Origin of the sequence: Novosphingobium sp. (assembly GCF_031424035.1) — a bacterium.
GTDB lineage: Bacteria > Pseudomonadota > Alphaproteobacteria > Sphingomonadales > Sphingomonadaceae > Novosphingobium.
The window spans coordinates 1-57,671 of the sequence record NZ_JANPGP010000110.1 but is presented as its reverse complement, the minus strand read 5'-3'; the positions used below and the strand labels follow the sequence as shown (position 1 = coordinate 57,671).

General features: G+C 64.4%; 40 protein-coding genes and 3 pseudogenes (1 of these 43 running past the window's edge). 11 read left to right on the top strand and 32 right to left on the bottom strand.

Annotated features, from left to right (window positions below):
• Positions 1-853, top strand: partial view of a nucleoside hydrolase-like domain-containing protein gene (locus RMO89_RS14960; protein WP_310534088.1) — the 3' portion only. Its footprint begins 602 nt before the window's first position; only the last 853 of its 1,455 coding nucleotides appear in the window; the start codon falls outside the window, past its left edge; its stop codon occupies positions 851-853.
• 303 nt (positions 854-1,156) lie between these two features.
• Here RMO89_RS14960 and RMO89_RS14955 read toward each other — a convergent pair whose 3' ends face one another.
• From RMO89_RS14955 to RMO89_RS14945, 3 genes and pseudogenes are all read right to left on the bottom strand, one after another.
• Positions 1,157-2,971 carry a HAMP domain-containing methyl-accepting chemotaxis protein gene (locus tag RMO89_RS14955; protein WP_310534087.1) on the bottom strand — a complete coding sequence of 605 codons (1,815 nt, stop codon included), beginning with the start codon at positions 2,969-2,971 and terminating at the stop codon, positions 1,157-1,159.
• A 420-nt stretch (positions 2,972-3,391) separates the two neighbouring features.
• Positions 3,392-4,015: pseudogene (locus RMO89_RS14950) on the bottom strand (ATP-dependent DNA ligase); the annotation flags it as partial.
• A 167-nt stretch (positions 4,016-4,182) separates the two neighbouring features.
• Complete coding sequence (locus RMO89_RS14945) at positions 4,183-6,495, bottom strand: YadA-like family protein (protein WP_310534086.1); 2,313 nt, start codon at positions 6,493-6,495, stop codon at positions 4,183-4,185.
• A 185-nt stretch (positions 6,496-6,680) separates the two neighbouring features.
• Here RMO89_RS14945 and RMO89_RS14940 point away from each other — a divergent pair, with 185 nt between their 5' ends.
• On the top strand, positions 6,681-7,223 hold the full coding sequence (locus tag RMO89_RS14940) for an ECF-type sigma factor (protein WP_310534085.1): 543 nt from the start codon (positions 6,681-6,683) through the stop codon (positions 7,221-7,223).
• On the opposite strand, the gene RMO89_RS14935 is transcribed toward RMO89_RS14940, so the two are convergent.
• Positions 7,220-9,643, bottom strand: coding sequence for a serine/threonine-protein kinase (locus tag RMO89_RS14935; RefSeq protein ID WP_310534083.1), 2,424 nt, complete (start codon positions 9,641-9,643; stop codon positions 7,220-7,222). The genes RMO89_RS14940 and RMO89_RS14935 overlap by 4 nt on opposite strands.
• A gap of 149 nt (positions 9,644-9,792) precedes the next feature.
• Between RMO89_RS14935 and RMO89_RS14930 the strand changes: the two genes are divergently transcribed.
• Positions 9,793-10,314 carry a hypothetical protein gene (locus tag RMO89_RS14930; protein WP_310534082.1) on the top strand — a complete coding sequence of 174 codons (522 nt, stop codon included), beginning with the start codon at positions 9,793-9,795 and terminating at the stop codon, positions 10,312-10,314.
• 260 nt (positions 10,315-10,574) lie between these two features.
• On the top strand, positions 10,575-11,261 hold the full coding sequence (locus tag RMO89_RS14925) for a pentapeptide repeat-containing protein (RefSeq protein ID WP_310534081.1): 687 nt from the start codon (positions 10,575-10,577) through the stop codon (positions 11,259-11,261).
• Here the strand turns inward: RMO89_RS14925 and fghA are convergent.
• Together fghA and RMO89_RS14915 are read right to left on the bottom strand one after the other, a co-directional pair.
• Positions 11,232-12,089, bottom strand: coding sequence for an S-formylglutathione hydrolase (fghA, locus tag RMO89_RS14920; RefSeq protein WP_310534080.1), 858 nt, complete (start codon positions 12,087-12,089; stop codon positions 11,232-11,234). The genes RMO89_RS14925 and fghA overlap by 30 nt on opposite strands.
• A 226-nt stretch (positions 12,090-12,315) precedes the next feature.
• Entirely contained in the window at positions 12,316-13,788 is a 1,473-nt protein-coding gene (locus RMO89_RS14915; RefSeq protein WP_310534078.1) for an MFS transporter, read from the bottom strand.
• 104 nt (positions 13,789-13,892) lie between these two features.
• Here RMO89_RS14915 and RMO89_RS14910 point away from each other — a divergent pair, with 104 nt between their 5' ends.
• Both RMO89_RS14910 and RMO89_RS14905 read left to right on the top strand, forming a co-directional pair.
• Positions 13,893-15,482 (top strand): alpha glucosidase, encoded by a 1,590-nt coding sequence (locus tag RMO89_RS14910; RefSeq protein ID WP_310534077.1) that lies wholly within the window; start codon positions 13,893-13,895, stop codon positions 15,480-15,482.
• A 52-nt stretch (positions 15,483-15,534) separates the two neighbouring features.
• Complete coding sequence (locus tag RMO89_RS14905) at positions 15,535-16,431, top strand: ROK family protein (protein WP_310534075.1); 897 nt, start codon at positions 15,535-15,537, stop codon at positions 16,429-16,431.
• Here the strand turns inward: RMO89_RS14905 and RMO89_RS14900 are convergent.
• From RMO89_RS14900 to RMO89_RS14890, 3 genes are all read right to left on the bottom strand, one after another.
• The gene (locus RMO89_RS14900; protein WP_310534142.1) at positions 16,428-17,801 is read right to left on the bottom strand and encodes a putative 2OG-Fe(II) oxygenase; all 1,374 of its coding nucleotides are present in this window, start codon (positions 17,799-17,801) and stop codon (positions 16,428-16,430) included. The two genes, RMO89_RS14905 and RMO89_RS14900, sit on opposite strands and share 4 nt — an antisense overlap.
• Before the next feature lie 17 nt (positions 17,802-17,818).
• Complete coding sequence (locus RMO89_RS14895; RefSeq protein WP_310534073.1) at positions 17,819-19,321, bottom strand: tryptophan 7-halogenase; 1,503 nt, start codon at positions 19,319-19,321, stop codon at positions 17,819-17,821.
• A gap of 116 nt (positions 19,322-19,437) precedes the next feature.
• Positions 19,438-21,882 (bottom strand): TonB-dependent receptor domain-containing protein, encoded by a 2,445-nt coding sequence (locus RMO89_RS14890; RefSeq protein ID WP_310534071.1) that lies wholly within the window; start codon positions 21,880-21,882, stop codon positions 19,438-19,440.
• 328 nt (positions 21,883-22,210) lie between these two features.
• On the opposite strand from RMO89_RS14890, the gene RMO89_RS14885 reads away from it, so the two are divergent.
• The gene (locus RMO89_RS14885; protein ID WP_310534070.1) at positions 22,211-23,233 is read left to right on the top strand and encodes a LacI family DNA-binding transcriptional regulator; all 1,023 of its coding nucleotides are present in this window, start codon (positions 22,211-22,213) and stop codon (positions 23,231-23,233) included.
• An 8-nt stretch (positions 23,234-23,241) separates the two neighbouring features.
• Here RMO89_RS14885 and RMO89_RS14880 read toward each other — a convergent pair whose 3' ends face one another.
• From RMO89_RS14880 to putA, 7 genes are all read right to left on the bottom strand, one after another.
• Positions 23,242-24,519, bottom strand: a complete 1,278-nt coding sequence (locus tag RMO89_RS14880) for a glycoside hydrolase family 32 protein (protein ID WP_310534068.1) — start codon at positions 24,517-24,519, stop codon at positions 23,242-23,244.
• 9 nt (positions 24,520-24,528) lie between these two features.
• Positions 24,529-25,671, bottom strand: coding sequence for a glycoside hydrolase family 68 protein (locus RMO89_RS14875; protein ID WP_310534067.1), 1,143 nt, complete (start codon positions 25,669-25,671; stop codon positions 24,529-24,531).
• Positions 25,668-26,813, bottom strand: coding sequence for a galactokinase (galK, locus tag RMO89_RS14870; RefSeq protein ID WP_310534066.1), 1,146 nt, complete (start codon positions 26,811-26,813; stop codon positions 25,668-25,670). Before galK ends, RMO89_RS14875 begins: the two co-directional genes overlap by 4 nt.
• A complete protein-coding gene (locus RMO89_RS14865; RefSeq protein WP_310534065.1) occupies positions 26,810-27,829 on the bottom strand; it encodes a UDP-glucose--hexose-1-phosphate uridylyltransferase in 1,020 nt (339 codons plus the stop codon). The genes galK and RMO89_RS14865 overlap by 4 nt, the downstream gene beginning before the upstream one ends.
• Positions 27,826-29,919 carry an alpha-galactosidase gene (locus RMO89_RS14860; RefSeq protein ID WP_310534063.1) on the bottom strand — a complete coding sequence of 698 codons (2,094 nt, stop codon included), beginning with the start codon at positions 29,917-29,919 and terminating at the stop codon, positions 27,826-27,828. The genes RMO89_RS14865 and RMO89_RS14860 overlap by 4 nt, the downstream gene beginning before the upstream one ends.
• Positions 29,919-31,286 carry an MFS transporter gene (locus RMO89_RS14855; protein WP_310534062.1) on the bottom strand — a complete coding sequence of 456 codons (1,368 nt, stop codon included), beginning with the start codon at positions 31,284-31,286 and terminating at the stop codon, positions 29,919-29,921. Before RMO89_RS14855 ends, RMO89_RS14860 begins: the two co-directional genes overlap by 1 nt.
• A 113-nt stretch (positions 31,287-31,399) precedes the next feature.
• Positions 31,400-35,008 carry a trifunctional transcriptional regulator/proline dehydrogenase/L-glutamate gamma-semialdehyde dehydrogenase gene (gene putA, locus RMO89_RS14850; RefSeq protein WP_310534060.1) on the bottom strand — a complete coding sequence of 1,203 codons (3,609 nt, stop codon included), beginning with the start codon at positions 35,006-35,008 and terminating at the stop codon, positions 31,400-31,402.
• A gap of 98 nt (positions 35,009-35,106) precedes the next feature.
• Between putA and RMO89_RS14845 the strand changes: the two genes are divergently transcribed.
• Entirely contained in the window at positions 35,107-35,577 is a 471-nt protein-coding gene (locus tag RMO89_RS14845) for an Lrp/AsnC family transcriptional regulator (RefSeq protein WP_310534059.1), read from the top strand.
• Positions 35,546-35,617: pseudogene (locus RMO89_RS20490) on the top strand (hypothetical protein); the annotation flags it as partial. The gene RMO89_RS14845 and the pseudogene RMO89_RS20490, both read left to right, overlap by 32 nt.
• Here RMO89_RS20490 and RMO89_RS14840 read toward each other — a convergent pair.
• The 11 genes from RMO89_RS14840 to RMO89_RS14790 form a co-directional block, all read right to left on the bottom strand.
• Positions 35,585-36,793, bottom strand: a complete 1,209-nt coding sequence (locus RMO89_RS14840) for a cation:proton antiporter (protein ID WP_310534058.1) — start codon at positions 36,791-36,793, stop codon at positions 35,585-35,587. The pseudogene RMO89_RS20490 and the gene RMO89_RS14840 sit on opposite strands and share 33 nt — an antisense overlap.
• 9 nt (positions 36,794-36,802) lie before the next feature.
• Entirely contained in the window at positions 36,803-38,089 is a 1,287-nt protein-coding gene (locus RMO89_RS14835; RefSeq protein ID WP_310534056.1) for a sugar MFS transporter, read from the bottom strand.
• Positions 38,090-38,133: 44 nt separating this feature from the next.
• Positions 38,134-40,515, bottom strand: coding sequence for a glycoside hydrolase family 3 N-terminal domain-containing protein (locus RMO89_RS14830; protein ID WP_310534055.1), 2,382 nt, complete (start codon positions 40,513-40,515; stop codon positions 38,134-38,136).
• A 73-nt stretch (positions 40,516-40,588) separates the two neighbouring features.
• Complete coding sequence (locus RMO89_RS14825; RefSeq protein WP_310534054.1) at positions 40,589-41,791, bottom strand: MFS transporter; 1,203 nt, start codon at positions 41,789-41,791, stop codon at positions 40,589-40,591.
• On the bottom strand, positions 41,784-42,848 hold the full coding sequence (locus RMO89_RS14820) for a LacI family DNA-binding transcriptional regulator (protein ID WP_310534053.1): 1,065 nt from the start codon (positions 42,846-42,848) through the stop codon (positions 41,784-41,786). Before RMO89_RS14820 ends, RMO89_RS14825 begins: the two co-directional genes overlap by 8 nt.
• A gap of 3 nt (positions 42,849-42,851) precedes the next feature.
• Complete coding sequence (locus tag RMO89_RS14815) at positions 42,852-43,796, bottom strand: glycoside hydrolase family 16 protein (RefSeq protein ID WP_310534052.1); 945 nt, start codon at positions 43,794-43,796, stop codon at positions 42,852-42,854.
• Complete coding sequence (locus RMO89_RS14810) at positions 43,793-45,292, bottom strand: tryptophan 7-halogenase (protein ID WP_310534050.1); 1,500 nt, start codon at positions 45,290-45,292, stop codon at positions 43,793-43,795. Before RMO89_RS14810 ends, RMO89_RS14815 begins: the two co-directional genes overlap by 4 nt.
• Positions 45,292-46,323: a cupin-like domain-containing protein gene (locus tag RMO89_RS14805; RefSeq protein ID WP_310534048.1), complete on the bottom strand. Its 1,032-nt coding sequence runs from the start codon at positions 46,321-46,323 to the stop codon at positions 45,292-45,294. Before RMO89_RS14805 ends, RMO89_RS14810 begins: the two co-directional genes overlap by 1 nt.
• A complete protein-coding gene (locus RMO89_RS14800) occupies positions 46,316-47,035 on the bottom strand; it encodes a SapC family protein (protein ID WP_310534047.1) in 720 nt (239 codons plus the stop codon). Before RMO89_RS14800 ends, RMO89_RS14805 begins: the two co-directional genes overlap by 8 nt.
• Positions 47,032-48,576, bottom strand: coding sequence for a tryptophan 7-halogenase (locus tag RMO89_RS14795; protein WP_310534046.1), 1,545 nt, complete (start codon positions 48,574-48,576; stop codon positions 47,032-47,034). The genes RMO89_RS14800 and RMO89_RS14795 overlap by 4 nt, the downstream gene beginning before the upstream one ends.
• Before the next feature lie 100 nt (positions 48,577-48,676).
• A complete protein-coding gene (locus RMO89_RS14790; RefSeq protein WP_409035561.1) occupies positions 48,677-51,628 on the bottom strand; it encodes a TonB-dependent receptor in 2,952 nt (983 codons plus the stop codon).
• Positions 51,629-51,910: 282 nt separating this feature from the next.
• Here RMO89_RS14790 and RMO89_RS14785 point away from each other — a divergent pair, with 282 nt between their 5' ends.
• Positions 51,911-53,578, top strand: coding sequence for a M28 family metallopeptidase (locus RMO89_RS14785; protein ID WP_310534043.1), 1,668 nt, complete (start codon positions 51,911-51,913; stop codon positions 53,576-53,578).
• An 11-nt stretch (positions 53,579-53,589) separates the two neighbouring features.
• On the opposite strand, the gene RMO89_RS14780 is transcribed toward RMO89_RS14785, so the two are convergent.
• Positions 53,590-54,096: a reverse transcriptase-like protein gene (locus RMO89_RS14780; protein ID WP_310534042.1), complete on the bottom strand. Its 507-nt coding sequence runs from the start codon at positions 54,094-54,096 to the stop codon at positions 53,590-53,592.
• Between RMO89_RS14780 and RMO89_RS14775 the strand changes: the two genes are divergently transcribed.
• A complete protein-coding gene (locus RMO89_RS14775; RefSeq protein ID WP_310534040.1) occupies positions 54,095-55,051 on the top strand; it encodes a complex I NDUFA9 subunit family protein in 957 nt (318 codons plus the stop codon). The genes RMO89_RS14780 and RMO89_RS14775 overlap by 2 nt on opposite strands.
• Before the next feature lie 34 nt (positions 55,052-55,085).
• Here the strand turns inward: RMO89_RS14775 and RMO89_RS14770 are convergent, their stop codons facing one another.
• The 4 genes and pseudogenes from RMO89_RS14770 to RMO89_RS14755 form a co-directional block, all read right to left on the bottom strand.
• Positions 55,086-55,757, bottom strand: a complete 672-nt coding sequence (locus tag RMO89_RS14770; protein ID WP_310534038.1) for a glutathione S-transferase family protein — start codon at positions 55,755-55,757, stop codon at positions 55,086-55,088.
• Positions 55,758-55,841: 84 nt separating this feature from the next.
• Positions 55,842-56,312 (bottom strand): hypothetical protein, encoded by a 471-nt coding sequence (locus tag RMO89_RS14765; protein WP_310534036.1) that lies wholly within the window; start codon positions 56,310-56,312, stop codon positions 55,842-55,844.
• Between the two features lie 84 nt (positions 56,313-56,396).
• Complete coding sequence (locus tag RMO89_RS14760) at positions 56,397-57,170, bottom strand: ParA family protein (RefSeq protein WP_310534035.1); 774 nt, start codon at positions 57,168-57,170, stop codon at positions 56,397-56,399.
• A gap of 117 nt (positions 57,171-57,287) precedes the next feature.
• Positions 57,288-57,671: pseudogene (locus RMO89_RS14755) on the bottom strand (TonB-dependent receptor); the annotation flags it as partial.

The window sequence follows — 57,671 nt, the reverse complement described above, 5'->3', positions numbered from 1 at the left end:
CAAACTGTTCTGGATCACAAGCGTCCACGGCTTCACGCGCTATAACCTCGCCACCTGGACAGGCATCTCCGCACCGCTGTCTGGCACGGATATGTCGCATGTCAGCAAGGATTGGCTGAGCGCGAACATCCGCAGCAAGGGTCCGCTAGGCACCCTTTACCCGTTGCCACCCTACATCATGGAGGGGGACACGCCGTCGTTCCTCAATTTGATACCGAACGGCCTTTCCACCACTGAGCGACCCGACTGGGGCGGCTGGGGCGGGCGTTATGAGAAGCTCACCAATGAACTTGGCCTCTGGGCGTCGACGAGTGACATGGTTGCCGGCGTTGATGGCAAGATGCAGTTCAGTCCGCAGGCCACCATCTGGCGCTGGCGCTCCGCATTTCAGAACGACTTCGCCGCTCGGATGACCTGGTCTGTCACCCCGACCTACAAGCAGGCCAATCACCCGCCGCAGCCGCAGTTGAATTTGCATGGAGGCCTCGCACCAGTTGAACTCGCCGCCTGTCCCGGCAAGCCAATCAGCCTGTCAGCAGCCGGCTCGACCGATCCAGACGGCAATCGCTTGAGCTATCGATGGTGGTGGTATCGCGAAGCGAGCGGACTGGCTGCACCACAAGTGAAGCTTTCGTCCGACAGCGCCGACTCCGCGACTGTCGAGGTCAGCGGTGAGGTGAACGTCGACCAGTTCACGCCACCTGCCAACTACAAGGTTCACGTGATCTTGGAGGTAAGCGACGACGGCACGCCAACGCTGACCCGCTATCGCCGCGCGATCATCACCGTACCGGGGGGACGAGTCGGCGAGACTGCTGATTGCGCGGTAAGACCGATACCTCCTTCGCATTGATCCGAATGGGTCGACGCAAGTTTTCTGCTCCGCACGATGGGTGCTGCGTAGTCGAACGGCAGCTTTCCAGAGGGTGCCGCCTGATAGCTGTCAGTCGCCAATCCACGACATTCCAGTTATCGAGGAAGGAGGCGCACAGGCATCGATAGCCTCGGCTCGTTCAGGCCTGGCGCAAATAACCGCTTTCCGGCGCACTATAAGAAGGCGCCTTTCCGGACACGACAACAATCCCGTCGTTAGCCAGCTAAAGCGTGATTGTCGGGCCTCACGACACCCTGCCGTCCAACCGCGTGATGGTTGATCCTAGTCCACCAGTGCCAACGCGAGGTTGCCCGACAACCGGGGAGCAGGCTTCGGCGGGCTGGCGGAAGCCCCTGTCTTGTGCGGGGTGAAGTCAACGTAGTCGTTGATACTGCTGCGGCGAAGATGTTCGGGATTATTCACGGTACTTGGCCTGCTGAGCATGTCGCGGGTGTGGAATGCCGAGATGATCGCGTTCAGCTGCCCGGCTTCGCTGGCCAGGCTGCGGGTGGCGGCGGAGGTTTCCTCGACCATTGCCGCATTGCGCTGTGTCATGCCGTCCATTTCGCCAACCGCATCGTTGACCACGCGCAGTTGCTCGGCCTGGCGGCTGGCAGCGTCGGCAATTTCGTTGACGAGACTGGTAACAGCATCAACCCGCGTGACGATCTGACCAAGCTTGTCACCGGTCTGGCCTACCAGCGCCACCCCGGCAGTCACCTGGCGCGAGCTGGCCGCGATCAGCGTCTTGATTTCGCTGGCGGCGTCGGCAGAGCGTTTCGCCAGCGCCCGCACTTCGGTGGCAACTACCGCAAAGCCGTTGCCTGCTTCGCCCGCGCGCGCCGCTTCCACCCCGGCATTGAGCGCAAGCAGGTTGGTCTGGAAAGCGATGCCGTCGATGAGATCGGTGATCTGGGTGATTTTGCCGGTCGATTGCTCGATCAGGGCCATGGCCGCGATGGCATCGCAAACCACGGCACCGCCCTCGGTCGCCTCGTTCTGCGCCTGCGCCATTGCCGCACGAACATCGGCGGCGCCTTGAGCCGTTTGCCTGACGCTGGCGGTGACCAAGCCCATGGCCGCGTTGGTCTCTTCCAGGCGGGCTGCCTGGTCCTCGTTGCGGCTGGCCAGATCGTCAGTTGCCTCGCGAATCTCGGTGATCGACACCATCAGGTTACCCGCCCCCACACGCACCGCGCCGATGCGCTGGCACAGCGTATTGAATGCCTGGTTGAAGGTCGCTCGCAGCCCTTCGTAAACCGGGGGAAACGCCTGTTTGATGCGGTATTCAAGATGCTGATCGGCCAGCTGCTCCAGTCCCGCACCCAGCGCCTGAACCACGATGCGCTGGTCCTGTTCGATCCGTGCCCGCTCGATTCCGGCCTTTCGGAAGATTTCCATGGCGCGCGCCATCACGCCGATTTCATCGCTGCGATCCTGACCGCTGACTTCCCGCTCATAATTGCCCTCGGCCATCGCCTTGATGGCTTCGGCGGTCGTGGTCAGGGGGGCGACGATACGGCTCTGGATCAGCTTGCCGGCCATCCAGGCGGCGGCGATGCACAGCAGGGCGATCAGCCCAACCGCGCCGATCTCGATCGCCGTCAAGCGGTTGTTGTACGCCAGGAAGCTGGCGCGGTACGCGTTCGATTGGGCGACCAGCCGGTCGATCTGGGCATGCTGCGCTTCAAATCGGTTGCGCAGCTCACCCGTGGTGATCGAGCGAAGGGCGGCCCTGTCGTTGGCTTTGGCGGCCGGAATGAACTGCGTGTCCATGACGTGCCAGAACGCTTCGGCATCGGCGAGCGTCTTCTCGACCCCGCCGCGCAGTTCGGGTGGCAGCGGTGCGGTTTTCCAATAGGCGCGGCGGTCATTGAATTCGCCGCGGTTCTTGGCAATCAGCGCAAGCTCGGCATCGGTCCGGTCGGGATCGACCGCGATCAGCGTGGCGTGGAGGTAGGGTTCGACCACGAAGGCCGGCGGCGGCAGGATATCGGCGAGCAACGCATCCTGAAGCGTGTTGGCTCGTGAAATCGGACCACCGAAGCGGATCTGGCCAACGACAATCGCGATTATGGCAAAAGCTACTACAAGCAACGCAATAAGCGTTCGCGAGCCTTTGCGTGCCTGTGCCTGAATCATCTGCGCCTAATCCCGGAATTCGTGGTTCATTCCGTGATTTTATTTGTCCGGATTTAACATCGTGGCTCGCCATGTATGCGTAGATGCCGCAGGGAATTTTCGAAAAAACAAATAAAGTCTTAGCCTTAACTTGCATGGGCAAAAGGCAAGGATTTCAGGGAACATCTGATTGTGGGCAATTCAGCTCGACCTGTGAATCGTTGGTTCGACACGATTATCCTCCTGCGCAGGCGCGGGTGATGCCCACTTGCTGGAAGGTTTCGCTGCTACCGTCATCGGGCAGCGACGCCCCGCCTGACAGCGACAGCGACCAGGCCGGGCCCGGGTGCGCATCCTCAGCATCTTCATCTGCTGAATCTTGCGCGCAGGCGGCAATCCCCAACCCGGCAAAGCCTTGCTGCGGCTGCGGCGCAAAAGCACTTTAGTGTCTCCAACGCCAAAAGGATGAGCATTGGTCAGTTCTGCCAGTTCGCCCCAGGTGATGGGAACGGCAACAGGAGAATGGGCGCGCGCCCTTGAAGAATGCGGCAGAACGGCCGTTGCGCCCCGCCGGTTGCGGAGCCAGTCGATCAAAATCTTCCCCTTGCGCTTGGCCTTGTTCATCGTCGCGAGGATGCGGTCCGGTTCTGCAAGACTGAGCGCTTCAGCAAAGCGATGCGCGAAATCCTTATGTGCTTCCAAGGCGTGACCCGGCGTAAACGGTACGATGACATGAACGCCCTTGCCGCCTGAAAGCATTGCGAAGCTGACGAGGCCGATGTCAGCCAGCCGGTCCTGAATGCGCCGCGCTGCCGACTTCACCGCCTCAAAATCGAGCCCTTCGTCTGGATCGAGGCCGAAGATCATGAAGTCGGGCTGCTCGACGTCACCGGCCCGGCCACCCCAGGCGTGGAACTCGATCGTCCCCATCTGCACCCAGGCGAGCAGACCCGCTACGTCCGCGACGTATAGATAGTCCTCCGCACCGCCGTCCTTTTCGGTGATGGGGACGAGGCGAACAGAGGCTTCGCATTAGCCATGGCTGAAGGGGCAAGGAAATCATACCATTCCGGCCCCCCACTCATGGTGAGAGGCCGGAATAAGGCACATTGATTGCGGCGAGTTCGCGAACTTGCGGCCAGCTGATCACCGCATGTCCGAAATTGACTGGATAATGGCCTTGGCGACTACCAGCCGAAGGTCACGCCGACCCGTCCCCCGGTCGATCCCTTGACGGTCGATCCCGCAAAACCACCGCTCAGGTAAACACGTTCGCTAACCCGGGCGATCGCCGCGCCAGAGAAGCCCTGCTCGCCACGGTAAGTGGCCAGGTTGAATGAGATGGCGAAGTTGGCGTCGGGCGGGAGTATTGTCCCGCCAAGCGCCATGGCCGCCGCAATGCCGCCATTGGCCTGCCGGGCAGTGTCCATCAGGTTGACCTGCAAGGCGCCGACCTTGCTCTCGAGCGTCGACGTACGGCCGTTCAGGCCGTTCAAAACACCAATGTCGAGGCTCGAAGCTGCCAGGTTGCCGCCGAGGTCGGTCGTAACCAGGCTGAGCCCGCCCGATTGTGCCGCCGCACTTTGCGATCCAGCGATTCCCGGCAGCGTGTAGGTTGAAGTTGCCGAACCGAGCGCAACCTGATTGGTCCTGACGGTCGTTACCCCCGTGCCGATGGCGATCGCCCCCGCCTGCGATGCGTTCGAGCCATTGCCGATCGCGATCGAACCGTTGCCGACAGCGGTGTTGAGGTTGCCGAGCGCGACCGCCCCGGTTCCGGTGGCCGTGTTGTTCGCGCCCAGCGCAACTGCACCCGTTCCGGTGGCTGTGTTCGGGTCGCCGATGGCCACTGCGCCATTACCCGATGCGGTATTGCCCGCCCCGATGGAGACGGCCTGACCGGTGATTGCCCGTGCGCCCAGGCCGATGGCAACGGACTGTGGGCCGCTTGCCACGGCTGATGCACCTACCGCAATGGCATCTGCCCCCGTCGCCTGCGGTCCCGGACCCGTGCTGTTCGACCGGAAATAGGCGCCATTGGCGAGCGCGGTATTGGCCGTGGATTGCGCAGTCGCTGCATTGGCAAGCGCGGTCGTCGCTGTGGATTGGGCGACAGCAGCCTCGGCGCGGGCTGTGTCTGCCGTCCCTTGGGCGGTTGCGGCGTTAGCGATGGCGGCATTCGCAGCGGTCTGGGCGGCCGCCGCATTGGCGAGCGCCGAGTTGGCAGTGGCCTGCGCCGCAGCACTGCCAGCACCGCCGGCATTGGCCGCGGCAAGGGCCGCAGCGGCCTCGGCGCGAGCAAGGTTTGCGGTTCCCTGAGCCGTAACGGCATTGGCAAGTGCTGTATTGGCCGAGGTTTGCGCCAGCGCGGCGGCGGCTTGTGCCGATGTTGCATTGGCGGCGGCGACGGTTGCCAGCGCCTGAGCGCCCGTCGCTGCAGAACTGACGAGATCAAGCTGTGCTCGATTGACCGCATCGGTCGCGAGCGTGCCGGCAGCGACATTGGCGACGCTGCGCTCGCTGCCGGCCGCCCCGACCGAAACGGTGTTAGCGCGGTCGGCCACGGACCCTGCCCCCAGCGCCACGCTGTTGACGGCCATGGTGCTGGCATTCGCCCCCAGCGTCGTCGCCCGCTCGACGGTGGCCCGCGAGCTTGCGCCGAGGGCAACACTCAAGAGCCCGGCAGTCCGGGAATCAAAGCCATAGGCCGCGCTGAAATCACCGCTGGTCGTGGCGAATGCGCCGGTGGCGACGCTCCGTTCACCGGTAGCGGTCGCCGCGACGCCAAGCGCCGTCGTCGTGTTGCCTGTCGCCACTGACTGATAGCCGACAGCGGTACTTTGCGAGCCGCTGGCAAGCGCACCACGCCCAAGCGCAGTATCCGCGACACCCAACGCCTTTGAGTTATACCCGACCGCCGTGCTCAAACCACCACCTGTGGTCGCCAACGCGCCAATTGCCGTCCCCTGATCGACGTTGGCTCGCGCTTGCGAGCCGACGGCAACGCTGTTCAGTCCACTGGCGCGCGAATCAAAGCCATAGGCCGCGCTGAAATCGCCGAGAGTCGTGGCGAATGCTCCGGTCGCGACGCTCCTTTCCCCGGTAGCGTTAGCAGCGACGCCGAGAGCGGTAGAGGTGTTACCCGTTGCGACTGACTGATAGCCGAGGGCGGTGCTTTGCGATCCGCTTGCCAGGGCGCCGCGACCGATTGCCGTGTCGGAGGTGCCCAGCGCGCGGGCATTTCGGCCGACCGCTGTCGCAAAGTCACCGGCGCGAGCCGAATTTCCTATGGCGGTAGCGTTTAATCCATCTGCAATCGCATTGATGCCGCACTCCGTGGTCTCGACAGGGTCATCGGCAGTGCCGGCAAGGCCGTCGGGACCAAGGTTCACATTGCAATCGACGGTTGCGTCTGCCCGCGCGGGCGACGGAAGGGTGGCGGCAGCGGCAAGTGCAAGCGGCGCGGCGGCGGCGAGGAGCAGGCGAGTGCGAGAGCGCATGATGTCATCCTTGGCTGGAAAGTTGTGCTGACAGCCAATGAGACGGAGGAATCAGGCAAATCCGGACAGGCCTTGTGGAGAAAAGTTGCGCGCCCTTATAGACGACGACCTCTAAAGCGATCTTGCTTCAACTCGTTTGGCCGTCCACATCTGTTCGAAGGTCCCTCGCAGGTAGCAAAATGGGCATGGCATTGATTTGCGACACCGAAGGCGCGCCGACGAACCCTGCGATCGCTGATGGATTCGTCGCGCTGCTCTATGACGAACTGCACGTGATCGCGCGGCGCGAACACTACCGCGCCGGATCACCGCAGACGCTTCAGGCGACCGCCCTGATCGGAGAGGCCTACATCAAGCTGCAAAAGCGCGAGGGGTGGGAAAGCAAGTCGCATTTCCTCGGCTGCGCCGCCACCGCCATGCGGCACATCCTGATCGACGCGGCGCGTGCGCGGCTGGCAGGCAAGCGCAACGCGGAGGTGGAAAGCTATACCCGCAGTCTCGATGTCGCCGCCGCCATGCCCGAGGACAGCGAGATCGTGCGACTGGGCGATGCGCTCAGGGCGTTATCGGAAATGGATGCAAGGCTTGCGCAAGTCGTCGATTGCCGGTTCTTTGCCGGGCTCGACGAAATCGAGACCGCGCAGGTACTGGGCGTCAGCGACCGCACCGTTCGCCGCTGGTGGATTCAGGCGCGGGCGTGGATCCATCGCGAAATGGCGGTTGCCTAACGCATCGCGGCTATGCGCGAAGCCAGGGCGCCGATACCCTTCATATAAGTCTCGCCCGACGGACCTGCGCCGACAAATATGCCTCTCGCCTCATCAAGCGCCGCGCGCGCCTCGGCGGTTCGGCCTTGCTTCAGCCGGACGACCGCCCGCGTTCGCGCCAGGACGCCCATGGGGACACTGGTCGAGGGAAAGGCCGCCATCAACGGGGTGACCTCCCCAACTACGCGATCCGCTTCGGCCAGCTTCCCGCTTTCAGCGAGGGCTTCTGCCAGATTAAGCCCGATGATCAGCGTCGGCATTGCCGCCGGGGTCAGCTTTTCAGCCGCAATCGGGCGCGCTTCGCCGAGGACTTTGGCGGCCTCGTCAAATTTGCCGAGGGCAATCTGCGCGCGGCCGAGTTGGGCCAGATCGACGGCAAGACTTGCCGATCGTCCGAAAGCTGCACGGCGCTGCGCGACCACATCCGTAAAGATCTTCTCTGCCCGCGCCGGCTGCCCCAGCTTCAACAGGCGCATGCCCTTGAGCTGTTCGATGGCCAGCCCTGGCATGGTAAGTTCCCCTCGCTCGCGCGCGATGACCGCATCGGCCTGACTGAAAACCGCAGGCATCTCGCCGAGCTGGTTGGCCTCGATCATATAGACCAGAACGTTGTTGTAGATGGTCAGCAGATCACGGCGATTTTCCGCAAGCGCGATATTGGCCTGGGGCAAGGTTGCGGTGAGCAGCCGGATGGCTTCATCGGCTTTGCCCGCCCGCCGCAACATCTGCGCCCGGTGCGTGTTGATGTCGACAAGCTCACTGCGATACCGGTCCGGATCGGTGCGAAACACGGCTTCCGCCGCATCGAGCAGGTGGCCTGTGTCGTTGATCTTGCCTGTCGCGGCAGACGACGAGGCAAGGCGCATCTGAAGTTGCGCGGTCGCCACCGGATCGCCCTTGCCAATCCCGCGAGCGAGCGCCTTGCGCACAACCGAGTCAGCGCCCGCAATATTCTCCAGATTCATGTACAAATCAAACAATGTGGCGATCAGCGTTGCCGACTTTGCGCTGGTGTCGAGCGATCCGGCAAGCCGTCCGGCTGTCTGATCGAGCATTTCACTGACCGTTGCTTCCTCGCCTGTCTTCGCCCCGGTATCGCGAAACATCACCGTGAGCATACGCACGATGGATTCAGACCGCCGCGCCTCGGCGAGGGCAATGTCGCGCTCGATTGCCGTCTGGCGCGCCTGCCAGAAGATACCGCCCGCACCGATCATCAAGGCAATCACTGCAGCGGCGCTGGCACCGACGGCCCAGCGGTAGCGTCTGACGAAGCGCCCGATCATGTAACGCCTCGATCCATCGCGCGCGATGACCGGTTCCAGTCGCTGGTGCCGGGCAATGTCGTCACCAAGCTCGGCCGCACTGCGATATCGCTCGTCGGGCGACCGGCGCATCGCCTTCATCACGATCGCATCAAGATCGCCGGCCAGCCGCGCCGCCGGTATCGGACCTTCCGAAACAGCGCTCGGCAATGCCGGATCGTCGTTCAAGACGCGGCGGATGAGCGAAGGCAGCGAACGGCTGCCACCCGCCCATGGCCCTCGTCCGGCCAGCAACTGGTACATGACCGCGCCAAGCGCATAGATGTCAGTGACCGCAGTGGAAGTCTCGTTGCCCAGCTGCTCGGGAGCTGCATAGTCGGGCGTCACCATTGTCTGGGTCGGGGCGCCCGTCGTCATCGATTCGTCGAGCAGCCGCGCCACCCCGAAATCGAGCAGACGGACCCGGCCGCGATCATCCACCAGGATGTTGGATGGTTTCAGGTCGCGGTGGATGACAAGGCGGGTATGGGCATAACCGACGGCATCGCAGATTTCGCGGAGCAACCGCAGGCGCGTGTCCAGATCGGCGGTTTGGGCGGCGCACCACAGGTCGATGGGCAGACCCTCGACATATTCCATGGCCATGTAGGGCCGACCGTCGGGCGCTATGCCGCCATCGATCAGGCGCGCGATACCGGGATGCTCAAGGCCCGCAAGCAGTCGCCGCTCGCGTTCGAACAGATCGATCCGTGATGCCGCTTCCGGACGCAGGAGTTTGAGCGCCACCCGCTGTTCAAATCCGGCATCCGTCCGGCGCGCGGCATAAACTTCCCCCATGCCCCCGCGCCCGACAAGCCGTTCGATCGCAAACTTTCCGATCACGGTTCCGGCGCTCAGGGAGCTGTATCCAGCCACCGCTTCGGGCGCGAGGCTTCCGGCGCCGTCAGTGTCCAGAACGCCTTCGGCATCGCTTGCCGCGAGCAGGGATCTGACATCGGCGACGACGGCCTGATCCAAGTCGCCGCGGTCAAGACGTGACCGGCGCGCATCGGCATCGAGATCGACCAGTTCGTCAAAAAGCGACTGAACCGCGCCCCAATTGTCCCGATCTGCCATATGCTTACCCTCCAGTCGTTCAACCATAGGCAGTGCGGCAGAATTGGAAACCATCAAGATTTCAGGTGTTGTCCGCTTTTGTCGTCGGTTCTCGTCTTTGCTCACGATGGAACTTGAAACAGAGGATATTGCCGATGACCCGTCATATAGTGTTCGCCGCCTTGCTGCTGGGCGGTTGCAGTTCATCTTCACCAGGCAACACCGCCGGTGCCACCGATGCTGCGGCAACCGGTCCAGCTAAGCGATGGGATGCGACCAATGCTTGCGCGGTCATCGACAAGGCCGCCATGAGCACCTTGCTAGGCACGCGTGTTGCGGACACCAGCGTCGCATTCGTGCACCAGGCAAGTGACGCGGAATCGGCGACGTCGGAATGCACCTACATCCTCGAAAATGGCAGCCGCGCGTCGGTAATGCTGCGCTGGTCACCGATTGCGGACAATAATGACGCCGCCATTGCCGGCACGCGAAACACGCTCGACCAAACCATCAAGGCCTTCGGGGGCACAGTCGAAACCGTCACTGGCACCGGCAAGGCTGCGTTCTGGGTCGCCAAGGTGAACAGCCTGAATGTCTTCATCGATGATGCCAGTTTCGCCGTGATCAATGTGCCGTCAGACCCCAATTCAAAAAGCCAGGCATTGAAGATTGCTCGGCGGCTAGGCGGTTGAAGATATGGACTGGCGGCCCCGAGCGTCCTTGCCGAGGATATTGCCGCAGGCCGGCTGGCACCGCTCGAGGTGGACGATTTTCCCGATATCGAGAGCGAGGTCGCGCTGATCTGCCGCCGCAATCGAACACTCTCGCCTGCGCCCAATCGCTGGTAGAACATTTACGCGCCCTGCTGACCGCGCACGGCCGCCGCCCATAAGCATGATCGAGAGTTATGCTTTAGATTTCAAATAGCCTTGGATGCGCGCTAGGGACGGTTATGGACCGACCCGCTTCTGATCATTCGATATGTGCCGAAACGCTCACGCGCGGCGACCTCGCGCGCTTGTCCGGATCACCCAGATCGCTGGTCGACTGCGATCTGGAGGAAGCCGATCTGTCGCGGCTCGATCTGTCCGGCTGGACGTTCGAGCGATGCAATCTGCGCCGGGCGGACCTTCACCGGGCCGATCTTGAAGGCACGACATGGCAATCGTGCCGGGGCGCATTTGCCACCTTCAACGACTGCGAACTGTCTGACGCAACCTTCACGTCCAGTGACTTCAACAATGCATCTTTCGCGCGGGCGGCTCTGGAGGCGGCGAAGTTCACGCAGTGCAAGTTGACCGGGGCCAATCTCTGCGACGTGAAGGGACTGGACATCACATTTGACGAGACCCTTCTGATCAACGCAAATCTGTCCGGCCATTCGTTCCTCAAGGCGACCATGCAAAGGGTGGATTTCTCTGACGCCAATCTGCGCAAATGCGATTTCAGGCATAGCACCTGGATCGAGTGCAGCTTGCGCGGTGCGATTGTCGATGGTTCGCGGTTTGACGGGGCCGATCTGCGCGGCGCCGATCTCGGCGGGTTTCAGCTGGTCGACGCCAACCTGTTTCGCGGGGCGACGATTTCCCGCGATCAGGCCGGGCAACTTCTAAGCGAGCTGGGTTTGAACGTGCGATAGCGCCAATCGCCGGGCATGCCAGGCAACATGCTCGGCCATGAAAGTCGAAATGAAGTAATAGGAGTGGTCGTATCCCGGATGCAGGCGAATTGTCGCCGGCTGTCCTGCTTTTGCGCAGGCATCAGCGAGAAGGTGGGTCTTGAGCTGCTCTGCCAGGAAGGAGTCGCCTTCGCCCTGATCGACCAGCAAGTCGGGAAGGCGGGCGCCCTTTTCGATCAGGGCGCAGGCATCGTATTCTCGCCATGTGGCCCTGTCCGGGCCAAGATAGCCGGCCAACGCCTTTTCACCCCAAGGACAATTCAGAGGGCTGACGATCGGGGCAAAGGCGCTGACCGAGCGGAACCGGTCAGGATTGCGCAAGGCAATGGTCAGGGCTCCGTGGCCGCCCATCGAATGGCCGGTGATGCCCTGGCGGTCCAGATCGACGGGGAATTGCTCTGCCAACAGTTCCGGCAATTCCTGTTCGATATAGCTGCGCATGCGGAAGTTGGCCGCCCAAGGGGCCTCGGTCGCGTCGACATAGAAGCCTGCGCCTTTCCCGAAATCATAGCCTTCGGCATCGGGGACATCGTCTCCGCGGGGGCTGGTATCGGGCGCGACGAAGATGATGCCGTGCTTGGCGCAGGCGGCGCGAAATTCGCCCTTTTCCGTAACGTTTGCGTGTGTGCAGGTCAGTCCGGAAAGGAAGAAGAGCACAGGCAATTTTGTGCCCGGGGCGTGGTCAGGCACGAAGACCGAAAAGGTCATCGGGGTGCCAGTGGTCTTCGATTGGTGGCTGTAGACGCCCTGCGTGCCGCCGTGACTGCGCCATGTGAAGACCTGTTCCATCAGGCCACCTCGACCGAGCGGATCGAGAAGTCCAGATCTGCGATGTCGAGCGGCCTTTTCGCTTCGAAAACAGCAGCGGCGGGGATATTCATAAGAACCTCAAGTTGAATGGAGTCCGACCGGGCGCAAGCCAAGCGCGTAACAGGGTATTGGTTGGACGGCGAACTGGCTTGCCCATTGGCCGGATTTCCCGGACCTGTGTCAAGTGCGCTGGGGCCGACGCGGCCTAGCTGGGCGGATCCGCCTTCACCCTCATCATCGCAAGGGCTGCGAAAGCTGTGGCGACGGCGCCGATCAGGAAGGTCCAGATCGGATCGCCGGGAAAGAAGGTGCGCAGGATCGGCCCCATCGTGGTCGACACGATAATCTGCGGGATGACGATGAAGAAGTTGAAGATCCCCAGGTAAATGCCGAGCTTGTTGGCCGGCAGCACCCGGGTCAGGATTACGAAGGGCAGCAGGTTCAGCGAGGTCCAGACCAGCCCGAAGCCGACATAGGGAACGAACAGCAGATACTTGTCGCGGATGAACAGGATCGAGACATAGCAGGCCACCCCGAGCCACAGGAACGCGGTGTGCGTCCGGACATTGCCGAAGCGCCGGGCGAGCCATGGAAAGACCAGCACCGCCGCCAGCGCCGAAACCACGCTGTAAGTCGTGTTGAGCAGGTCGACCCAGTTCGCGCCCTCGTTATAGGCGGCGGAGGTCGGGTCGGTCGAATGGAACACGTACTGCGTGATCACCGGCGTGGTAAACGGCCAGCGGATGAACAGCGCGATCCAGGTGAAGAAGTGGACCACGGCCAGCTGCTTCATCACCGGCGGCATCTGCGCCAGATCGCTGAACACGTGGGCGATGAAATTATCGCGCGAGCCGCAGGCATTGGCAATCTGTGCCAGGCCGATCAGCACCGCCCCCAGGCCCAGCACGTAAAGCGAATACTGGTCTCGCGCAAAGACGAGGATCAGCGCGGTCAGCGCCAGTCCGGCTGCCACCACTCGTGTCCCGCCGCGCGGGCGGACCAGGGCCTCGTGCGGGCGCGCCTCGGCTTGTTCCTGATCGCCGAACGATGCCAGTTCGGCCGGGCTGTATTCGCGGACCATGAATACCGTCCAGCCGACACCGAGGATCGTGAACAGCGCGCCGATGTAATAGGACAGGCGTACCGTATCTGGGATCACGCCAGCCGGGGCGATATTGGACACGTTGAGCTGTTCGAGCACCCAGGGCGCCATGTGGCCGACCACTTGTCCGCCGCCGCCGATCAGCATGCCAAGCCCGAAAGCAAAGGTGCGCTGGCTGGTTGGTGTCATTTCGCTGGTAAAGGCGCGGCCCGGCTCCATCACGGCGTTTAGCGCGAAATCGAGAACCCAGAGCATGGCCACAGCTAGCCACAGCGATCCGGCATTGGGCAGGACGAGCATGGCCAGCGTGGCAACGATCGCGCCGCCAAGGAAATAGGGCCGCCGCCGCCCCAGCCGGCACCATGTGCGGTCGGAATAGTGGCCGATGATCGGCTGCATGATCAGGCCGGTGACCGGCCCCGCGAGCATCAGGATCGGCAAGCTGGCAAGCTCCACCCCCATGGTCTGGAAAATGCGGGCTGTGTTCGATTCCTGCAGCGCAAACGAACTGGCAACGCCCAGCCCCATGATCTGCATGTTGACCAGTCCACCAAGCGACTTGCGCGGCTTTTCCATTGACCTCTCCCCTCGCCGTCCAATCCTAATACAATCGATTGCATAAAGCAAATTTCTGTGCCTATGACAGGGCACTTCAGCTTGGCGGTGATCAGGAGGTGGCCATGGGACATGAGGTGGACGTGAAGGAGGAATGGTGGCGCGGCGCGACGATCTATCAGATCTATCCGCGCTCTTTCGCTGACAGCAACGGTGATGGCGTGGGCGATCTTCCCGGCATTACCGCGAAGCTGGACCATGTCGCCTCGCTGGGCGTGGATGGCATCTGGCTATCGCCGTTCTTCACCTCGCCGATGGCCGATTACGGCTATGACGTGTCCGATTACTGCGATGTCGATCCGGTGTTCGGCACCTTGGATGACTTTCGTGCCCTGCTCGACCGCGCCCATGCCCTGGGACTCAAGGTGATCATCGATCAGGTCTATGCCCACACGTCCGACGCCCATCCGTGGTTTGCCGAAAGCCGCATGAGCCGCGACAATCCCTATGCCGACTGGTTCGTCTGGGCCGATGCCAAGCCAGACGGCTCACCGCCCAGCAACTGGCAATCGGTGTTCTACGGCCCGGCCTGGACCTGGGACGCGCGCCGCAAGCAATATTACATGCACAATTTCCTGCCCGAGCAGCCGCAGCTCAACCTGCACAATGAAGCGGTGCAGCAGGCCCTGCTCGATGTCGCGAAGTTCTGGCTCGATATGGGTGTGGACGGCTTCCGGCTCGATGCGCTTAACTTCGGGTTTCATAACGCTTCGCTGGCTGACAATCCGCCGCGCGCCAATCCTGATCCCACGCGCCCGCATGATTTCCAGCAGCTGATCAACAACATGTCGCAGCCCGAGCTGGTGCCCTTTGTCGAACGGCTGCGCGCGCTGACTGACCTCTATGACGCGCGCTTCACTGTAGCGGAAATCGGCGGCGCCGATGCTACGGGGGAGATGCAGCTGGTGACCGCCGGAAATGCGCGGCTTAACACCGCTTACAATTTCGATTTCCTCGACGGGCCGCAAATCACCCCGGCCTATGTCGCCAAAGTCATGGCGCGCTGGCCCGAAGGCACCTGGCCGAGCCTGGCCTTTTCCAACCACGATGCCGTGCGAATCGTCAGCCGCTGCGCGCAGGGGCGCGAGCCAGCGGCCTATGCCAAGCTGATGTTGCTGCTCCTGCTCTGCCTGCGAGGCAATCCCTTCGTCTATTATGGCGAAGAGCTGGGTCTGCACCACGCCGAGGTGCCGTTCGAAAGGCTGCTCGATCCGGAGGCGATCCGCAACTGGCCGGAAACCAAGTGCCGCGATGGCGCACGCACGCCGATGGTCTGGCACGGTGCAGAGCCGCAGGCCGGGTTCGGCACAGCCGAGCCGTGGCTGCCGTTCGATCCGCGCCACCTCGCCCAGTCGGTCGCCGCGCAGGAGGCCGACGGCAATTCGGTGCTGCAATTCGCCCGGCGGGCCATAGCCCTGCGCCGCGAATCCGCCGCCCTGCGAACGGGCGACTTCACCCTGATCAACGCCGACGAAAACCTGCTCGTCTTCACCCGCCGGTTTGGCGATGAAACACTGCTGTGCCTGTTCAATCTTGGCCACGAAACCGGGCAGTTCCTGCTGCCGGCCGGATGCGAGGAAATCACTGCACTGGGCAGCGCGTTACCCGGTAGCGGCGCGTGGCCGGTGCTCTCCGCCTATGTCGGCCGCATCTGATGGGACGCGGCGTGAATATCGGCTATGAGGACCGGCTATGGCTGGAGCGGAAATGACGGGACGTCTGATCGGAGCTATTGAGGCTGGCGGGACAAAGTTCGTGCTCGCCGTAGCGCGCGAGAACGGCGAAGTGATCGCCGAAACACGCATCGCCACCCGCACTCCGGACGAGTGCTTCCCCGAAATGGCGGCCTTTTTTCACAATGCCGCGCAGGCCCACGGGGCGATCTCAGCCTTCGGCGTAGCGAGTTTTGGCCCGATCGACATTGACCCGGACTCAGGCGACTATGGCCGCTTCACCACCACGCCCAAGCCCGGCTGGGCCGGCGCACGGTTCCACGATGCCTTGGGAGAATTCGGCGCACCGATCGTCGTCGATACCGACGTCAACGGCGCGGCTCTGGGCGAATGGGCGCAAGGCGCGGGGCAGGGCACCCGGACGCTGGCTTATACCACCGTCGGCACCGGCATCGGCACTGGCGTGCTGCAGGACGGGCATTCGCTCGCCGGGTTCTCGCACTTCGAGGCTGGCCATATCGCCGTCGCCCGCGTTCCGGCGCTTGATCCCTTTCCCGGACGTTGCCCGTTCCACGGAGATTGCCTTGAAGGTCTGGCGAGCGGCCCCGCCATCGAAGAGCGCTGGGGTGCCAGCCTGTCCAAGCTGGCCAGCCCGGCTGAGCAAGTGGAGTTGATCGCCGGATACCTTGCCCAGTTGGCCGCGAATCTCGTGCTGCTGCACATGCCTGACCGGCTGGTGTTCGGCGGCGGTGTGATGAAAACGCCGGGACTGATCGAAGCGCTGCGGCTGGCGACCGAGCGCCGGCTGGGCGGCTATGTGCAGGCACCGCAGCTCGATCCGGGGCTGGAGCGCTACATCGTCGCCCCGGGCCTTGGCGATGAGGCGGGGATCACAGGTGCGGTGCTGCTGGGCAAACGCGCGCTCGGCTAGGCCTGCGGGCGGCGGATATCGAAAGCGACAACCAGCCGCTCGCCATCGTCGAACGGCACAGTGCCGTGCCACGTGGTCGACGGAAAGACCGCCAGCCGCCCCGGTTCGGGCCGGATCGTGCGATAGGCGGACAGCGGCAGGCCCAGTTCCGGAGGCGGCGCGCCGAAGGCGATATGGCCCGCCGGCTCCGCCCCCATCTGTTCAGGCAGCGAGACATAAAAGGCCGTGCTCAGCCAGCCCATCGCATGGCTGTGCGGCACGTTGTAGCCCTGCCGCTCCAGCCGAACCGACCAGCTGCCTTCGATCAGGTATGGCCCGCCGCGCGGCGCACAGAGCAGCGGATGGGCGGCATCCATCGGCGGCAGGGCGGCGACATAGGTTGACACCAGTTCCAGCATCCGTGCCTTGAGGCGCTGCAGCGGCACTTCGTGGCGCAGCAGGACCGAACGATCGGTCTGGGTGCCGCCGCGCACCGATTGTTCGATATAGGGCGCGCGGGTGGTGTGAAGCGTGCGGAGCAGCGCTGCCAGTTCCTCCCGTTCACCTGCCGCGATGCCGCTGTCCAGCTCCGCGATCAGATCGTCCGGCCGGTCGAGCCACAGCCAGCGCTCGTCGCCCAGCAGCCGCCATGCCAGCGACAGGTAGGGCCAATAGAGCGGCGCTGAGGGTCCGCCGACCAGCGCCAACGCCTCAGCCTCGGCCGCACGGGGCTCACCTCTGCGCAGGGCATGGCGGATACGGCACAGGCTGGTGACGTCACCGCGCAAATGCGCCGTAGCGGCAAGCAGCGCCGGTACGGCGGCATCGTCGTGCGATTCCACCGCGACGAACAGCCGGCAGGCCAGCAGCGCCGGCGATCCGGCGTGGTGCCTCTCGGCTTCGCCCAGCACCGCTGCCGCCACCTGCCAGTCGCGCGCCTGTGCCGCCATGCGGAACCAGGCGAGCCACAGCTCCAGCCGCTCCGGCAGGGCGCGGCAGGCAGGCGCATAATGATCGGCAAAATGGCTGCCTTCGCCGTGCGTCCACTTCAGCGTGGCAAGCACCTTATGCCCATCGAGCCAATCGGGCCGCGCGGCCAGTTCGGCCTCCAGCACTTCGCGCGCCTGGACCGCCGCACCTTCGGAGATCAGCGCCAGCGCCCGGTTGCGCATGGCTTCAAGGTTTGCCGGATCGAGACGCGCCGCCTCGCCAAACAGCGCGGCGGCGGGGTGGCCAAGTTCATAGCGGGTCTGCGCGTGAAGGAAGGCCAGCACCGGGTCCGCCGGAAAGCGCATCCGCCCCTGCCCCAGCAGCGCATCCGCATCGGCAAGACGCTGCGCCTGGCGAAGTGCCTGCACCTGCATGAGCAGCCCGCGCACCTCGTCAGGCATCTGCGCCACCGGGCCGCTCAGCCGATCAGGCTGCGGATGAACTGCGCGTGCCCCGGCATGGCTTGCGCCTCGCGCTCCATCGCGCCGCGCACTTTCGCCAGCCAGTCCCGCGCATCGACGCCGCGATAGGCGATCAGGGGTTCAAGCCGTTCGGGATAGTTGAGCTGGCCGATATGCACCGCCAGCCAGCTCGCCGGGGCGAAGAGGTCCATCTCGCGCGCCACCAGCCGGCCATAACGGCGGAAATGGTCGATCTTCAGCTGCAGCGTTTCGGGCACTTCCATCGCCGCGCAATAGCGCCACAGTTCGGCATCGTCGCGCTGCGTCAGCTTGTAGTGAAGGATGATGAAATCGCGGATCCGCTCGGTCTCGGTAATGGCGATGCGGTTGAATTCGGCGATCGTCGCCGGATCGAAATCCTTGTCGGGAAACAGCGCGATCAGCTTGGAAATGTTCGCCTGAATCAGGTGGATCGACGTTGATTCCAGCGGCTCAAGAAAGCCGCTCGACAGGCCGACCGCGACAACGTTCCTGTTCCAGTGCTGCTTGCGCCGCCCGGTGGTGAAGCGCAGCGGGCGCGGATCGCCCAGCGCCTTGCCATCGAGCCGGCTGGCAAGCAGATTTGCGGCCTTGTCATCATCAAGGAAACTGCTGCAATAGACATAGCCGTTGCCCGTGCGGTGCTGCAGCGGGATGCGCCACTGCCAGCCCGCCTCGTGCGCGGTGGAGCGGGTGTAGGGTGTCGGCTCTCCGGCGTTTTCGCATGGCATGGCCACGGCGCGATCACACGGCAGCCAGTGCGACCAGTCCTCATAGCCGGTCTTCAGCGCGCCTTCGATCAGCAGACCGCGAAATCCCGAGCAATCGATGAACAGGTCGGCCGAAACGATGCGACCGTCTGCCATCGTCACGCTCTCGACGAAGCCGGTCTCGGCATTAAGCGTGACATCGCCGATCTTGCCTTCGATCCGCACCACACCCTTGTCCTCGGCATAGCAGCGCAGATACTGCGCATAGAGCCCGGCATCGAAGTGATAGGCATATTCAAAGGTCGACAGGACCGATCGCGGGTCCTGCGTGGGCCGGGCGAATTTGCCGAGGCGGGCGATCTGCCAGGCCATCGACCAATCGTCGATCGGGGCTGATTCACCCTCGGCCCTGGCCTTCAGCCAGTACTGGTGCAGCGGGACATAGTCGAAATTGCGGCCATGCCCGCCGAACGGGTGGAAATAGCGGTGGTCCTGCTTGCCCCAATTGACGAATTCGATGCCAAGCTTGAACGAGGCCTTGGTTTCGCGAACGAAATCAGCCTCGCTGATGCCCAGCGATTCATTGAATGTGCGGATCGGCGGGATCGTCGCCTCACCCACGCCGACGGTGCCGATCTCCTCGGATTCGATCACGGTGATCCGGCAATCCTGACGCAAGGCCTGAGCCAGCGCGGCGGCGGTCATCCACCCGGCCGAGCCGCCCCCGACAATGAGCACTTCGCGAATGCTGCGATCCTGGCTGGCGTTCATCGTCATCCCGTCCCTCTCACCGCGTTGGATAGCCTGAATAAAGGCGGGCCGGAAGTTTCCTTCCGGCCCGCGAGTGTCCTTGCCCTTCTGGGTGGATGGCCAAGGCGGAGTTTTCCTTAGAAGCTGTAGCGAACCGAAGCGGTGAACGTCCGGCCCAAAGCTGCACCGCCGGCGATCAGGCCGGTATCGACCTTGTTGCCCGCACCGCGAAGATCGTACTTGTTGAACAGGTTATAGGCCTGGACCCCAAGTTCGAGGTTCTTGACCGGACGCACCTGCAAGACAGCACCGATCGTGGCACTGCCAGGATAGACGTTGCCGTCATCACCCAGAACGCTCGTCTGGCCGGTGGTGTTGATGCCGAAGGTGGCCATATCACCGAAGTCGTAGTTGGCCGACAACGTATAGCTGAGGTCAGGCAGGTTGGGCGAACGGCTGAACACGGTCGAACCGGCCCCGGCGCGCGTGGCCTTCGAGTAGGTTGCGTTGGCAACCATCGAGAAGCCGCCGTTCTGGTATGTCGCGAACAGTTCCGCACCATAGGACTTGTACTTGGCATCGATCACGCAGCCTCCCGCGCCGCCGGGGCACTTCGTTGCCGAGAGTTCGAAAGTGCTCTGCTTGAAGTTGCCCTTCAGCAGCGTCAGTTCACCGGTGAACCGGCCGCCGGCCAGATCGCCGCGAGTCTTGATGCCGAGTTCGTACTGGTTGACGAAATCGACCGAAGGCGTGACGCCGTCCGCCGAGCAGCCGAGCGTTCCCGCCTTGGCCATCGCACCGGTGCACAGCGAACCGTCACTGGCGATCTTGCCGCCAACGGTCTGGCGGTCACCATTGAAGCGCCCACCCTTGGATGCCCGCACGAACAGGCTGGTGTTGGAGCTGACCTTGTACAGGCCACCGACCGACCACGAGACGTAATTGCGCGAGTAATCCAGCACTTCCTTCTTGCCGTTGGCCAGCATGGTGCCGATCGGAACGCCGCCGACAACCGTGTTAAATTCCGCGCCGCCCTGCTGGGTGGTGCCGCTCGCCTTGACGTTCTCAAAGCGGACGCTGCCATCGATGGCAAAGTCATCCGTGTCGAAATCGAGGTTCAGGTAACCGGCGTTGTTGGCATAGGCCAGGTCATAGGTGCGGGCGCAGCAATCGCCCCAGTTGTTGTTGTAACCGGCGATGCCATCTTGCGTCAGCTTCGCGCCCGCAGCCGTGAACAGATCAAGGTTCGACGGATTATCGCCATTGATCTCGGCAAAGGCCTTGTTGACGTGCCAGTCCATCGCGATCTTCTGGTTCATGAAGAACCAACCTGCGCGCGCTGTTACCCGGCCGGCACCCGCATCCCACTTGCCCGACAGGGCCAGATCGTTGGTGAAGCTGCCGATGTCGCGGATATTGGTGCGGAAGTTGGCGTTATTGTTGACGTAAGTATCGGTGTAGGTCTGACCGGCCTTGGGCCCGCTGGTGTAACGCAGCGAAGCAACTGTGCCACCGTTGACGACCGTGCCGATCACGTCCGACCTTTTGCCAAGGTTGAGGAACGCCGTGGCGAAGGCACCGCTCATGTCGGTCCAGCGCATGTTGTTGTCGATCTTGATCCCGCCATCGAATTCATAGTGGAACTGGTTCTGGATCGACTTGGAATTGGTCGTGATGCCATCAAGCGGCTGGATTGAATTGGACCCGTCATAGCCGATCACGCGCATGTTCTGGTTGTAGATCGAGATGTTCGACTGCCGGCGCGCATCATAGTTGGTGAAGGGGCGGATATTGCTGACCTTGCCGCCGGCGATTGTCGCAAAAGCCGGGCCGCCGGTGTAGTTCGGTTCCTGCGTATCGGCGACTTTGAACAGGAAGCGGATGTAGCCCTTTCCGTCGTCGAGTTCCTTGGTGATGTTGGCCTTCACCTGATAGGAATCGCTGACGTTCCAGCCCGAATGCAGCGGGCCGCGGCCGCTCTTGAAATAGCCGCCGACGTGGAAGGTCAGGCCGTTGCCAAGGCTGCTGCCATAGCGGAAATCGATCTTGTTTTCGTCGTAGTTGATGCCCTTGTTGAGCTGGATATATCCGCCTTCGCGGTTGCCCGTGTGGCTGATGTAGTTGATCACCGCGCCGGGAGCCTGCGAAGCAAAGGTGGACGAGGAGCCGCCGCGAACGGCTTCGACATTGGCGACCGATGCATCGAAGTGGGTCCAGTAATCGTTGTTGCCGAACTGGATGTCACCGAACAATACGGTCGGCAGGCCGTCTTCCTGGATCTGCACGAACGGCGAACCGCCGGTGGCAACCGGAAGGCCGCGAACCGCGATGTTTGAGTTACCGGCAGGGCCGGCGGTGCCAGCAACCTGGATGCCAGGGATCATGCGGAAGATTTCGGCTTCCGAGCTGGGCTTGGCCGCGGCGATCAAATCGGCGCTGACGCTGGTGACCGACACCGAGCTGTTGAGCTGGGTCTTGTCCTTGCCCGATGCGGTAACGACGATCACGTCAAGGCCGGTGGCTTCGCCGTCAGCACCCGCATCGGCAGCATCCTGAGCCATGGCTGGCATGGATGCGCTCATAATCACGAGCGACGCGAGCGACACGCAGCTCTTCAAGACGGACTTGTTCATAACCTCTCCCCAATTTTCGATTCGCTTGCATGCAGCAAGTCAAGTTTGGATTCGCACAAACAACAATCGATTGCAATATATAATCGCAATCGATTGCGTAATGTTGCCTGATAGGCCGCCCGAGCTTCCATCACCGACCGGGACAGGCCGAATACAGCCCCTATCTGCCAGTCTCGGCGATGGCAGCGTTCCGGGTGCTGCACAGTTGACATGTTCTCAATTGGCGACGAATCAAAGCGTCGCAGATTTTCGGGCGACGAAGGGTATTCCAAGGGGCATGGCTGAAGCGTCCAATCCACCTGCAAAGATCCGCAATATTGCTGAACTGGCGAAGATCGCAGGTGTTTCGGCTGGCACCGTTTCGCGCGCGCTTGCCGGCAAGTCGCTGGTCAACAAGGAAACCCGCGAGCGCATCCAGTCGATCGCCCGCGAACACGGTTTTCGTCCCAACCAGATGGCGCGGCGGCTGCGTGTGCAGGAAACGAAAGTCATCGGCGTGGTCGTGCCACTGGGCCATGAACAGCGCCAGCACTTGTCCGACCCCTTCTTCATGGCGATCCTTGGCCACCTTGCCGATGCGCTGACCGAAAGCGGCTATGACATCATGCTCAGCCGCGTCATCCCCAATGCCGATGACTGGCTGGAGCGGATCGTCGAATCGGGCATGCTCGATGGCGTGCTGGTGATCGGCCAGTCGAACCAGATCGAGGCGCTGGAACGCGTGGCGGACTATTACAAGCCGATGGTCGTCTGGGGCAGCCTCCACCCCGGACAGCGCCACTGCACCGTCGGGGTGGACAACCGGGCGGGTGGCAGGCTGGCGGGCGAATGCCTGATCCGCTCTGGCCGCAAGCGCCTTGCCTTTCTAGGCGAGACTGACGTGCCCGAACTGCGCGACCGCTATCTGGGCCTCTGCGATGCCGCCAAGGCCGCCGGCCTGCCCGCGCCGCAGCAGTTCCACGTCCATCTCGCCTCGGACACGATGGCTGAAGAGATCGCCGGGCATATCGATAGCATCCGCGCCGGGATTGACGGGATTGCCTGCGGGTCCGACCTGATCGCCATGTATGCCGTGCGGGCGCTTGCCGATCTGGCCATATCGGTGCCGGGCGACATCTCGGTGACCGGCTTCGATGACCTGCCGCTGGCCGAACAGACGGTGCCGCGCCTGACAACGATCAGCCAGAACATCGCCGAAGGGGCCAAGGAAATGGTCCGCTTGCTGTTCGAGCGGATCGCCGGCGAGGAAACCGGTTCGGTGGAGATGGCACCGCAGCTGATCCTGCGCGATACCGCCTGAACGGATGCTCAGACCTCGACGCGGCAGTCGATTGTCTCTCCGCTGAAGCAGTGCTGCAGGGTGAGCGAGACAGCGCCATCATCGGCCATTACCTCGATCGATCCGGCATCGAGCCACAGCTCGACCGGTGCATGGCTGGCAAGTGGAACGTCGCGAATCGCATCGAGGAACGGGTTGCTTTCATCCATGCGCCGGGCGCGCAGCACGCCGCCCTGACGCATCAGATCGATCGCACGCCCGTTCCCGTCTTCGAGCACGATGCGCCAGTCCTCACCCTCCATCCGGGCATGTGAGGCGATCGGCACCGCGCCCGAATATTCGCGCAGCTCCGGCAAGTCCGCCGCGGCCTCAGCGACAACTTCCTGGCACAGGACATGCCCCGCAGCTGTCTTGCGCAGTCCAATGCGACGCGGCAGGCTCATCGCCCCGCGCCAGCCCTTGGCGGGCAGGCGGCCCTGATAGGCATGGTTGCCCATCCAGCCGATCCACAGCGGCCTGCCTTGCGCATCGCGCGGTTCGTGCCAGGCGATGGCGGCATAGAAATCCGCGCCCCAGTCGGCGACCTTCCAGCCCTCGCCATCGGGTTGGAAGCTCTCACCATCGAAGCTGCCCGTCAGGTAGATTGCGCCTGACCCCGGGCCGCCCTGCAACACGTCAACCTTGAACAGCCAGCGCGTGCCGCCGCCTGCTACCGGCAGTTCGATCAGCAGCGGGCATTCCCAGACCTCGCCGGGCGCGCCGGCACCGGAAATGGCGGAGAGGCGGTCCCAATCCTTCAGGTTTGCCGAGCCATAGATCAGCGCGCTGTTATCCGCCGATAGCGCAACGACCATGATCCAGCGCTGGCTGGCATCGTGCCAGAACACGTTGGGATCGCGGAAATCGGCAAGGCCAAGGTCAAGCACGGGATTGCCGGGATAGGCAGCAAAAGTGCGCCCCGCATCGGTACTGGCGGCGATGCATTGCACCTGCCGCGGCGGTTCGCCGGTCATCGCACCGGTGTAAAGCGCCACCATCGCATTGGCGCCAAAGCCGGCGGTATTCGCCACATCGATCACCGCGCTGCCCGAAAAGATCATGTGCCGCGCATCATCGCGCAGGGCCACGGGAAGTTCTTCCCAGTGGGCAAGGTCGCGGCTGACCGCGTGGCCCCAGCTCATGTGACCCCAGTCTTCGCCTTGCGGGTTGTACTGGTAGAACAGGTGCCATTCGCCATCATGATGGACGAGGCCGTTCGGATCGCTCAGCCAGTTGCTGGCCGGCGCATAGTGATAGCGGGGGCGCATGGATCCGTCTCAATCAGCGATGGTGACCTGATCGCCCGCGAAGTGCAGGCGGAAGGTGGGCGCGGGTGTGCCGCCGAACTGGCCGCGCAAAAGATGGGGATGATCATTCAGGCTGCGACCCTGCAGGCCCCAGTGATCGATAAAGCTCCACACCTCGCCCTCGCCCGTGGTCCACCAGCTGTAACACTGGGTGGGTTCCTGCGCCGGGTTGGCCGCAACAAGGCCCGATCCGTTGACCGGCGTCCACGGCCCCTCCAGCCGAGCCGCCACCGCACCGTAAAGCCCGTTCGGACCAGCCGGCCAGCCCGGCGCAAAGGTGCGGCTCTGGGTCGACCAGAACAGGTAATAGAGCCCATCGCGCACGATCACGTGAGGCCGTTCAAGCTCGTTGTTGACGCCGACCGCCTCGATCAGCGGATCGCCGAGTGTCCAGCTGCCATCGTCAGCCAAGGTCGCGATGCCGACTAGGCCATTGTACTCATCGTCCGACCATGCGGCGCTGCCGGTAATCAGTACGTGGCACTTGCCCGTGGCGGGATCGCGTAGCCAGGCCGGATCACGGAAAGCCTTGATCAGGCCGGGCTTGCCATCGGTCTCGCGGGCAATGACATAGCGTCTGCCGTCGGCTTTGACGATCTCTGCGGGTATGCCCCAATTGCCGGGACCATCGCTGCCGAGTTCGCCGCGCACGGCAAACAGGCGCTGCTCGAACGAATGGGCTTCGCCCAATCGGCCAGCGGCGGTGAAGAACAGGGTAACCGTTCGGCCATCATCGTGCAGCACGGCAGAACCGGCCCATTCACGCGATCCCGGACCGGCATTGTCGGGCAACACGTTGCCATGATCGCGCCAGCCATCAGCGCCCGTTGACAACAACCGGATGCGCGCGGCATCGTGGCGCAGGCCGGGATCGGCAAAGTGCGGGGCGCTGAGCATGAACCAGTATTGGCGGCCTTCATGCTCCACGGTGCGCCCGTCTTCATGGGCGAGCGGCCAGTTGTCCCACAGGTCGATGCCCGGCAGGATCGGCGTGGCATCGGCGGCAGTGACCAGCGCCAGTTCGGGGGCTCGCTCGGCTGGGGCATAACTTTGCGGCCGCCATGCGGACACGGCTGCGGGCTGGGCGGCAAGGTTCACTTCAGGCATGTTCATTCGCACTCTCCGGCCAGCACGCGGCCAGTCTGTTCAACCATGATTTCCAGGGGCGCACCGCTGGGCGGCGCATAGTCTGCTGCGATCCGGGCGCGCACGCGAGCGGTCTGGGACAAAGGCAGCACGGCAACCACCGCGCCGCCAAATCCGCCACCCGTCATGCGGGCTCCGCCGTGATTACCGATAGTCTCGTTGAGCAGGTCGACCAGCCGATCGACATTGGCCTCGCTCACTTCGAACTGGTCGCGCAAGGACGCGTGGCTGGCGCGCATCAATTCGCCGAAAGCCACGATGTCGCACCGCTCGATGGCGGTCACCGCCTGGCGCACCCGGTCAATTTCATCGACGACATGGCGCGCGCGGCGGGCGGTGACGGGATCGAATCTGTCGCTCTGCAAATCCTCGACAGTGGCCAGACGCAGGGAAGGCAATCGCAGCGCCCTTGCAGCCGCTTCGCAGTCCTCGCGGCGGCGATTGTAGTGTCCGTCCACCAGCCCGCGCCGCACACCGGATTGCACGATCATGACCGCCCATTCCCCTGGCATCGGCACATTGCGGTGGGCCAGATCGGCGCAGTCCAGCAGCAGCGCAGAGCCAGCTTCCCCGGCGGCAACCGCCATCTGGTCCATGATGCCGCAGCGCACGCCTGCCCAATCATGCTCGGCCGACTGGGCCGCCCGCGCCAAAGTCTCGACACTCGTCTCGGCACCGGCCGCAGCCGCCAGTGCCCGCCCGATAGCGACACAGACCGAGGCCGATGAGGAGAGGCCAGAGCCGCGCGCGATTGACCCAGCAATGGCCAGCCGCACGCCGCCTCTGGCCAGCCCGCTTTCAGCCAGAGCCGCCGTGGTCCCGCGCAGGTATGAGCGCCAGTCGACCGGCTGGTGCGGCGCCACCTTGCCCGGATCAAAACTGTCGCGCGCTTCGTCCAGATCCAGCGCCACGGCCTCGAGCAAATGGCCGTCACCCGGCCCCCAGGCCACCGCCGTCCCCGCCGAAATCGGCATCGGCAGGACAAGCCCTTCGTTGTAATCGACATGTTCGCCCATCAGGTTCACCCGGCCGGGAACGAAGACCACCCCATCGGGCTCCACGCCATAGGCGCGGGCATATCCTTCGCGGGTGCGCCGGAGCAGGCTCACAGGGGGCCTCCTGCGGCGCGCAGCCGTTCGGCGGCGCTTTCGGGCGTGATGTCGCGCTGGGTTTCGGCGAGCAGTTCGAAACCGACCATGTGCTTGCGCACACTGGCCGAGCGGAGCAGCGGCGGGTTGAAGTGGGCGTGCAGCCGCCAGTGCGCAGTGTCCTCGCCCAGCGCGTGCGGCGCGCCGTGCCAGCCCATCGAATAGGGGAAATCGCAGGAAAACAGTGCGTCATAGCGGCGCAGCAGGCGCGAGAGGATCTCGGCCAGCGCGCGGCGGGCATCGGCGCCAAGGTCCTCCAGCCGCGCCGCAGGTCCGCGTGCCACCAGCAGCGTCTCGAACGGCCAGGCCGCCCACCACGGCACCACGGCGAGCCAGTGCTCATTGACCTCGACCACCCGGTCACCGCTGGCGATCTCGGCCTCGATCACCGTGCTCAGCAAGCTCGTGCCATGGGCGGCCAGCCATTCGCGCTGGCGCAGGTCTTCCTTGGCGGGCAGTTCGGGAACGAAATCGCTCGCCCAGACCTGGCCGTGCGGGTGCGGGCTCGACGCGCCCATCATCGCGCCCTTGTTCTCGAAAAGCTGCACATGGGCCCACCGCGCGCCAAGCTCGGCGGACAGATCGCACCAGCAATCGACGACGCGGGCGATGCCTTCGATTGGCAGCCGCGCGAGCGTAGCCCCGTGATCGGGGGCGAAGCAGATTACCCGCGCCTCGCCGGTTGCAGGCGCGGAACGAAACACGGGATGCGCGGCCTCTGCCACCCCGCCCTTGCCCAGCAGGGCCGCGAAGTCGTTGGTGAAGACGAAGGTGCCGTCATAGGCCGGGTTCGCCTCGCCCGTGGCGCGCGTGTTGCCGGGGCACAGGTGGCAAGCCGGATCATGCGCGGCGGAGCGCGCGGCATCGGGCGGCGAGGCATCGCCTTGCCACGGCCGCTTGGCGCGGTGGGGCGAGACCAGCAGCCATTCGCCGGTCAGCAGGTTCTGCCTGCGGTGCGGAAGATCGGCGAGGGTCATGCCTGAACCTTTGCGTGGAATATCGCGACCGTCTCGGCCCCGAGCGGCGGCATCGGCAGGCCGGCATGGGCGAGCCAGGATCCGGAGAAGGAGGCGCCTTTCTGCCACAGCTCCGGCAAGGGGCTGGCGTGCTGCTGGCGGCCGCTGGCGATGCGCAGCAGTTCCAATTCGCAGCGCGCAGCATGGGCCAGGAACGGCAGCTTGAGCGGCTGCGGACGGCGATCGAGCGCAGGGGCTGTGCGGATGGCGAAAAGCAGGAATTCACGCTCGCTGCCCTGCGCCTGCCAGACGAGTCCGTCCGCGCCCTCGCCCAGCCAGACGCGCCCCTCATGCAGCAAGCCGCGCCATTGCTTGTGGAACGCGATCCAGTCAGCCAGCTGCGCCGTCTCATCGCTATCCAGCCGCCGCGGATCGAGTTCGATGCCAAAGTGCCCCGGCATGGCAATCGCGGCCCGGAAGCCGAGGCTCTGGCTGCGGCCCGTGGCATGGGCGGGACTGGCGCCGATGTGTGATCCCATCACCTCGGACGGCAGGAAGTTCAGGAACCCGCGCTGGATCGCAGTGCGGCTGACCGCATCGAGGTTGTCGCTCGCCCAGAAGCGGTGCGTGAATGCAAGGATCCCCGCATCGCTGCGCCCGCCGCCGCCGGCGCAGCTCTCGATCTCGACCGAGGGGTGGGCAGCGCGCAGGCGGGCGAAAAGCTCGTAACTTCCCAGCACCTGCGCCGCGCCGCCGGCAGGGGCCAGATCGCGATTGTGGTCCCACTTGAGATAGGACACCGGCAGATCGCGCAGCACCGCATCGAGCGCGCCGAACAGGTAATCGCGCACGTCACCGCGGTGCATGTCGAGCACCAGTTGGTTGCGCGCGGTCGGACGATCACGGCCCGGCAGCGCCAGCGTCCAGTCGGGATGGGCGCGGTAGAGGTCGCTGTCGGCGTTGATCATCTCGGGCTCGACCCAGAGGCCGAATTCCATGCCCATGCCGATGATGCGGTCCGCGAGCGGCTTCAGGCCGTGTGGGTACTTGACCGGATCGGTCGTCCAGTCCCCCAGACCGGCGCGGTCGTCATTGCGACCTTTGAACCAGCCATCGTCGAGCACGAAGCGCTCGATGCCGACGGCGGCGCAGGCCTCGGCAAGGGCGATGACGCGCTCCTCGTCGTGATCGAAATAACAGGCCTCCCACGAATTGGCGTGGACCGGGCGCGGGCGCATGGCGCCTCCCGGCCAGCCGATCCGCTGGCGCATGGCGGCGTGCTGCTGCGCCATCGCGCCATTCGTGCCGCCGGTCGAGATCGCGAGAATCGCTTGCGGCGCAGACCAGCTTTCGCCGCGTTGCAGGACGATTTCACCTGCCGCCGGCACCGCTCCGGCGCAGAGCACCCACATGCCTTCGTCGTCGCGCTCGATGGCCACGCGGCTGTCACCTGACCAGGCCAGCTGCAGCGAATGGACAAGGCCAGTGAACCGCACCGCGCCCTGATCCAGCACGACGACACCCGGCGGTCCGCCGTGCCCCGGGATGCCCCGGCGACCTTCGCGCAGCCAGCCGTGTTGCGGCATCGGCTCGCGGTATTCGGTGAGCTCGGCATTGTGCCGCCCGCGCCATGAGATCAGTTGCGCGGAACTTGCGGGCAGCGGCAGCAGTGCGCTCGCCAGCCAGTCGATCGCCACGGGCGCCGCCCCACGATTGCTGACGCGGCTATCGAACAGAAACGCGCCGCCGGGGGCGAGGCTGATCTGCTGGATGACCTCCAGCCCGCTGGCGGCATCCTTCGCGGTGATGCGGATGGCCATCCCCTCCGCCTCAACCGAAATCTCGCCAAACACCGGCACCAGCGCCGCACCATTCTGCCGTGCAACAAGCGCGGGCTGCCCGAACCAGCCAAGCCCGGCGGGCGGCAGCGTGGAGAACGGCACGTCGGCATCAAGCGAGAACGACGCCCCCGTCCGCGTTGCAGCCAGCGCCGCAAGTTCCCCAGCATCGACGCGCGCGCCAAGGTGACGCCACAGGGGCGCGCCATCGGCACTGCATTCGAGCACGAGGCTGGCCTCGTCGCTGTGCAGGAAGGCGAGCTCGGCCGTCATCAGGCCAAGGCAAGCTCAGGGGCGGTCGCGGACGCCCGGCCTTCGCGCACCCACAGCACCGACAGTGCGGCAAGGAGCAGACAGACGCCGCAAACGCTCAGCATGTTGCGCGGATCGTTGCCGAGCAGACCAGCATAGGCGCCAAGGCCAAGCTTCACGAAGCCAAGATCAAGCTGGCTCATCACCACCGCGAAGACCAGCATCGGGATCACGATCATCATGTTGAAGATGCCCATGTAGACGCCTGTCCGCGCGGGCGGGATCGAGTTGGTCAGGATCGCATAGGGGTTGCCCATGATGCTGCCCCAGGCCAGCCCGACGCCAATCGCCGGCAGGAACAGCAGCCCGACGCTGGTCACGTGCGGCAGGATCAGCATCCCGGCGCCCCCGGCAGCAAGGCAGGCGGCATGAAGCGGCCCGGGTCCGGCTCGTCGAACCAGCGGCACCATCATGAAGGCCGAGGCGAAGGCGATGAAATTGTAGAAGGCCGCGACCATGCCATTGGTGAGAACCGCCGTATGAAAGGCCGAGGAATTTGGTTCCGCCGTCGCGTAGACGCTGCGACCGATCGAATAGACCGCATAGGTCCAGTACCCGGACATACCGAACCACTGGAACAGGCTCATCACACCAAGCTTGCGCATCGCGATCGGCATATCGCGGATAGCACTGCCAATTTCGGCAAAGGTTGCGCCGATCCCCTTGGGCTGAGCATCGATATGCGCCCGCTCGGCAAAGGTCAGTGGAAGTTCCGGAACCCGCATGACCGACCAGACGATCGTGGCCAGCGACAATACCGCGCCCACCCAGAACACGATTCGCACGGTGTAGGGAATGTTGTGACTGTCGACCCAGTCCTGGTTCATGCCGAGTGCGACCAGCAGGGCAGGCGTGGCAAAAGCGAGGCACTGGGCGAGGCCGGTAAAGGCGCTCTGCGTCAGGAAACCCGCCTGCCTCTGGCCCGGGTTCAGCCGGTCAGACACATAGGCCCGGTAAGGCTCCATGGTGATATTGTTGCCGGCATCGAGAATCCACAGCAGCGAGACTGCCATCAGCAGCGAGGACGACAAGGGCATGGCAAACAGACCAATGCAGCACAGCAGGGCACCGAACAGGAAATAGGGCATGCGCCGCCCCCACTTGCCGCCGGTCTTGTCACTCATCGCCCCGATCAGCGGCTGGATCAGCAGACCGGTGATCGGCCCTGCCAGTTGCAACATCGGCAGCTGCGATTCATCCGCGCCAAGGTAGGAATAGATCGGCCCCATGTTGCCCTGCTGCAGTCCGAACGAGAACTGGAGGCCCAGAAAACCGAGGTTCATCTCGAGGATACGCGGCAGCGAAAGCTGCGGACGATGAGCAGACATGGCATTCTCCCCCGATGCGTCTTGCGGCACCGACGGCACCTTTTCTCACAGCTTGAGGCGCATGACAACAATCGATTGCATACAAGGCGGACAACGATTTCTGGAAGGCTGGTCTATCCGATCATCATCAGGCTGGCATTGCCCCCGGCGGCAGCGGTGTTGATCGAGATCGATACTTCCTCGACCAGCCATTCGAGCGGATAAGCCAGCGGCTGGTCATCGCGCGCGGCATGGACCGAGAAGATCGGCCCCGGCATTGCTGCCGCCGTTTCGGTCATGGCGGCCACGCGCGCCGGCCCTCCTTCGACAAGGGCAGCGGCGTAAGGCTCACTGCCAGTGCAATGAAGCAAAGCAGCCACGCTCGCCGGGAGGCCCTCGGGAACGGCCATACCCTCCACGGTCGCGCGGTTTCCGGTGGCAAGGACTGCGGCGATCTGGGCGAACAGCCCTGCGCGGGTTGCCGGCCGCAGCAGGATCCGCCCGCGCGCATGCAACTGGTAGAGGTTGCGCTCCCCGACCGGCCCGGCCAGTTCCATGCTGGCACCCAGCGCCGAAGCCTCGCCATAGCGGCGCGCGGTTGCAGCCGCAGCGGCCTCGCCCGCCATGTCCAGCCAGTCGATGAAATCGTGCAGCGGCGTTTCGAGATGTTCGGCGCGCGCGCCGAACACTGGGGGCACGGTGACCAGCCGGCCCAGATAGAGCGGCCCGCCGGCCTTGGGTCCCGTGCCTGACAGCCCGCGCCCACCAAAGGGCTGGACGCCGACAATCGCGCCGATGACATTGCGGTTCACATAGAGGTTGCCGGCCTTCACCCGCGCGGTGACATGGGCAATCGTCTCGTCAAGCCGGGTGTGGAGGCCAAAGGTCAGCCCGTATCCGGTGGCGTTGATCGCGTCGATCAACTGCCCCAACCGCTCGCGGGAAAAGCGCACGACATGCAGTACCGGTCCGAAGACTTCGCGGGTGAGGTCGGCGATGGAATCGAGTTCGATGATCGTCGGGGCCACGAAGGTGCCGTGCCGGGTGGCATCGGGCAGCGCCTGCCGCTCTACCTTGCGGCCGAGCGTGCGCATCGCCGTGATGTGCTGTTCGATGGCCCCCTGCGCCTCGGCGGTGATGACCGGGCCGATATCGATTTTGAGCGCGTCAGTGCACCCGACGCTCATCTCGGCGAGTGCGCCCTTCAGCATGTCCAGTGTGCGGTCCGCTACCTCTTCCTGCAGGCACAGCACACGCAGCGCCGAACAGCGCTGGCCGGCGCTGTCAAAGGCCGAGGCGATGACATCGGCCACGACCTGTTCGGTCAGGGCCGAACTGTCGACGATCATCGCGTTCTGCCCGCCGGTTTCGGCGATCAGCGGGATCGGCTTGCCCGCTGGCGAGAGACGGGTAGCCAATTGGCGCTGGATCAGCCGCGCAACTTCGGTCGATCCGGTGAACAACACGCCTGCCGTTTCCGCCGCACCCACCAGCGCCGCGCCAATCGCGCCATCGCCGGGCATGAATTGCAGGGCATCGGCTGGCACGCCCGCTTCGTGCAGCAAGCGCACGGCCTCGGCAGCGATGAGCGGGGTTTCCTCGGCCGGCTTGGCGAGCACCGGGTTGCCGGCGACCAGCGCTGCGGCGACTTGTCCGGTGAAGATCGCCAGCGGGAAATTCCAGGGGCTGATGCAGATGACCGGTCCCAGCGGAGCCTGTGCCGCACCAAACGTGGCGCGGGCCTGCTGCGCGTAATAGCGCAGGAAGTCGATCGCCTCGCGGACCTCCGCGATTGCATTGGGTACAGACTTGCCCGCTTCGCGCACGATCAGGCCGAGCAGCAGCGGCATCCGCGCCTGCAATGCATCGGCAGCGCGTTCGAGGATCGCGGCGCGCGTCGCAACCGGGGTTTCAGGCCAGCGCGAGGCCGCCGCGCGGGCAACGGCCAGTGCCGCCGCCTCGGGCGATGCCTCGATCACCGTGCCGACCATGTCGCGGTGATCGGCGGGGTTGAGCACGGGCCGCGATAGCCCCTCGCGGTTCGCCGGGGCAGCTTCCCACTTGATCTCGGCGCTCTGCCGCAGGTTCTCGGTCAACGCTGCCAGCGCGGTCTCGTCGCTCAGGTCGATCCCCGCCGAATTGCGCCGGCCCGGATAGAGATCGCCCGGCAGCGCGATAGCCTGATGCCGGGTGCCGGGATGCGGCATCGCCAAGGTAACCTCGACCGGATCGGCAATCATCGCCTCGACCGGTACGTCCGGATCGGCAATGCGATTGACGAAGGAAGAATTCGCTCCGTTCTCCAGCAGCCGCCGCACCAGATAGGCGAGCAGCGTTTCGTGCGTGCCGACCGGCGCATAGATCCGGCATGGCCGATCAAGATTGCCCTTGCCGACGACCTGTTCATAGAGCGGCTCGCCCATGCCGTGGAGGCACTGGAATTCATAGTCGCCAATTGCGAAATCAGGCCCCGCCAGATGATAGACGGTGGCCAGTGTCTGCGCGTTATGCGTGGCGAATTGCGGGAATACGGCATCGCTTGCAGCAAGCAGCTTGCTTGCACAGGCGATGTAGGCGACGTCGGTATGGACCTTGCGCGTATAGACCGGGAAATCGGCCAGCCCATCGACCTGCGCCCGCTTGATCTCGGCATCCCAATAGGCGCCCTTGACCAGCCGCACCATGATCCGGCGGCCGGCGCTGCGGGCCAGATCGACGATCCAGTCGATGACGAAGGGACAGCGCTTGCCATAGGCCTGAACGACGAAACCAAGCCCGTCCCACCCGCCGAGATCGGGGTCGCGGGCGAGGCTTTCCAGTAGGTCGAGCGACAGTTCGAGGCGGTCGGCCTCCTCCGCATCGATGTTGAAGCCGATACCGTAACCCTTGGCGAGCACGGCCAGCGCCTTCACCCGCGGCAACAGCTCGCTCATCACCCGCTCGGCCTGGCTGCGTGTATAGCGTGGATGCAGCGCCGAAAGCTTGATCGAAATCCCCGGCCCGCCATAGATGCCGCGCCGCTTCGATGCCTTGCCGATGGCGTGGATCGCGGCTTCGTAATCCCGGTAATAGCGCGCCGCATCAGCCATGGTCGCTGCCGCTTCGCCCAGCATGTCATAGCTGTGCTGGAAGCCCTTCGCCTCAAGCACCTTCGCGCGCCTCAGCGCCTCGCCAATCGTCTCGCCGGTGACAAACTGTTCGCCCATCATCCGCATTGCCAGATCGACGCCGCGCCGGATGACCGGCTCCCCGGCCCGCGCGACAAGACGCTGCAGCGCCGCGCCCAACCCACGATCATCGACGCTGCCGACCAGCTTGCCGGTGACGACCAGTCCCCACGTAGCGGCGTTGACGAACAGCGATTTGCCACCACCCAGATGCGCGCCCCAATCACCATGGGCGATCTTGTCGCGGATCAGCGCATCGCGCGTGGCGTGGTCGGGAATGCGCAACAGCGCCTCGGCAAGGCACATCAACGCCACGCCTTCCTCGCTCGACAGCGAATATTCGTGGACCAGCCCTTCGACGCCGCTGCCCTTGTGATTGGCCCGCAGGGTTGTGACCAGCTGGCGCGCGGTCTCACGAATCCGCGCCTGCAAGGCATCGTCCAGCGTGGCGGCCTCCAGCAGCGGCGCAAGGCACTGCGCCTCATCGCGACGATAGGCGGCGGTGATCGCCGCACGCTGCGGCGAGGACGCGCGGATGGCGGGGGCGAAGGCGGAGAACGCGGCGGGCTGGGTCATGCCGCCATCCTAACCCATTTGCCTTGGTCAACCTGACCTAATGTAGGCCGATGAACAGCCATATCGACTTAATTTTGACGTTCTGATAGGTAGGAATTATGCCAAAACCATCAGACATAGTCGAACTGGATGATTTCGACCGCAAGATCGTTGCCGTCCTGATGGAAGATGGCCGGATCACCGTCACCGATCTGGCACAGCGGGTCGGCCTTTCAAAAACGCCGTGCCAGGTGCGCTTGCGCAAGCTCATCGACAGCGGCGTCATCCTCGGCTTTCGCGCGGTTGTCGATCCGGCAAAGCTGGGCCTCGATCATGTCGCCTTTACCGAGATCAAGCTGTCCGACACCCGCGAACAGGCGCTTGAGGCGTTCAACGCCGGCGTGCGCCGCATTCCCGAGATTGAGGAATGCCACATGATCGCCAGCAGCTTCGACTATCTGCTCAAGGTGCGAACCGCCGACATCCGGCGCTATCGCATCGTGCTGGGCGAACGGATCACCAGCCTGCCCCATGTGGCCAGCACCTCAACCTTCGTCGCGATGGAAACAATCAAGGACCCGTCCGGATAGGGCGAACCTACGCCTCGGACCGCATCTGCAAGATCCGTGAACTCACCATGGGAATGGTCAGCATAGTGCTACCCAAGGCGGCAAGCAGCAGCGCGGTGAAGGTGCCGCTGGTGATCAGCTGCTTGTCGAACAATACGCTGACGAAGATGATCATGATCAGCGCCTTGGTTTGCAGGAGCCAGCCAATGACCTTGGCATCACCCTTTTTCCAGCCGAGGATCCGGCCCGCCAGGCCAACGCCGGCCAGCTTGCCGATCACCATCGCGGCCAGCAGGATCAGGGCAACGCCGAAGATGGCATAGCCGCCGATTTCCCAGCTCGTCCGTAGCCCGGTCGACAGGAAGAAGACCGGCATGAAGGCCAGCAGGACCACGTCGCGGAACTGGTCCATCTCGTCCAGATCGAACCAGCTGGCGTCGAGCGCCGCGCCGGCGAGGAACGCACCCACCATGAAGTGGAGGCCGGACCAATCGGCAAGAAACCCGCAAGCGGCCAACCAGACCAGCGCACAATACCAGCGGTCCCGCTTGGGAATGGCTGTCATCAGGCGGCGCACAGCCCAGACGGCGACGCCGAACCCGATGACGAATCCGGCTTGCCGTTCCATCCGCTCCCAATCGAGCAGGATCACCGCCAGCACGCCCCAGATGATCACGTCATCCAGACTGGCATAGCGCAAAATGCGCTGCCCCAATGGACTGCGCAGGATGCCCAGCTTGGTCAGGAACAGGACGAGGATCGGCAAGGCCGTGACGGCGCAGGCCATGCCAATGCCGGTGACGAACTGCCAGTCCTGCCCCTTGGCCCCCATCCACGCCGCCGGGTCACCAAACTGCAACAGCGCAGCCGCGACCACCGCGCCCAGCGCCATCGGGGCGACCATTGCCAGACCTGCGGTGACCACCGTGTCGCGGCGGCTGCGCCACGCCTCGCGGAAATCCAGTTCCAGCCCAGCCACGAAGACGAACAGCATGACCGCCCACCAGGCGATGCCGTTCAGCGCGCCAATCACCTGCGGCGTGAAGATCAGCGTGTAATAACCCGGCAGTGCCGCGCCGAGCACGCCCGGGCCAAGCAGGATGCCCGCCAAGATCTGCACCACCACCAACGGCGCCCAGTGATCCGTCCTGCCCAGCCGCCAGACCAGATAAGGCAAGCTGAAGATCAGGATCAGCGCCAGCAGGAAAAGCTCGGTAACGGGAGGCGCGCTGGTCATCGGGGACGTCTAGCCCTGTTCTCCGACCGCCGGACGGCGAGCGTACCAGCCGAAGCCGGCAATCACCGCGTAGCAGATCGCCGGCAGGATGAAAGACATGCCAAGGCTGCCGGTGAGGTCAGCGATCATCCCGGTGATCAGCGGGATCACCGCGCCGCCGAAGATCGCCACGTTGATGATGCCCGAACCGTCAGCCGCGCGGCTGCCCAGCTTTTCGCAGGCGAGCGAGAAGATCGTCGGGAACATGATCGAATTGGCAAGGCCGACTGCCAGCAGGCTGTATCCGGCAACATGGCCCGTTGTCTGGGTAGAGATGGCGAGCAGGGTCACGGCTCCAAAGGCCGCGCCGGCGAGGACCTTGCCGGGGCTGAGGAAGCGCAGCAGGACTGAACCGATGAACCGGCCGACCATGGCTCCGCCCCAGTAAATCCCGATCATCTTTCCAGCCGCTTCGGAATTGAGGCCCATGACGTCATGCAGCTGCAAGTAATTGACGATGATCGAGCCGATCGAGACTTCCGCGCCGACGTAAAGGAAGATGCTGAGCGCGCCCAGGCCGAAGCGCGGGCGCTTCAGCAGGTCGAGCCCGGCAAGGCCCTGGCTCTCCTCATGGCGCTCATCCTTCAGCGCGTCGCGGAAGTACCATACCGCGCCCGCAACCAATGCCAGCGCGAAGGCAAGGCCAAGGTAGCCTTGGACGATCGCCTGACTTTCGGCGGTGCGATAGGCATCAAGCTCCGCGCCCTGCAACTGGCCGACACTCACCGAGGCCAGGCTACCGAGGATCAGGATGGCCCCGAAAATCGGAAAGATCGTGGTGCCGAGCGAGTTGAACGCCTGCGCGAAGGTCAGCCGGCTGTGGGCCGTAGCGGGCTTGCCGAGCATCGAGATCAGCGGATTGGCGACCACCTGGACGATCACCACGCCGCTCGCCAGCACAAACAGCGCCAGAAGAAAGACGCCGTAAGTCGCCGTCTGGCTCGCCGGGATAAACAGCAGGCAGCCGGTCATCATGATCAGCAGACCGGCCACCGCCCCGCGCATATAGCCGATCCTTTTGACCAACCGCGCGCCCGGGATGCCGATCACGGCATAGGCGGTGAAGAAGCAGAACTGCACCAGCATCGCCTGCGTGTAATTGAGCGTGAACAGCTCCTTCAGCTTGGGAATGATGACATCGTTCAGACTGGTGATGCCGCCGAAAATGAAGAACAGACCCATGACAAACAGGCGCAGCTGCGGTGCATCGATATTTTCACCCTGCGCCGGTGCGCTGCCTTCGGTTATGATAGCCACCTCAGTTATCCTCTCACGTTTGGGTCCGGCGCGGAGCCAGGGGTTCAGAACGAGCAGTCTGCTCCAGCCGGCATGGCCTGGCGCGACACTGCCGCGATCTGCAGTTTCAGCGATCCGCTGGAGGTGATCGCCAGCGACGGTCCCAGCCCCGGGGCGCAGGCATCGGTAATAATCATTTCTCGCCAGCCCTTGCCAGCGCTGAGGGCAAGCTGGCGGGTGATATCGAACGTGGACTTGCCCAGGGTCAGCTTGACCGGTGCCGTCGGTTGATCCGGCAGGAAATAGCTGATCCGGAATGCGCCCGAACCCGATTGCCGCTGGGCAAAGGACAGGGTGGCGCCAGGGGCAAAGGTAATTTCCCGGGCATCTTCCTGCCGTTTGCGGTCTACCCCGCGCGCGGTAATCCCGCCGGCATGGCCGCGCAAATTGGGTAGCGGAGCGCCATCGCCAGTAATCACCGTGCCTGGCGCCAGCTTGCCATCCACGAACCAATCGGCCGCAGAGCCGGCGTTGAGGTAAGGACAAGTCTCATCGAGCCTGGCGATCGTGCCGCGCTCGCCCAGGCTTAGCCCGTAACCGAGATTGAACAATGCGCCCTCGGGACCGTTGACCGGCTTGCCATCACACCCGGCCGGCCAGCTGAACGACAGCCGCCCGGTTGCCGAACGCTTGCCGAACAGGACGTCGGCCACCCCCGCTCCTTCGCTACCTGGCAGCCAGCCGGCGACAAAGGCATCGGCGGCGTTGATTTCGCGGTTCATCCACAGCGGCCGGCCCGACAGGAACACGGCAACGGTGCGCAGGCCCGCAGCCTTGAACTTGCGTAGCAGGGTCAAGCCTTCCTCGTCGGTGAAAACCGCGTTTTTCCGGTCACCTTCAAATTCGGCGTAGGGTTCTTCCCCGAACACCACCACGGCCACGTCGGGCCTGGCTGCAAAACTGCCGTCAACTGACAGCTCGGCCGATCCGCCCGCTGCCTCAGCCGCTTGCTTGAGGCCGGTCCAGATCGATGTGGCACCGGGGAAATACTTCTCGTTGGTCAGCTCCAGCCCGCCCTGCCAGGTCAGGGTCCAGCCGCCGGACGCCTGGGCAACGCTGTCGGCCGCGCGGCCGGCAACCAGGATTCGAGCGCCTGCAGCCAGTGGCAGCACACCATCGTTCTTGAGCAGGACCTGCGACTTGGCAACCGCTTCGCGCGCCACTGCGCGGTGCTGGGCCGCGCCGAGCAGCGCGAAATTGCCGCCGTGGGGCCGCAGTGACGGCTTGACCGCGCCCGCATCAAGCAGGCTCAGCCGCAGCTTCATGCGCAGCACGCGGGCCACGGCTTCGTCCAGCCGCGCCATGGGGATCGTGCCGCTCTGCACATCGCGCAACAGGTTGGCATGCAGCGCGCGCCAATCGTCGGGCACCATGTACATATCGAGCCCGGCGAGCAGCGATTGCGCGCAATCGTCCACCTTGCACCCGGCGACCTGACCATGAGCGTTCCAGTCACCAACGACCATGCCCTTGAAGCCGAATTCATCGCGCAGGACGCCGGTCAGCAAGTCGCGGTTGCCATGCATCTTCACCCCGTTGACCGAGTTGAAGCTCGCCATGATGCTTTCCACGCCGGCGGCAATCGCGGCAGGATAGGGCTTGGCATGCAGCGCCTTGAGCTCTGCGACCTTGCCATTGACATCGCCCTGGTCGACCCCCTGAGTCGTGCCACCGTCGGCGAAGAAGTGCTTGGCCGTGGCGATGACCCGGTTTGCGCTGAGGTGTTCCGGCGTACCGGCTTTGCCCTGCAGCCCCTCGATCAGCGCGGCGCCGAGCGGGGCGACGATATCCGGGTCCTGCGAATAGCTTTCATAGGAGCGGCCCCAGCGGCGGTCACGGGCCACGGCGATCGTCGGCGAAAAGTCCCACTCGATCCCGGTCGCGCGCATCTCCAGCGCGGTTGCCGCACCGATCCGGCGAACCAGATCGGCATCGCGGGTCGCGCCCAGACCAACATTGTGAGGGAATATCGTGGCGCCAATGACATTGGCATGGCCGTGGACCGCGTCGGTTCCCCAGATCGCGGGAATGGCGGGCTCGCCATTCGGCAGCGGCCTGGTCGATGCATCCCACATCTCGTCAGCCAGCTTGAGCCACTGGGAGGCCGGCGCGAACTCGTCGCCATAAGGGCCGCCGTTTCCGCCGTTGAGGTAGCTGCCGAAGCGATACCGTTCCATGTCCGTGGCGGTGAACGAGTTGATCTGTGGCTGGATCAGCTGCGCGACCTTGTGCTCAAGGCTCATCCGCGCGAGCAGATCGGCAATCCGCGCGTCTTCGGTCTGCGGCGCCGGCTGCGACACCGCAACCGGCACGGTGGAAACATCCGGCCCCTGCGCGCAGCCTGTGGCCAGCATGAAGCCAGCAACCGTCAGCATCCCAATGCGCATCAAACCCCTCGCCGCATTCTTCTTGTGAACGTTCTCATTGACATGAGCCGCAAGGGAAAGTCAAGCAGCAGGCTTAGTTGGCCTGTGTCATGTTCCGCAGCAGAAGGCCGGCCAAGGCAGCCAGGCCGCCCAACAGCACGAAGAGCGCCGGATAACCCGCCACCGGGACAATCGCCATGGTCAACCAGGGCATGATCAATGAGGGCACAGTATTGGTCAGATTGAACAGCCCGAGGTCGCGCCCACGCCGGTCGGAACGTGGTAAAACGCGCAGGGTCTGGCCCGAATGCAGCGCGAGGAAGATCGACGCGGCGAAGCCGAACACGGCATAGGTCGCGATGGCGAAAGGCAGGCTCGGTGCCAATGCCATGCCGATCAGCCCCGCCGCCGAAGCGAAAGCGCAGACAACCAGCGGGGTGAAAGGCCGGCTCGTCCGGTCGGCCCAGCGGCCTGCCCACAAGGCAATTGGCGCGGACAGGATCAGCACAACGCCGAACACGCGTGCGGTGCGGTTGTCGCCCATGTCCGGATCGATCGAGCGGAACCAGAAATAGAGGTAGGAAAACAGCGCTGCCTCGGCAATCTGGACGGCCAGCCGCGCCAGCCACATGCGCCGCATGGCCCCGCGCCGTGCCGGGGTGAGGCTTGGTCTTTCCCTCGATGCGGCATAGGCAAGGTCCGGCTCGGGCTCCTTGCCTGGCGGCGAGACGAGCAGCACCGGCACCACGCAGCAGGCGACCAGTACCCCGACCAGCACCAGCCGCGTATCAGCCGAAGCCAACCCCGGCATGGTGACTAGGGCTCCAGCCAGTGCCCCCAGCCCCGGTGCAAAGGCCAGCAGGCCGCCCAGCGATCCCATCCGCGCGTCAGGCACGCAGTCCCCCGCCCATGCCGCCAGCGGCGCGAGCATCATGTTGAGCGCCAGTTGCCACGCGACGATGATCGCGATGAGCGCGGGCAAAGTCGCAGCCTCGCGGAACAGGGCGAGCAGGGCGCAGGACAGCACGAGACCTAGCCAGACCCATTCCCTGCGCCGGCGGGTGATGTCACTGAGATAGCCGAACCCGATGAAGGCCGCGCTGGCGGCAATGGCTCCGGCAAAGGCGATATAGGCCAGCCAGCTGACCCCCGCCGCGTCCCCGGCCAGCACGGAAACCCGCACCGGCAACAGGATCGTCAGGAAGGGAACGTAGGCAGCCGATCCTCCGGCCCAGGCCAGCGCATAGAGAAGCAGGAAGCGCTGCGACTGCCGGTCAGCCGGCAGCGGGTCAGCCACGGGGGCCGGCAGCGCAGGCGGCGACTGATCCGCGTTCGACGAGGTCTGCAGAGATCACCGTCAGTGCATCCGGCCGCGGATCACCCTTTTGCGCGGCGATGATCAGTTCAACCGCCATTGACGCAGTGGCGGCAATCGGCTGGTCAATCGCGGTCAGCGGCGGCTGGGTGAAGTGGACCAGCGGCGTATTGTCAAAGCTGATGACTGAGAGGTCACGCGGCACTTCCAGCCCCAGCGAGCGGGCGACTTCAAGCGTGGCCAGCGCCATCTGGTCATTGCTGGCGATGATCGCGCTGGGCGGATTGGACGATTCCAGCAATCGGCGTGCTGCCCGCTCGCCCGAGGCATAAGTGAAATCGCCGGGTTCGAGGAAGCCATCGGTCGGCAGCCCCGCCGCTGCCATCTCGCCCTGCCAGCCATCGACGCGCCAGCCGCTCAGCGCATAGTCCGGATCGCCCGAAATGAAGCCGATCTTGCGGTGGCCGAGGCCGATCAGGTGGCGGGTGGCGGTCCGGGCAGAGCCTTCGTCGTCCATCGAAATCGGGATGCCTTCGCCATTCTCCTGCGAACCGATGCGGACGAAGGGGATCTTCTGCTGGGCAAGAAAGCGCACGAGCTGCGGGTTATCCGAATGCGGCGGGGTGAGGATGATCCCGTCGGGCTGCAGCGCGGCAATCGCCGCCAGAATTTCGCGTTCGACATGGTCGCTGTGCGTATCGACCAGCTCGAAGATCATCCGGTAGCCGTGTTCGGCGCACTTGAGCATGCCGCCCAGCAGCATCTGGTCGACCCAGTCGGTACCCTGCCGCGCGCGCCAGTCGGCAATGGTGCGGTCGCGGTCATTGAGCGCGAGGATCAGGTAGGAGCGCGATCCGCTCATGCGCTGGGCGGCGATCGAGGGGACATAGCCAAGCCGGTCAATCGCTTCCTGCACCCGCTGCTTCATTTCCGGGCGGACGTTGGGCTCATTGTTGATGACGCGGCTCACCGTCTGCAGGGAAACCCCCGCATCCGCAGCAACATGCTTGATCGTGACTGCCTGCCGGCGCCTCGCCATGCCCTATTCGCCCTTCCCCGTGGGTCGATCCACGGCGGCGGTAACGGGCTTTGCGTCTTTTTGCCAGACGCGAACCCAATCAATGGCATAGCGCTTCGGGAAATCCTTGCGCGAAACTCCGCCAAGCCCGCGCGTTTCAGCCAGCTTGCCGCCGATGGCGAGGTTGAGGATCAGGTGGAACCTCTGATCGAACGGCGCGCCGCGGGTCTTCGATCCGGAGGACCACCAGTCGCTGGCCTTGCGCTCGGCAAAGGGCTTGCCATCGATCAACCAGACGATGCGATCGGGGGCCCATTCGATGGCATAGGTTTGGAAGCCTTCCAGCACCTGCGGGGCGTGGACCTCGTCGCCCGAGTGGACGTTTTTCGGCCATTTCTCGCCGAAGTGCAGCGTGCCGAGAATCGTGTCTTCACGCCCGCCCTTGCAGGTCTTGCAGGGGACGCCGAGGTTCACTGCCTCAAGGATGTCGATCTCGCCCGATGCCGCCCAGGGGCCATAAGTGTCCTTTTCGGGCAGCATCCAGATCGCCGGCCAGGTGCCCTGCCCTTGCGGCAGGAGCGCGCGAACCTCGATCTTGCCATAGCGCCATGCGGCCTTGCCCCGCGTGGTCAGCCGCGCGGAAGTGAACTCACGGGTGGCCTGCGCGCGGGGATCTGCGGCGGTCTTGCGCTGCGCTTCGGGGAGGGCCGGGCCGGTGTAACGCTGGCGGCGTGCGGTGATCACCAGCTTGCCATCGACAATCGCGGCATTGGCGGGGCGCGCCGTGTAGCACTGCCGCTCGTCATTGCCGCCGCCCCAGCAATCGACATCGAAGCCCCATTTGGCTGGGTCGATGGCCGGCTGGTCGAACTCGTCGGACCAGACCATTTTCCAGTCGTCGGCAAGCGCCGGTGCGGCCGAGAGCAGCACTGAACCCGCAGCAAGCAAGCCCAGAACACGCGCGTTCATGCCGCTTCCGCCGCGCGCGCACCGCAATAGCTTGCGACATAGGCCTGGTGTTCAGGCAGGCTGGCGACCGTTTTCGCCACGCTGTCGCGCAGGCCGGAGAGCAGGTGATCCAGCTCCTTGTCCGAAAGCTTCGTAGCGATGGGATGGTAGGCGCGTGGCATGATCCCCTGCCCCATCATCACCTGAACCCAGCTGTTCTCGGCAAAAAGCTCCTCGTTCTTGCGGAAGACGCGGCCGGTTTCGCGGAACAGTTCGATCTTCTGGGTGAGGCTTTCGGGGATCTCCATATCGCCGCACTGACGCCAGAACGGGCTGTCGCGGCGCTCGGTGGCCTTGTAGTGGAGGATGAGGAAATCGCGGACCTGCAGCATGTCGGTGTGCTGCTGCTCGTTGAATTCGGCCACGTCGCGCTCGCTCACCTCGCCCATCGGCATCATGCGGATGAGGCGCAGGATGGCCCGCTGGATGAGGTGGATACTGGTCGATTCCAGCGGCTCCATGAAGCCGCCCGACAGCCCGACTGCAACGCAATTGCGATGCCACTGCTTGCGCCGCGCGCCGGTGGTGAAGCGGATGAAGTTCGGCTCGGTAAGGCGTTCGCCCTCGATCGTGGAGAACAATCGGTCAAGTGCGGCATCTTTTTCAAGGTATCGGCTGCAATAGACGATGCCGTTGCCCTGCCGGTGCTGCAACGGAATGCGCCACTGCCAACCGGCATCATGGGCAATCGCGCGGGTGTAGGGAATGGGTGGTCTGACCGAGGCGGTCTGGACGGCGATGGCCGAATCGCAGGGCAGGCAATGCGTCCAGTCATCGAAGCCGACATGCAGCGCGCCTTCGATCAGCAGGGCGCGGAAGCCGGTGCAATCGACGAACAGATCACCTTCGAGCCGCTGCCCGGAATCGAGCACCAGCGCGGCGATGTTGCCGCTCTCGCCATCAAGTTCGACCCGGCCGATCTTGCCCTCGATCCGGAAGGCGCCATCCGCCTCGGCGAGCTTGCGCAGGTAGGCGGCGTAGAGCGTGGAATCAAGCTGGTAGGCATAGTTCATCCGGTTTTCCGGAAGGTGCGCGAACTTGCCGGCATGGGCGGCTTTCAGCTCAAGGCAGTAATCGTCGAAACTGTGCCGGTGGCCCTTGGTCAGGCCGTGCAACCAGAAGTGCTGGAAGCCCGCCGACCAGTGATCGCGCCCGGTGAGGCCAAAGGAGTGGAAGTAGGTGTCGCCGTCCAGCTTCCAATTTTCGAAATTGATCCCCAGCTTGAACGTGGCCTGGGTGGCAGCCATGAATTCCGCCTCGCCGATGCCGAGCAGGCGGTTGTAGTTGACCAGCGGCGGAATCGTGCTTTCGCCCACGCCGATCGTGCCGATCATATCGGATTCCACCAGGGTAAGCTCGATCGAATCCCCCATGGTGCGCGCCAGCGCAGCGGCGGTCATCCAGCCGGCGGTGCCGCCGCCGGCAACGACGACACGGCGCTTCTTGTATTCACTCATCATCGGCTCAATGCCCTCAGGAGGAAGGATCGCAAGCGACCGGCGGATTCGGCGTCGAGCGGATCAAGCACACCGCGCGCGCCTGCCGGGATGTGGTCGGTGGCCTCTGGCCCGTTATCGAAGACATAGTGATCGAACAGATCGCGCCAGATCGCCTTTTCGGCAGCGGGCAGATCGCGGATCGAGAGGATCGCGTGATTGAGCGCGTCCTGCGGCTGGCCAAGAAAGCGCGGCGTTTCGCGCCACCAGTAATTCATCAGCACATTGAACGGGGCCAGTCCTTCGACATGGTGCCACCACATTGACGGGATGAACAGGGCATCGCCCGGCTCCAGTTCGGCCACCAGCGCGTGCTCCAGCGCATTGGCAAAGCGCGGGTGGGCGGCAAGGTCCGGTGCATGGAAATCGACCATGCTCACCGCGCGGCCGGCGGGGGTGTTATCGATCGGGCCGAGGTAGAGGTTGCCGAACTGGCCGGGCGGGAACAGCGTGAAGCGGCGCTTGCCGGCGACGCAGCAAGCGAGATTGTCGGGAAAGTCGTTATGCGCGGCGATGCGTGTCGGCGTGCCGATCCACAGGCTTACCAGCGGCTCGCGGGTGCCGAGGTCCAGATGGTTATCCGCCTCAAGCCCGTCGAAATGGGTCGGCACGTCGATGGAACCGAGATAGATCATCGGCGCGTCGGCGCGGCCTTCATTGGCGTCGATGCCGGAGAAAATATCCGCCAGCTTGCCTTTCGCCATCTTGAAATTCATCTGCATGGCGGCGTCGTAGAACAGCCGGCCATCGCCGCCGGGCGCGCCGATCGACACAGCGAAAGGCACCGGGCGGGCATGATCGACGAGGTAGGCCCGCGCGTCTGCTGCCGAGCGCAGGCCGGCCTGAACCAGCGGCCAGTCGCGCACGAGGCCGCGGATCACAAAAGGCGTGGTCGCACCGCGCAGCAGGCCGTCCAGCGCAGCGGCATCGGGTGCCTCGCGCTCCTGCACTGCCGTCAGCGCGGCATAGATCGAGGCGTCGGCCTCAGCCACCCATGACCTTCGCGTTCTTGCGGTCGACCAGTTTCGAGAACTGCGAGAGCGAGGCCAGCGCCATGTACAGCGGGCCGAGGTGCCCGGCGGCAAGCAGATCGCGCAGGGCATCGCCATCGAGCGTCGCCAGCTTCTCCTCGTTGACCGTCTGGAAGCCGACCAGCGAATGCTTCGATCCGTCCCCCAGCGGCACTTCGAGCGTGAACGGTTCGATCAGCGCATGGCGTTCGAGCGCGGCAAAGAAGTCCTCGCCCTCGCGGTGGGCATGGTCGAGATCGCCGAGCATGGCGGCGATCCTTTCGAGGTGCGGGGTCGGCTTGCCCTCTTCATCGAACACCAGCGTGCCTTCGCCGCTGGACGATACGCGCGGGTGATCCATGTCGACATGGACTTGCGGCTCCGCCCCTTCGCTCGCCGGACGGCCGATCAGGAAGGGCTGGATCGACAGCGCCACCGGGCGATAGCCGGCATCCCAGCGGTCGCCGGCAAGGAACAGGTTTTCCCCGTCCTCGAAGCCGAACAGCGCCAGCGCCGACATCCGGCCAGAGGTAATGTCGCGGCGAAAGACGATGGGGAAATGCGCCTGCACCTGCCGGAATTCGGCCGGCACGGTGAGGCAGGCCATGGTGGCATCGCCGTAAGCCGCGCCGGCATCGACATGGACGCGCAAGCCGGCATGGTCGCCACTGTTGAGAAGCTGGTGGTTGCTCATTGGCTGGCAAGTTCTCCCTGAGCCGCGCGCGTCTGTGCGGCTGCGGCAATGAAATAGTCCCGGTTGGCCGGCAGCGCCGCTGCCAGTGCGCGGGAACGATCGCGCACTTCGGCCAGCTTGGCCAGCGCGGCGGGTGAAGGATACCCCGCATGGGCAGGCGGCGCAAAGCCCATGCCGTAGAGCACGTATTGCTGACTGGCGGCAGAGAATATCTCGTCGACGCGCGGCAGGTCCCAGGTTGATGGCGGCTGGTCGCGCCACAGCGTCAGGTATTCAGCCAGCCGGGCGGGAATCGTCTCGGGCGAGCGCTGCGCCAGCCAGTAGGGCTCGCGGCGGCGACTCAGCACGTAATGCAGCTTGAGGAATTCGACGATGCGGTCCCAGCGATAGCGGAACAGCTCATTGAAGCGCCCGGCATGGATATCCATCGCTGCGCGGCTTTGCGGGAAGTTGTCGGCCAATGCCTTGATCGACAGTTCGATCATGACGATGGCCGATGCTTCCAGCGGTTCGATGAACCCGGCGGACAGGCCCACGGCGAGGCAGTTTCCGGCCCAGAAGCGGTCGCGGTGCCCGGTGACGAAGGCCAGTTTGCGGGGCTGCAGGCTTGCTGGATCAACGCCCGGAACATGCGCGGAGACATAGTTCTTCAGGATCTGCGCGGCCCGATCATCAGACAGATGGCGCGAGCTGTAAACGCAGCCGATGCCCCGGCGGCTTGGCAAGGCGATGTCCCACAGCCAGCCGGCTTCGTGCGCCGTGGCGGTGGTCTGCGATGCAACCGCGCTGTCTGGCGCAACTGGAACCTGCACGGCCAGCGCGCGGTCGTTGAACGACACGTCGGAGCGGTCGATCCACGCCGCCCCGCAATGCCCGCCGATCAGGATCGCCGCCTGTCCCGAGCAATCGATGAACAGGTCCCCGGCCAGCGGTTCGTGCCCGCGCAGCTCGAGCGCGGCAATGTCCCCGCCGTCACCAGCCACCACGCCGGTGACGGCGGCTGAGACATGGCGCACGCTCAGCCGTTGGGTGGCGTGCCGCGCCAGCAGGGCGGCGAACTTGCCGGCATCGAGGTGGTAGCCATAGTTCAGCGCGCCGGCATAGTCCGGCATCGCGCGCTGGCGCGGGGCGAGGTTGCGCGCGCAGGCGGCGTGCTGGGCGGTCATCGCTTCGGCAAAACAGCGGTCAGCGGCAGTTGCCTGCCACGCGGCGAGGAGGTCGCGCATGTCACCGGGCGGCGGCGGGGTGAACGGGTGGAGATAGCTGTCTCCGGCGCTGCCATCCAGCCAGCCATCGAAGCGCGAGCCCTGCTTGAACGAGGCATCGCATTCGCGCAGAAATTCGCTTTCGGCGATGCCGATGGTCGCAAGCGTCTCGCGCATGGTCGGCCAGGTGCCTTCGCCAACGCCGATGGTGGGAATGTCGGGCGCCTCGACGAGGGTGATTGCCAGTTCCGGGTGCCGCGCCGCGAGCAATGCGGCCGAGAGCCACCCTGCGGTGCCTCCGCCGACGATCACGACATGTTCAACCGCGCTGGACATTACCGGGGCACCTTAGAGTGCATCTCGAAGGATAAAAGAGCCGCACTGCCATGGGGCAGTGCGGCTCAAGGTGTCTCAGGGAGGAGACAATGGCGTCACATCAGAACGAGAATCGCGCGCCCGCTGCATAGCGCGCATAACCGGGAGCCGAGAAGAACACGGTCTGGTCGTTGCGCATATGGCCACGGCGATCGGCGTTGGTGATGTTGATCCCTTCGGCAAAGACCGTCAGGCCCTTGCGCAATTCGTAGCTCATGCTGACGTCGAACTGGCCATAGGGCTTTACGTAGTAGGGATCGAAGCCATAGCCGGCGAGGAAGCCGTCACGCCAGTTGTAGGCGACGCGGGCCTGCAGGCCGTTCTTGTCGTAATAAAGCACGGCATTGGCGCTGTCGCTGACCCCGTTCACCGCGAACTGCGGGACGGTGTAGCGCAAGGCGTTGTCGAACTTCGTGTCGCTCTTGACGATCGTATAGTTCAGGATCGCACCGAAGCCGGTTTCCCAGAAGCGATGCTGCACCGCGAACTCCCAGCCCCACAGCTTGGCCTGCTGGGTGCTGTTAGTCGGCTGGGTGATGATGAAGTTGACCAGAGGATCGCCCGAAGTGCCGATGATGCCGCCATTGGCGGCGTCATAGGTCGAAGGATACTTTGCGGCGATATAGGCAACAATCTGCGCCGCCGAGGCGCCCGATCCCAGAGCCGTGCGGGCTTCAGCCGCATGCGGACCGGCTGCGGCATTCGTCAGGCCGAACGCGGGCATGTTGACCTGCGTCTGGCTGATGAAGTTGCGGACCTTCTTGTGGAAGAACCCGGCGGAAATGTAGCTGTCGCTGCTGTAGTACCACTCGGCCGAGAGATCGATGTTCTTCGACTTGTAGGGCAGCAGTCCGGGGTTGCCGCTGGCGCCGGTGCTGCCGCCGATACGGATCGGCGAGTCCAGCGTCGTGCCGCCCTGTAGCGAGCCATAGTCGGGCCGGGTGATGGTGTGGCTATAGGATGCGCGCAACTTGATGTTGCCACCTGGCGACATGTCGAAATCGAACGCCGGCAGCCAGTTCTGGTAACGGCCCTTCAGCGAAGCAGAAGCCGATGTCGCACCATAGATGATCGCGGTTTCGTTGCCGCCGGTCCACACCGTTCGGTTCGGAATCGGCACCAGCGCCGACGAATCGATCTTGGTGTTTTCATAGCGCAGGCCCATGCGCAGGTGCGCCGGGTTGCTGAACAGGTCAAAGGTGTGCGAGTTCTGGATATAGGGCGCCCAGGTCCGTTCCTTCACCGTGCGGTCGGCGGTGTACTTGGCAAGACAGGTGCCCGCCGCCTGCGACGAGGCACAGATGCCGATCTGCTTGTCGAGCAGGGTGATCAGACTGACCGTGTCGACCTTGAAATAGGTCGGGATGATCCCCGCGCCGTTCGAACCGACCATGCCCTTGAGGTCATTGGGCAGGTCCGTGGCGGAGTAGAGGCTGTCCGGGGTGTTCGCGGCGGTCAGCGTGCCGCCCCAGGTATCATTCTGGATGACGCCGAAGGCCGAACGAACGTGATTGTCGGTATAGGTCACGCCGAAGTCGAGGCTGTCGATGAACGAAGCGTCGAAATCGAAACCGCCGCGCAGCGAAGCTTCGTTGAGCTCGTCGCGCATATAGGCATTGCGGAAAGCGTTGCCTGCGGGGCGGATGTTGCCCGCGTTGATTTCCGAACCCGGATACATCGACACCGAGATCACCGGCATGTCGGTGGTGAAATCGACCTTTTGCGACTTCACGCCAAAGATCGCGCTGCCCACGGCAATGCCGCTGCCATAAGGCAGGGTCGGCTTGCTTTCGGCGGTCGAGTGATGACCATCAAGCTCAAGTCGCAGGCCGCCCGGGCCGTCCCACTTGAGGTTGCCGCCCAGCGAGCGGTTGACTGACCGGTTGGCCGCGACCGCACCGGTGATGGCGAGGTCCTTGCCCGGGCCGAAGTTCTCGGCATAGAAATTGGGGCCGGCGGCCGGGCCATCGGTCCAGCTGCTGCTGGTCTGGTCGTGGTTGAACCAGACGCCGATCGAGTTGGTGCGCGCGTCGATGGTGTTTTGCGAGAAGGTGTAGTCGATCGTCGCGACCAGCGTGTCGGTCGGCTTGACCTGCAGGACGGCCTGGCCATTGATCCGCTCGCGATCGAAGCTGGTGAAGTCATAACCGGCGTTCTGCGTCACCTGATAGACCGTGGTCGGACCCGGACGGTTCTTCGTCTGGGCGAAGTTGCCGCGCCAGTCGTTGGCGTCGACCGGCAGCGAGCCCCAGTTGTTTTCATTGCCAAGATAGCCTTCGCGCCAACCGGCGTTGAACTGCGCCTGGCTGCCCTTGCGGCGCTGGTACGAACCGCTGACCAGCACGCCGATGCGGCCGTCGGCAAAGGTGTCGCTGATGATGCCCGAGACTTCGGGCGAGATCTTGCTGCCTTCGAAGCGCGAGGTGTCATAGACTGCCTTGACGCCGATGCTGCCGGTGAAGCCGTTGCGATCAAGCGGGCGCGCAGTCTTGATGTTGATCACCGAGCCGATGCCGCCGGTGGCCAGCGTGGCGCGGCCGGACTTGTAGACTTCGACGCCGGAGATGCCTTCAGAAGCGAGGTTGCCGAAATCGAAGCTGCGCGATGCCGGAGCGCCGCTGCTACCGCCAAGGCTGGATGCCGGCATCTGGCGGCCGTTGAGCAGGACGAGGTTGAAATCAGGGCCAAAGCCGCGAACCGTGACGGTCGATCCTTCACCGCTGTTGCGGTCAATCGATACGCCGGTGATGCGCTGCAGCGATTCGGCGAGGTTGGTATCGGGGAACTTGCCGATGTCTTCAGCCGAAATGGCATCGACGACGCCTTGGCCATCGCGCTTGATTTCCAGCGACTTGGCAAGGCTGGCGCGGATGCCGGTGACGACGATGGCATCGGGGAGATCGGCTTCGGCCTCAGCGCTCTGGGCCATGGCGGGCTGAGCGGCAGTGCCAAGCGCAACAATCGACGTACCCAAAAGGAAGCGTCCGATCATCGGATTGCGGAAGGCCTTCATCAACGATTCTCCCCCAGAAAACGGCGCGATTGTGCGCTCGTCATGCTTGTTGTGAACGTTCACCTAAATGATAACGTTCACTTCGTCAAGCCGGTGCCGCCCGGGTTTTCAACCTTGCGGCCTTCAAGCTGGCCTGAACGGCGATCCTCGGACACTTCTGAAGCCCACGGCTGGCTCCTGTCCAGAGGGTACACGAAGGTCGACGGGCGAAAAGGCAATCAGGCGCGTCAGATTGCAAAAGCGGGGGATGGCTTGGCTGGCGTGATGGGCTAGACAGCGGCGATGACCAGACCGCTCCTGACCCTGTGCGTCCTTGCCCTTTCCCTGTTGCCGATTGCCGGCGCCGCCGCAAAACCGCCGCGCGCCGAGGCCCCGGCGATTTCGCCGCAGCGCTTGTCCGATGACGTGCGGACGCTGGCATCGGATGGCTTTGCCGGCCGCGCGCCCGGTACGGCTGGTGAGGACAAGACCATCGACTGGCTGGTCGGCCGACTGAAAGCGATCGGACTCAAGCCCGGCGGCCCGGACGGCACGTGGACCCAGCCTGTGCCGCTGGTCCGCACCCAGCTTGGCAGCGGCACGATTACCGCTGCGGGCACGGCTGCTGGCACTGGGCAAAGCCTGACCCTCACCCAGAAGCGCGACATTTACCTCAGCACCGTGCGCGCCGCTGATCAGGTGCGCATTGCTTCGTCCTCGCTGGTCTTCGTCGGCTACGGCGTTACCGCCCCCGAACGCGGCTGGGACGATTTCAAGGACGCCGACCTCAAGGGCAAGGTCGCGGTGTTCTTGATCAACGACCCGGATTTCGAGGCCAAGGCCGGCGAGCCGGTCGCAGGCCGCTTCGGCGGTCGCCGGATGACGTATTACGGGCGCTGGACCTACAAGTTCGAGGAAGCCGCCCGGCGCGGCGCGATTGCCGCGCTGATCGTCCACGATACCCCCGGCGCCGGCTATGGCTGGAGCACGGTCACGGCACCCGGCGGCGAGAACTACGACGTTGCCGGTGCGCCGAACCGGGTCGCCTTGCAAGGCTGGCTCGAAGGCGATGCCGCAAACCGCCTGTTCGCCGCTGCGGGCCTCGATCTTGCCGCCCAGAGGGTCAAGGCCCGGTCAGCTGAGTTCCGGCCCGTCGAACTGGGCATAGCGCTTTCAGCCGATCTTCCCGTCACGCACGAGGCGCTGATGAGCCGCAACGTGCTGGCGCGGATCGATGGCAAGAAGCGGGCGAGCGAAGTGGTCATGTTCGGGGCCCACTGGGACGCCTATGGCCAAGGCGCGCCCGACGCGCAGGGGCGCACCGTGCGGCCCGGTGCCAATGACGACGCGCTCGGCGTGGCCGGAATGCTGGAGGTTGCACGGGCCTTCAAGCGGGGCAAAGCGCCCGATCGCAGCGTGGTCTTCGCCTTCTGGACCGCCGAGGAGCGCGGCCTGCTCGGTTCGGAAACCTATGCGACGCGGCCGGTCTACCGCGCGGTGGACACGGTCGCCAACATCACGCTTGATATTCTCCAGACCGGCGGCCCCGCCCGCGACGTGATGCTGGTCGGTCAGGGCCAGAACAGCCTGGAGGACGATCTTGCCGCCGCTGCGGCGCGGCAGGGGCGCAGGGTCACGCCCGAAGCCCTGCCTGAGCGCGGCTTGTTCTACCGCGCCGATCACTTCCCGCTGGCCAAGCGCGGGGTGCCGACCCTGCTGTTCATGGCGATCAGCGGCGCGCCTGATCTGGCCAAGGGTGGCCGCACTGCCGGTCAGGCCTGGCTCGATGGCTATATGCGCTGCTATCACCAGACCTGCGATGCCTGGAGCGAGGCGCTGGACTTCGGCAGCGCCGCGCAGGACGTTACGCTGGCCTACCGCGTGGGCCGCGATCTCGCCACATCGACGCGCTGGCCGCAGTGGCGTCAGGACTCCGAATTCCGCCAGACGCGCGCCAAGGACGGGCGCTAACGCAGTCCAGTCTATCGCGGATGCCGCGCGGCCAGGGCAATCCCCGCGAGATTTTGCGCGCGTTTGATCCAGCGGATTCGCGCACCGGGCACCTGCTTGGCAAGGTCCAGCAAGGTGGCGGCATGGGCGTGCGGGGCATGGCCGGTTCGCAAGGCCTCGCCAGCGTGGTCGATGATTTCGCGCGCATCACCAATCAGCACGATGTCTTTCAGACCGAGCGACAGAGCCTGCTTTAGCGCGCAAATCAGCGCTAACCACTCGGCATCGCTGTTGGTGCCCTGCCCCAGATCGTCGAACAGGTAAGCCGCGCCGCGGATCACCACCGCAGCCTCGATCGTGCCGGGATTTGGACGGCAGCCGCCATCGAAGAAGACTTTAGTCCGGTGGCCGGACCTGCGCGTTTCCATGCGCTTGCTGCTACCCGAAAAGCTGACTGACTGCGAGGCTTGCCCTGTTGCCCAGATTGCCGGCTTGGGGCAAAGGGGCGCGATCAGATTCTTGAGGCTTGGAACCGACATGACGACTTCGCAAAACGAGCTGAACGGCAAGCTGGTGGTGCTGGTGGGCGGCAGCGGCTTTTTCGGTGCCCATGTGGCGCAGGACCTGCTGTCTCGCGGCGCGCGCCTGCGGGTGGTGTGCCGCACGCCGAAGAAGGCCTACCGGCTGAAGGCGCTCGCCAATCTGGGACAGATCCAGTTCGTCCGTGCTGACCTGGCCGACCGTTCGGTCCTGCCGGCTATCGTCGCCGGGGCCGACGGGGTGGTGAACCTTGTCGGTGCGTTCAAGGGCGATCTCGACACGCTCCACGTCCGCGCGCCCGCCGCGCTGGCCCGCGCCGCCCGCGAAGCCGGCGTCGGCGCCTTTGTCCAGATTTCGGCGCTCGGCTGCGATGCCGAGAGCGATGTCGATTACGCCCGCACCAAGGCCGAGGGCGAAGCCGCTGTACGCGCCGAATTCCCGCAGGCGACGATCCTGCGCCCGTCGATCCTGTTCGGGCAGGACGATGCCTTCATCAATATGTTCGCCGGCCTGATCTCGCGCCTGCCGTTCCTGCCGGTGTTCGGGCCTGAGGCCAAGTTGCAGCCGGTCTTCGTCGACGATGCGGCTGAAGCCGTAGGCAATGCGCTGGCCAATCCGGCGGTCTTTGGCGGCAAGACCTATGACCTTGCCGGTCCAGACGTGATCACCATGGGCGAACTCAACCAGCGCATCGCCGCCGCGCAGCACCGCAAGCCGCTGTTTGCGGAACTGCCCGATGCCGTGTCCGGCCTGATCGCGGCGGCCACCGGCTGGCTGCCGGGTGCGCCGCTGAGCACGGATCAGTGGAAGCTGCTGAAGGCGGGGAACGTCGCCTCAGGCGGCCCGGGAATCAAAGCGCTGGGCGTCGATCCGCGCCCGCTCTCGCTGTTCCTTGACCGCTGGATGGTGTCCTACCGCAAGCACGGGCGCTTTGGCAGCAAGGCCAGCGTGTAAATCCTGCCTCGGGCGTCAGCCCGGCAAGACCAGCTTACCCGTCGACATCCCCGTAATGCTCGGGCGGCTGGATGCCGTCCTGCCGTTCGGCGAGCAGCGGGCGGAAGCTCGGGCGGCTTTTCATCACCGCGTACCAGCTACGCGATTGATCGTGTCCCGCCCAGTCGATCCCGCCGAGATAATCCGCCACCGAAACGTGCGCGGCGGCGGCAATGTCAGCGAGACTCATCGTCGCGCCGCCGATCCATGGGCGGCGGTCGAGCAGGTAGTCGATGTAATACAAGTGCTCGTGCGCCAGCTTCATCGCCTGGCGCAGCGCGCGGCTGTCAGGCGGCTGGCGCAGGATGACGCGTTTCTTCATCTTTTCAAGCAGCAGCGGGCCGGAGACGTCCTCATAAAAATTCTCGTCAAACAGCGCGACGAGCCGGCGCACTTCGGCGCGGGCCGAGGCATTGCCGGGGATCATCTGCGGCTTTTCCGAGGTTTCCTCGAAATATTCGCAGATCGCCCGGCTGTCGCACAGCGTCAGCTTCTTTTCTGGATCGTGGAGCATCGGCACCCGCCCGGCCGGGTTGCGGCCGAGGAATTCGTCGCGGCCCTCCCACGGATTTTCGCGCCACAATTCATAGCCCACGCCCTTTTCGGACATGAGCAGGCGCACCTTGCGGCTGAAGGGGCACAGGGGAAATTGGTAAAGCTGCCACATGACCTGCCCCAATGGCGCATAGCACCGCCCTGCTCCAAGCCATAAGACCTGAAACAGGGCGATTTTATCTGTGCAAAAGCCGGATCAGTAGTCGCGGGGGTCCGGACGGCGCTCTGCACGGCGGTCCGCACGGTCGATGGCGCGGCGCATCTGTTCGGCCATGCGCTCGAATTCGGGGATCATGTCCTCGATGGCGCCGGCGGTACGGCCCATCTGGCCCATCGCGCGCGGCATTTCCCGTGCAAGGTCGCCGGGCAGACCGCGCAGGCCCGGCCCGGCGAAATCGCGAACCCGGGCATCATAGGGAACGTCGCGCAGGTCTTCGTCGCCCCATTCGCCAGCAGCGCGGGCAAGCGGGCCAACCCTGAGGTCGAGCAGCATCTCGCTCATGATCGCGGCCATGCCCGAAGCGCGCGCCTGAACTGCCGGATCGGTCAACCGTTCAGCCACGCGTGAATCGTGTCGGGCCGCATGGCTGGCCGGGCGCGCCATTGCAGACGAAGGAACCAGCGCCGCAAGCGAAACGGCGGCGGCCAAAGTGATACGCGAAATCATGCCGAACCTCCTGTCAGCGGGACGGATACAAGCGCGCGGTCATGGCGAGGTGCTGCTTTCAGGTGCCTGAACGCAAGGGTAAGATCACGCCGGTACGGGCACCTTTTCAGATGGAACGAAGTCTGTTCGCTCAGCCAGTTTCGCCTCGATGCCGGCCCACAATCGGTCGAGCGCCATGTCCACGCGTGAGCCGCCCGCCCCTGCACCGACGGGCCGGCGCTCGGCCGCCGCAGTTTCAACCTGGTTGGCCATGGGTATCACCGGCCAGCCGAACATGTCGCTCGCCCGCAAGGCGCGCTGGTTCGGCCGCTGGGCGTTGTACATCGACAGCACGGGCAGGATCGGCGGGTGCCGGCCATGGAGCGCAGCGATTTCCCGCCGCACCGAATCGAGCGTGCGCAGCGCCATTGGCGATGCCCGCAGCGGGACAATGAGGACATCGGCGGCATTGACCACCTGCTCGCTGACTTCGTTCAGCGTCGGCGGGCAATCGAGCACGATGCGGTCATAGCTTGATGCCAATTGGCCGGATAGCTGCGCCAGCCTTCGCTTTTGGCCGATCCGGGCCAGCGAGACCGAAAGCGAGCGCAGGCTGGTGTCCGCCTTGAGCAAGTCGAGACCGGGATAGGGCGTCTGCTCGATCAGGTCGCGCGGGCGGCCATCGCGCTGGAACACCGAGGCGGCATGAGCGCGCGGGCGATCATCGATGCCGAGCAGAAAAGCCGAGCCGCCCTGCTGGTCAAGATCCCACAGCAATGTCCGAAAACCGCCGCGCATGGCCGAGCGCCAGGCGAGATCGACCGCAAGGGTCGTCTTCCCAACGCCGCCCTTGGCGCTGAACACGCCGACAACCGCCATTTCCCTACGCCCCGTCTTGTTTTGCGTTGCTTAGGGAGTGCCACTCCATTGAGCAATAGGGGGCTGGAGGCTGTACCGATCCGGATCAATTGCCGCCGGAAACTCGGGCTCGCGGGTCTAAAAGCTGCCCTTGACCTGAAAGGTGAAGATCGGCCCGATCAGCCGGTTGCGCTCCTCGGTGAAGGCAATCGGCGCGGTGGTGCGCGGGCCGGTGAACACGGTGCGGTTCCAGTGCTGGCGCGCGCCGAGCAGGTTGTTGGCCTGCAGCCGCATGGTCAGCCCCATCACGTCCTTGTGCTCGATAAAGGCCGAGCCCCAGAACGGGCCTTCGTAGTCATGACCAAACTCGGTGAGACGATAGCTCATCGACTGTTCGTAGTGGCCCAGCCCCACACCCCATGCGACCTGCGATCTGGGAATGTCGTGCCGCAGGTTCGCCTCGATCCCCAGCTTGGTATAGCCGTTGAACGGGATGCGGCCGCTGCCCAGCGGGTCCTTGTA

Excerpts from the sequence above, each read along its gene's own strand:
- RMO89_RS14945 (WP_310534086.1), bottom strand. The coding sequence starts at position 6,495 with ATGCGCTCTCGCACTCGCCTGCTCCTCGCCGCCGCCGCGCCGCTTGCA.
- RMO89_RS14940 (WP_310534085.1), top strand. The coding sequence starts at position 6,681 with ATGGCATTGATTTGCGACACCGAAGGCGCGCCGACGAACCCTGCGATC.
- RMO89_RS14935 (WP_310534083.1), bottom strand. The coding sequence starts at position 9,643 with ATGGCAGATCGGGACAATTGGGGCGCGGTTCAGTCGCTTTTTGACGAA.
- RMO89_RS14925 (WP_310534081.1), top strand. The coding sequence starts at position 10,575 with ATGGACCGACCCGCTTCTGATCATTCGATATGTGCCGAAACGCTCACG.
- fghA (WP_310534080.1), bottom strand. The coding sequence starts at position 12,089 with ATGGAACAGGTCTTCACATGGCGCAGTCACGGCGGCACGCAGGGCGTC.
- RMO89_RS14915 (WP_310534078.1), bottom strand. The coding sequence starts at position 13,788 with ATGGAAAAGCCGCGCAAGTCGCTTGGTGGACTGGTCAACATGCAGATC.
- RMO89_RS14910 (WP_310534077.1), top strand. The coding sequence starts at position 13,893 with ATGGGACATGAGGTGGACGTGAAGGAGGAATGGTGGCGCGGCGCGACG.
- RMO89_RS14905 (WP_310534075.1), top strand. The coding sequence starts at position 15,535 with ATGACGGGACGTCTGATCGGAGCTATTGAGGCTGGCGGGACAAAGTTC.
- RMO89_RS14900 (WP_310534142.1), bottom strand. The coding sequence starts at position 17,801 with ATGCCTGACGAGGTGCGCGGGCTGCTCATGCAGGTGCAGGCACTTCGC.
- RMO89_RS14895 (WP_310534073.1), bottom strand. The coding sequence starts at position 19,321 with ATGAACGCCAGCCAGGATCGCAGCATTCGCGAAGTGCTCATTGTCGGG.
- RMO89_RS14890 (WP_310534071.1), bottom strand. The coding sequence starts at position 21,882 with ATGAGCGCATCCATGCCAGCCATGGCTCAGGATGCTGCCGATGCGGGT.
- RMO89_RS14885 (WP_310534070.1), top strand. The coding sequence starts at position 22,211 with ATGGCTGAAGCGTCCAATCCACCTGCAAAGATCCGCAATATTGCTGAA.
- RMO89_RS14880 (WP_310534068.1), bottom strand. The coding sequence starts at position 24,519 with ATGCGCCCCCGCTATCACTATGCGCCGGCCAGCAACTGGCTGAGCGAT.
- RMO89_RS14875 (WP_310534067.1), bottom strand. The coding sequence starts at position 25,671 with ATGAACATGCCTGAAGTGAACCTTGCCGCCCAGCCCGCAGCCGTGTCC.
- RMO89_RS14865 (WP_310534065.1), bottom strand. The coding sequence starts at position 27,829 with ATGACCCTCGCCGATCTTCCGCACCGCAGGCAGAACCTGCTGACCGGC.
- RMO89_RS14860 (WP_310534063.1), bottom strand. The coding sequence starts at position 29,919 with ATGACGGCCGAGCTCGCCTTCCTGCACAGCGACGAGGCCAGCCTCGTG.
- RMO89_RS14855 (WP_310534062.1), bottom strand. The coding sequence starts at position 31,286 with ATGTCTGCTCATCGTCCGCAGCTTTCGCTGCCGCGTATCCTCGAGATG.
- putA (WP_310534060.1), bottom strand. The coding sequence starts at position 35,008 with ATGACCCAGCCCGCCGCGTTCTCCGCCTTCGCCCCCGCCATCCGCGCG.
- RMO89_RS14845 (WP_310534059.1), top strand. The coding sequence starts at position 35,107 with ATGCCAAAACCATCAGACATAGTCGAACTGGATGATTTCGACCGCAAG.
- RMO89_RS14840 (WP_310534058.1), bottom strand. The coding sequence starts at position 36,793 with ATGACCAGCGCGCCTCCCGTTACCGAGCTTTTCCTGCTGGCGCTGATC.
- RMO89_RS14830 (WP_310534055.1), bottom strand. The coding sequence starts at position 40,515 with ATGCGCATTGGGATGCTGACGGTTGCTGGCTTCATGCTGGCCACAGGC.
- RMO89_RS14820 (WP_310534053.1), bottom strand. The coding sequence starts at position 42,848 with ATGGCGAGGCGCCGGCAGGCAGTCACGATCAAGCATGTTGCTGCGGAT.
- RMO89_RS14815 (WP_310534052.1), bottom strand. The coding sequence starts at position 43,796 with ATGAACGCGCGTGTTCTGGGCTTGCTTGCTGCGGGTTCAGTGCTGCTC.
- RMO89_RS14810 (WP_310534050.1), bottom strand. The coding sequence starts at position 45,292 with ATGAGTGAATACAAGAAGCGCCGTGTCGTCGTTGCCGGCGGCGGCACC.
- RMO89_RS14800 (WP_310534047.1), bottom strand. The coding sequence starts at position 47,035 with ATGAGCAACCACCAGCTTCTCAACAGTGGCGACCATGCCGGCTTGCGC.
- RMO89_RS14795 (WP_310534046.1), bottom strand. The coding sequence starts at position 48,576 with ATGTCCAGCGCGGTTGAACATGTCGTGATCGTCGGCGGAGGCACCGCA.
- RMO89_RS14790 (WP_409035561.1), bottom strand. The coding sequence starts at position 51,628 with ATGAAGGCCTTCCGCAATCCGATGATCGGACGCTTCCTTTTGGGTACG.
- RMO89_RS14785 (WP_310534043.1), top strand. The coding sequence starts at position 51,911 with ATGACCAGACCGCTCCTGACCCTGTGCGTCCTTGCCCTTTCCCTGTTG.
- RMO89_RS14775 (WP_310534040.1), top strand. The coding sequence starts at position 54,095 with ATGACGACTTCGCAAAACGAGCTGAACGGCAAGCTGGTGGTGCTGGTG.
- RMO89_RS14780 (WP_310534042.1), bottom strand. The coding sequence starts at position 54,096 with ATGTCGGTTCCAAGCCTCAAGAATCTGATCGCGCCCCTTTGCCCCAAG.
- RMO89_RS14770 (WP_310534038.1), bottom strand. The coding sequence starts at position 55,757 with ATGTGGCAGCTTTACCAATTTCCCCTGTGCCCCTTCAGCCGCAAGGTG.
- RMO89_RS14765 (WP_310534036.1), bottom strand. The coding sequence starts at position 56,312 with ATGATTTCGCGTATCACTTTGGCCGCCGCCGTTTCGCTTGCGGCGCTG.
- RMO89_RS14760 (WP_310534035.1), bottom strand. The coding sequence starts at position 57,170 with ATGGCGGTTGTCGGCGTGTTCAGCGCCAAGGGCGGCGTTGGGAAGACG.